This window comes from Pseudomonas sp. 910_21 (assembly GCF_052850735.1).
This window is the reverse complement of sequence record NZ_VXCY01000002.1, coordinates 970778-1028448: the sequence shown is the minus strand read 5'-3', so window position 1 is coordinate 1028448 and position 57671 is coordinate 970778. Positions and strand designations below refer to the sequence as shown.

44 protein-coding genes (2 of these 44 running past the window's edge) are annotated in these 57671 nt (G+C 64.2%); 28 read left to right on the top strand and 16 right to left on the bottom strand.

Annotated elements, in window-relative coordinates:
* The 5 genes from FW796_RS09855 to FW796_RS09835 form a co-directional block, all read left to right on the top strand.
* Positions 1-258, top strand: partial view of a metal ABC transporter substrate-binding protein gene (locus FW796_RS09855; RefSeq protein WP_346632107.1) — the final stretch only. The gene continues 672 nt to the left of window position 1, outside the view; 258 of the gene's 930 nt are visible here — the last part of the coding sequence; its start codon lies beyond the left edge, outside the window; it ends in the stop codon at positions 256-258.
* Positions 255-998, top strand: a complete 744-nt coding sequence (locus FW796_RS09850; protein ID WP_325985070.1) for a metal ABC transporter ATP-binding protein — start codon at positions 255-257, stop codon at positions 996-998. The genes FW796_RS09855 and FW796_RS09850 overlap by 4 nt, the downstream gene beginning before the upstream one ends.
* On the top strand, positions 998-1897 hold the full coding sequence (locus FW796_RS09845) for a metal ABC transporter permease (RefSeq protein ID WP_011062450.1): 900 nt from the start codon (positions 998-1000) through the stop codon (positions 1895-1897). Before FW796_RS09850 ends, FW796_RS09845 begins: the two co-directional genes overlap by 1 nt.
* Positions 1898-2887 (top strand): metal ABC transporter solute-binding protein, Zn/Mn family, encoded by a 990-nt coding sequence (locus tag FW796_RS09840; RefSeq protein ID WP_346632109.1) that lies wholly within the window; start codon positions 1898-1900, stop codon positions 2885-2887.
* A 122-nt stretch (positions 2888-3009) separates the two neighbouring features.
* Positions 3010-3837, top strand: coding sequence for a class I SAM-dependent methyltransferase (locus FW796_RS09835; protein ID WP_346632110.1), 828 nt, complete (start codon positions 3010-3012; stop codon positions 3835-3837).
* A gap of 88 nt (positions 3838-3925) precedes the next feature.
* On the opposite strand, the gene FW796_RS09830 is transcribed toward FW796_RS09835, so the two are convergent.
* The 4 genes from FW796_RS09830 to FW796_RS09815 form a co-directional block, all read right to left on the bottom strand.
* Positions 3926-4150 (bottom strand): MbtH family protein, encoded by a 225-nt coding sequence (locus FW796_RS09830; protein WP_011062453.1) that lies wholly within the window; start codon positions 4148-4150, stop codon positions 3926-3928.
* A gap of 82 nt (positions 4151-4232) precedes the next feature.
* Entirely contained in the window at positions 4233-5645 is a 1413-nt protein-coding gene (locus FW796_RS09825; RefSeq protein ID WP_404937413.1) for an aspartate aminotransferase family protein, read from the bottom strand.
* A gap of 234 nt (positions 5646-5879) precedes the next feature.
* On the bottom strand, positions 5880-7205 hold the full coding sequence (locus FW796_RS09820) for an ATP-binding protein (RefSeq protein WP_446439291.1): 1326 nt from the start codon (positions 7203-7205) through the stop codon (positions 5880-5882).
* Positions 7206-7883, bottom strand: coding sequence for a response regulator (locus tag FW796_RS09815; protein ID WP_041119327.1), 678 nt, complete (start codon positions 7881-7883; stop codon positions 7206-7208).
* A gap of 154 nt (positions 7884-8037) precedes the next feature.
* Here FW796_RS09815 and dsbD point away from each other — a divergent pair, with 154 nt between their 5' ends.
* The 3 genes from dsbD to dsbG are packed head-to-tail and all read left to right on the top strand — an operon-like array spanning position 8038 to position 11395.
* The gene (gene dsbD / locus FW796_RS09810) at positions 8038-9789 is read left to right on the top strand and encodes a protein-disulfide reductase DsbD (RefSeq protein WP_446439290.1); all 1752 of its coding nucleotides are present in this window, start codon (positions 8038-8040) and stop codon (positions 9787-9789) included.
* Positions 9789-10652, top strand: a complete 864-nt coding sequence (locus FW796_RS09805) for a TlpA disulfide reductase family protein (protein WP_123727123.1) — start codon at positions 9789-9791, stop codon at positions 10650-10652. The genes dsbD and FW796_RS09805 overlap by 1 nt, the downstream gene beginning before the upstream one ends.
* The gene (gene dsbG / locus FW796_RS09800) at positions 10628-11395 is read left to right on the top strand and encodes a thiol:disulfide interchange protein DsbG (RefSeq protein WP_210694041.1); all 768 of its coding nucleotides are present in this window, start codon (positions 10628-10630) and stop codon (positions 11393-11395) included. Before FW796_RS09805 ends, dsbG begins: the two co-directional genes overlap by 25 nt.
* 210 nt (positions 11396-11605) lie before the next feature.
* Here dsbG and FW796_RS09795 read toward each other — a convergent pair whose 3' ends face one another.
* The 6 genes from FW796_RS09795 to FW796_RS09770 form a co-directional block, all read right to left on the bottom strand.
* Positions 11606-12418 (bottom strand): alpha/beta fold hydrolase, encoded by an 813-nt coding sequence (locus tag FW796_RS09795; RefSeq protein WP_041119330.1) that lies wholly within the window; start codon positions 12416-12418, stop codon positions 11606-11608.
* Between the two features lie 108 nt (positions 12419-12526).
* Entirely contained in the window at positions 12527-12883 is a 357-nt protein-coding gene (locus FW796_RS09790) for a DUF6124 family protein (RefSeq protein ID WP_337154004.1), read from the bottom strand.
* A 539-nt stretch (positions 12884-13422) separates the two neighbouring features.
* Complete coding sequence (locus FW796_RS09785; RefSeq protein ID WP_446439289.1) at positions 13423-14472, bottom strand: hypothetical protein; 1050 nt, start codon at positions 14470-14472, stop codon at positions 13423-13425.
* 148 nt (positions 14473-14620) lie between these two features.
* Positions 14621-15658: a ParB/Srx family N-terminal domain-containing protein gene (locus FW796_RS09780; protein ID WP_446439288.1), complete on the bottom strand. Its 1038-nt coding sequence runs from the start codon at positions 15656-15658 to the stop codon at positions 14621-14623.
* A 90-nt stretch (positions 15659-15748) separates the two neighbouring features.
* Complete coding sequence (locus tag FW796_RS09775) at positions 15749-16087, bottom strand: hypothetical protein (RefSeq protein WP_446439287.1); 339 nt, start codon at positions 16085-16087, stop codon at positions 15749-15751.
* A gap of 210 nt (positions 16088-16297) precedes the next feature.
* Positions 16298-29314, bottom strand: a complete 13017-nt coding sequence (locus FW796_RS09770) for a non-ribosomal peptide synthetase (protein WP_446439286.1) — start codon at positions 29312-29314, stop codon at positions 16298-16300.
* A gap of 374 nt (positions 29315-29688) precedes the next feature.
* Between FW796_RS09770 and FW796_RS09765 the strand changes: the two genes are divergently transcribed.
* A complete protein-coding gene (locus FW796_RS09765) occupies positions 29689-30237 on the top strand; it encodes an RNA polymerase factor sigma-70 (RefSeq protein ID WP_011062465.1) in 549 nt (182 codons plus the stop codon).
* Positions 30238-30277: 40 nt separating this feature from the next.
* On the opposite strand, the gene FW796_RS09760 is transcribed toward FW796_RS09765, so the two are convergent.
* The 3 genes from FW796_RS09760 to FW796_RS09750 all read right to left on the bottom strand — a co-directional run bounded on the left by FW796_RS09760 (position 30278) and on the right by FW796_RS09750 (position 32241).
* A complete protein-coding gene (locus tag FW796_RS09760; RefSeq protein WP_346632118.1) occupies positions 30278-30631 on the bottom strand; it encodes a hypothetical protein in 354 nt (117 codons plus the stop codon).
* A gap of 95 nt (positions 30632-30726) precedes the next feature.
* Positions 30727-31521 (bottom strand): substrate-binding periplasmic protein, encoded by a 795-nt coding sequence (locus tag FW796_RS09755; RefSeq protein WP_346632119.1) that lies wholly within the window; start codon positions 31519-31521, stop codon positions 30727-30729.
* 96 nt (positions 31522-31617) lie between these two features.
* Complete coding sequence (locus FW796_RS09750) at positions 31618-32241, bottom strand: TetR/AcrR family transcriptional regulator (RefSeq protein WP_346632120.1); 624 nt, start codon at positions 32239-32241, stop codon at positions 31618-31620.
* A 178-nt stretch (positions 32242-32419) separates the two neighbouring features.
* Here FW796_RS09750 and FW796_RS09745 point away from each other — a divergent pair, with 178 nt between their 5' ends.
* From FW796_RS09745 to ppnP, 8 genes are all read left to right on the top strand, one after another.
* Positions 32420-34210, top strand: a complete 1791-nt coding sequence (locus FW796_RS09745; RefSeq protein WP_446439285.1) for an acyclic terpene utilization AtuA family protein — start codon at positions 32420-32422, stop codon at positions 34208-34210.
* A gap of 10 nt (positions 34211-34220) precedes the next feature.
* Positions 34221-35090 carry an SDR family oxidoreductase gene (locus tag FW796_RS09740; RefSeq protein ID WP_446439284.1) on the top strand — a complete coding sequence of 290 codons (870 nt, stop codon included), beginning with the start codon at positions 34221-34223 and terminating at the stop codon, positions 35088-35090.
* Positions 35091-35093: 3 nt separating this feature from the next.
* Complete coding sequence (atuC, locus tag FW796_RS09735) at positions 35094-36710, top strand: geranyl-CoA carboxylase subunit beta (RefSeq protein WP_446439283.1); 1617 nt, start codon at positions 35094-35096, stop codon at positions 36708-36710.
* A gap of 41 nt (positions 36711-36751) precedes the next feature.
* Positions 36752-37909: a citronellyl-CoA dehydrogenase gene (gene atuD / locus FW796_RS09730; protein ID WP_123727110.1), complete on the top strand. Its 1158-nt coding sequence runs from the start codon at positions 36752-36754 to the stop codon at positions 37907-37909.
* Positions 37906-38703 (top strand): enoyl-CoA hydratase/isomerase family protein, encoded by a 798-nt coding sequence (locus FW796_RS09725; protein WP_346632124.1) that lies wholly within the window; start codon positions 37906-37908, stop codon positions 38701-38703. Before atuD ends, FW796_RS09725 begins: the two co-directional genes overlap by 4 nt.
* 57 nt (positions 38704-38760) lie before the next feature.
* Positions 38761-40746, top strand: coding sequence for an ATP-binding protein (locus FW796_RS09720; RefSeq protein ID WP_446439282.1), 1986 nt, complete (start codon positions 38761-38763; stop codon positions 40744-40746).
* Between the two features lie 62 nt (positions 40747-40808).
* On the top strand, positions 40809-41348 hold the full coding sequence (locus tag FW796_RS09715; RefSeq protein WP_306399780.1) for an exonuclease domain-containing protein: 540 nt from the start codon (positions 40809-40811) through the stop codon (positions 41346-41348).
* Between the two features lie 74 nt (positions 41349-41422).
* Positions 41423-41707, top strand: a complete 285-nt coding sequence (gene ppnP / locus FW796_RS09710) for a pyrimidine/purine nucleoside phosphorylase (protein WP_102860939.1) — start codon at positions 41423-41425, stop codon at positions 41705-41707.
* An 81-nt stretch (positions 41708-41788) separates the two neighbouring features.
* Here the strand turns inward: ppnP and FW796_RS09705 are convergent, their stop codons facing one another.
* The gene (locus FW796_RS09705; RefSeq protein ID WP_346632126.1) at positions 41789-42592 is read right to left on the bottom strand and encodes an MOSC domain-containing protein; all 804 of its coding nucleotides are present in this window, start codon (positions 42590-42592) and stop codon (positions 41789-41791) included.
* A 93-nt stretch (positions 42593-42685) separates the two neighbouring features.
* On the bottom strand, positions 42686-43621 hold the full coding sequence (locus tag FW796_RS09700; RefSeq protein WP_102860937.1) for a chemotaxis protein CheV: 936 nt from the start codon (positions 43619-43621) through the stop codon (positions 42686-42688).
* Positions 43622-44184: 563 nt separating this feature from the next.
* Between FW796_RS09700 and FW796_RS09695 the strand changes: the two genes are divergently transcribed.
* The 3 genes from FW796_RS09695 (at position 44185) to FW796_RS09685 (ending at position 46707) form a co-directional block, all read left to right on the top strand.
* Positions 44185-44622 (top strand): hypothetical protein, encoded by a 438-nt coding sequence (locus tag FW796_RS09695; protein WP_346632128.1) that lies wholly within the window; start codon positions 44185-44187, stop codon positions 44620-44622.
* A gap of 535 nt (positions 44623-45157) precedes the next feature.
* Entirely contained in the window at positions 45158-46051 is an 894-nt protein-coding gene (locus FW796_RS09690) for a sensor histidine kinase (protein WP_446439313.1), read from the top strand.
* Positions 46048-46707, top strand: coding sequence for a response regulator transcription factor (locus FW796_RS09685; RefSeq protein WP_346632129.1), 660 nt, complete (start codon positions 46048-46050; stop codon positions 46705-46707). Before FW796_RS09690 ends, FW796_RS09685 begins: the two co-directional genes overlap by 4 nt.
* 1 nt (position 46708) lies before the next feature.
* Here the strand turns inward: FW796_RS09685 and yegS are convergent, their stop codons facing one another.
* Complete coding sequence (gene yegS, locus FW796_RS09680; RefSeq protein WP_346632130.1) at positions 46709-47608, bottom strand: lipid kinase YegS; 900 nt, start codon at positions 47606-47608, stop codon at positions 46709-46711.
* Positions 47609-48043: 435 nt separating this feature from the next.
* On the opposite strand from yegS, the gene FW796_RS09675 reads away from it, so the two are divergent.
* From FW796_RS09675 to FW796_RS09640, 8 genes are all read left to right on the top strand, one after another.
* Complete coding sequence (locus tag FW796_RS09675) at positions 48044-49477, top strand: undecaprenyl-phosphate glucose phosphotransferase (RefSeq protein ID WP_404937424.1); 1434 nt, start codon at positions 48044-48046, stop codon at positions 49475-49477.
* Positions 49478-50935 carry a mannose-1-phosphate guanylyltransferase/mannose-6-phosphate isomerase gene (locus FW796_RS09670; protein ID WP_446439281.1) on the top strand — a complete coding sequence of 486 codons (1458 nt, stop codon included), beginning with the start codon at positions 49478-49480 and terminating at the stop codon, positions 50933-50935.
* 68 nt (positions 50936-51003) lie between these two features.
* Positions 51004-51780 carry a polysaccharide biosynthesis/export family protein gene (locus FW796_RS09665; RefSeq protein WP_346632133.1) on the top strand — a complete coding sequence of 259 codons (777 nt, stop codon included), beginning with the start codon at positions 51004-51006 and terminating at the stop codon, positions 51778-51780.
* 18 nt (positions 51781-51798) lie between these two features.
* A complete protein-coding gene (locus FW796_RS09660) occupies positions 51799-53793 on the top strand; it encodes a GumC family protein (RefSeq protein WP_346632134.1) in 1995 nt (664 codons plus the stop codon).
* Complete coding sequence (locus FW796_RS09655; RefSeq protein WP_346632135.1) at positions 53793-54989, top strand: glycosyltransferase; 1197 nt, start codon at positions 53793-53795, stop codon at positions 54987-54989. Before FW796_RS09660 ends, FW796_RS09655 begins: the two co-directional genes overlap by 1 nt.
* Positions 54973-56274, top strand: coding sequence for a cellulase family glycosylhydrolase (locus tag FW796_RS09650; RefSeq protein ID WP_346632136.1), 1302 nt, complete (start codon positions 54973-54975; stop codon positions 56272-56274). The genes FW796_RS09655 and FW796_RS09650 overlap by 17 nt, the downstream gene beginning before the upstream one ends.
* A 2-nt stretch (positions 56275-56276) precedes the next feature.
* Positions 56277-57494 (top strand): glycosyltransferase family 4 protein, encoded by a 1218-nt coding sequence (locus FW796_RS09645; RefSeq protein WP_346632137.1) that lies wholly within the window; start codon positions 56277-56279, stop codon positions 57492-57494.
* Positions 57485-57671, top strand: the 5' portion of a protein-coding gene (locus FW796_RS09640) for a glycosyltransferase family 4 protein (protein ID WP_346632138.1). The gene runs 914 nt beyond the window's last position; only the first 187 of its 1101 coding nucleotides appear in the window; it begins with the start codon at positions 57485-57487; its stop codon lies beyond the right edge, outside the window. Before FW796_RS09645 ends, FW796_RS09640 begins: the two co-directional genes overlap by 10 nt.

Genomic DNA, 57671 nt, shown 5'->3' with positions numbered 1-57671 from the left:
CCGGCCCACGGCATCGAGCCCAGCCCCAGTCAGCTGAAAAAGACCATCGACCAACTGCGGGAACTCGACGTCAAGGTGATCTTCTCGGAGATGGACTTCCCCTCCACCTACGTCGAGACCATCCAGCGCGAATCCGGGGTCAAGCTCTACCCGCTGTCGCACATTTCCTACGGCGACTACAGCGCCGAGAAATACGAGAAGGAAATGAAAGGCAACCTCGACACCGTGGTCCGGGCCATCCAGGAGGCCGGGGCATGACCGCCATCGAGACCCTGCTGCGGGGCCCGGCCATCGAGTTCGATCAGGTCAGCCTGACCCTGGGCAACACCACCATCCTCGACCGCGTGACCTTCCAGGTGCAGCCCGGCAGCGTGCACGCACTGGTGGGCCCCAACGGCGGCGGCAAGAGTTCGCTGATCAAGACCCTGCTGGGGCAGATGCCGCACCAGGGCCAATTGCGCCTGCAATGGCCGGATGCGCCCGGCACCATCGGCTACGTGCCCCAGGCCCTGGAGTTCGACCGTGGCCTGCCGATGACCGTGGACGATTTCATGGCTGCCATGTGCCAGCGCCGCCCGGCCTTTCTCGGCCTCAGCCGACATTACGCCCAGGCCATAGGCGAGGCCCTGGAACGGGTCGGCATGCAAGACAAGCGCAAACGGCGCATGGGTGCTCTGTCCGGCGGTGAACGCCAGCGCGTGCTGCTGGCCCAGGGTCTGATCCCGGCCCCGCAACTGCTGGTACTGGACGAACCGATGTCGGCCCTGGACGAGGCCGGGATCCAGGTCTTCGAACGCCTGCTCCACGATTGGCGCCAGAGCGGCATCACCCTGCTGTGGATCGAGCACGACCTGGAAGCCGTGGGCCGTCTGGCAGACCGGGTCACCGGCCTCAATCGCCGGGTGCTGTTCGACGGCCCGGCGCAGCAGACCCTGACCCCGGAGCGCCTGCTCAGCCTGTTCTCCACTCATCCACGAACCGCCGGGAGTGCTGCCTGATGACCTATGAAGCTTTTCGCCTGATGGTCCAGGGCTGGGCTTCGGCCGGCTACCTGCCCGAAGCCCTGGCCTACGGGTTCGTGGTCAATGCACTGCTGGCCGGCCTGCTGATCGGGCCGGTGCTCGGTGGCCTGGGCACCCTGGTGGTGGTCAAGCGCTTCGCCTTCTTCTCCGAAGCGGTAGGCCACGCTGCCCTCACCGGGGTGGCCATCGGCATTCTCCTGGGCGAGCCCTACACCGGTCCCTACGGCAGCCTGTTCGGCTACTGCCTGCTGTTCGGCATCCTCCTCAACTACCTGCGCAACCGCACCGGGCTGGCCCCGGACACCCTGATTGGGGTCTTCCTCTCGGTGTCCCTGGCCCTGGGCGCCAGCCTGCTGCTGATCCTGGCCGGCAAGATCAACGTGCACATTCTGGAAAACGTGCTGTTCGGCTCGGTGCTCACGGTCAACGGCAACGACCTCTTGGTGCTGTTGATCGTCGGCGCCCTGGTGCTGGGCCTGAGCCTGCCGCTGTACAACCGCATCATGCTGGCCAGCTTCAACCCGCAGCTGGCGGCCGTGCGCGGCGTCGCCGTCAAGACCCTGGACTACCTGTTCGTGATCCTGGTGACCCTGATCACCGTGGCCGCGGTCAAGGTCATCGGCGCCATCCTGGTGGGCGCGCTGCTGGTGATTCCGGCCGCTGCCGCCCGCTTGCTCAGCCAGTCCCTCAAGGGCTTCTTCTGGATCTCGGTGAGCATCGCCACCGTCAGCACCTTGTGCGGCATCCTGCTGCCGATCGTCTTCGACCTGCCGGTGCCCTCCGGCGCGGCAATCATCCTGGTGGCCGGTGTCGCCTTCGCCCTGGCCGCCATCGCCCGTGGCACTGTCCCCAGCCTGAAAGGGAATATCGGATAAATGCACAGTTCATTGCGTCACTTGTCATTGCGTCAGCTGAGCCTGGCCCTGGTCCTCGGCGGCCTGATCAGCACCCCGGCCCTGGCCGAGCGCGACCACTTCGAGCCGATGCGCGTGGTCGCCAGCCACGGCATGGGCAATACCGCGCTGCACAGCGCCACCTCGGAAAAACCGCTGACGGTGCTGGCCTCCCTGCCGGTGACCTTCGGCCTGGGGCAGATCCTGCTGCAAGGCACCCGCGTCCAGCTGGAACGGGCGGCCCCGGCCAACCTGCCGGGCTCGCGGCAGACCGCCTACTTCACCGGACGCGGCGCCCCGGCCCTGACCCAACTGGCGCTGAACGCCGACGCGGTGATCGGCCTGCGTTCGATCTGGCCGGACGACCCGCTGTACCCCAACGCCCGGCGCAGCAACATCCGTATCGTCGAGATCGATGCCGCCCGCCCAGTGGACGGCGCCCTGCCCGGGGTGGCCCTGCAACCGGGCAAGAGCGACGGGCTCAACGCTCAGCCCTGGCTGTCCAGCAACAACCTGGGACGCATGGCGGATGTGCTCGCCGCCGACCTGGCACGCCTGGCCCCCGAAGCCAAGCCACAGATCGAGAACAACCTGGCGGGGCTGAAACAACGCCTGCTCAAACTCAGCGCCGACAGCGAAGCGCGCCTGGCCGAGGCCGACAACCTCAGCGTGCTGAGCCTCTCCGAGCACTTTGGCTATCTGGTCAGCGGCCTGAACCTGGAGCTGGTGGAAGTCGACGCCCGCGCCGACAACGAATGGACGCCCGAAGCGCTGCAGAAGCTGCAAGCCCGGCTCAAGGACAATGATGTGGCCATTGTCCTGCACCATCGCCAGCCGTCCGATGCCCTGAAAGCCGCGGTCAGCGCCGGCGGCAGCCAGTTGCTGGTGCTGGAAACCGACAGCGCCGACCCACTCGGCGAACTGGAAGGCAACCTGCAGAAAGTCACCCAGGCCCTGGCCCCGAAAAGCTGAGCCTACCCCTGTCGCCGCTGCCGCCGGTTCGGCGGCGGCGCTTACATATTCCCTCAAGATTGTCGTCCTTTCCCGGTGCTAGTCTGCGCTTCGCAAAAATGCCCAGACAGGAAATCCACGCCATGAGCGAATACCTGAAACTCAACAAGACCAATTGGGACGAACGCGCGCCCTTGCACGCCGCCTCGGCGGATTACGCGGTGCAGCGCTTTGTCGACGACCCGCAGTTTCTCTCCGATGTCGTGCAGTTCGACCGCCCCCTGCTGGGCAACATCCAGGGCCTGCGCGGCGTGCACCTGCAATGCCATATCGGCACCGATACCCTGTCCCTGGCGCGCCTCGGTGCGCGGATGAGCGGGTTGGATTTTTCCTCGGCCTCCCTGGCTGAAGCCCGGACCCTGGCCCAGCGCTGCAACACCGCCATCGACTACCACGAGTCGGACGTGTTCGCGGCCGCCGAAGTCCTGCCCCGCGGCGAGTTCGATCTGGTCTACACCGGCATCGGCGCCCTGTGCTGGCTGCCCAGCATCGAGCGCTGGGCGCACACCGTCGGCGCCCTGCTCAAGCCCGGTGGCCGGCTGTTTATCCGCGAGGGGCATCCAATGCTCTGGGCCCTGGACGAGGGTCACAGCGACTCGCTGCAAGTGGCGTTTCCCTACTTCGAACGCAGCGAGCCGCTGGTCTGGGACGATGACGCCACCTACGTGGAAACCGACAGCAGCCTCAAGGCCACGGTGACCCACGAGTGGAATCACGGCATGGGCGAAATCATCAGCGCCCTGTTGGGCCAGGGCTTGCAGATCACCGGTCTGGTGGAGCACCAGAGCATCCCCTGGGAAGCCCTCCCCGGGCAGATGATCGTTGATGAACGCGGCGAATGGCGGCTCAAGGACGCGCCATGGCGCCTGCCCTTGAGCTACACCTTGCAGGCCATCAAGCCCGCGGCCTGATCGCCGGGCATGAAAAAGCCCGCTGACCTCAAGGGTTCAGCGGGCTTTTTTGCGTTTGGAGCAGCGGCTACAGAGCCCGTGCCGAAGATCAGCCGGCCACAGCCTGCTGGTCCATCTTCTGGCGCAGGCTCAGCGGACGCATGTCGGTCCAGACTTCCTCGATGTAGGCCAGGCAGTCCTTCTTGAAACCGCTCTTGCCCACAGTGCGCCAGCCTTGGGGCACGGCCTTGTAGTCGGGCCAGATCGAGTATTGCTCTTCGTGGTTGACCACCACCTGGAACAGGATGTCCTCACGGTCGAATACTGAAGTCATTGCTTGTCTCCATCGCTAATAAGGTGTGCCGCGCCGCGGGCGTGACAGTTGTGTAGAAGGAACGAATCAGGGCTGCGAAAAATTAGAGGCTGGCCACTGCCGCCGCCACCGCCTTGCTGAAGATCCCCGCCACCTGATCGATCTGCGCCGCGCTGATGATCAGCGGCGGCAGGAAGCGCACCACGCTGCCATGGCGCCCGCCCAGTTCAAGGATCAGGCCGCGCTTGAGGCATTCACGCTGTACCAGGGGAGCCAGGCGCGAATGCTGTGGCGGATGGCCCTGGGCGTCCGGCGCGCCGGCCGGGTCCACCAGTTCCACGCCGAGCATCAGACCACGGCCACGGATATCCCCCAACTGCGGGTAGTCGCGTTGCAGGATCAGCAAGTGCTCGCGCAAGCGCTCGCCCATGGCCGCCGCGTGCTCGGGCAGTCGGTGCTCCTTGAGGTAGCGCATCACCGCGGAACCGGTGGCCATGGCCATCTGATTGCCGCGGAAGGTGCCGGCGTGAGCCCCCGGCTGCCAGGTGTCGAGCCAGTCGCGATAGACCATCACCGCCAGCGGCAGGCTGCCGCCGATGGCCTTGGACATCACCACCACATCGGGAATGATCCCGGCGTGCTCGAAGGCGAACATCTTGCCGGTGCGACCGAAGCCGCTCTGGATTTCATCGACGATCAGCGCCACCCCCGCCTTCTCGGTGATGCGACGCACACCCCGCAGCCATTCCAGGTCCGCCGGGATCACCCCGCCCTCGCCCTGCACGGCCTCGACGATGACCGCCGCCGGCAGGGCCACTCCCGCTTCCGGGTCGCTCAGCAGGTTTTCCAGGTAATGCAGGTTGACCTTGACCCCCTCGGCGCCGCCCAGACCGAACGGACAGCGGTAGTCATAGGGAAAGGGCAAAAACTGCACGCCGTTGTTCAAGAGTCCCGCCAGCGGACGCTTGGGCCCCAGGCTGCCCATCAGGCTCAGCGCGCCCTGGCTCATGCCGTGGTAACCGCCCTGGAACGACAGCACGGTGCTGCGTCCGGTGGCGGTGCGCACCAGTTTCAGCGCGGCTTCCACGGCATCGGTGCCGGTGGGGCCGCAGAACTGGATCTTGGCCTCGGCGGCCAGGGCCTCGGGCAACAGGCCGAACAGGTCCTGGACGAACTGATCCTTGACCGGGGTGGTCAGGTCCAGGGTCAACAGCGGCAACTCATCGGCCAGCACCTGCTGGATCGCGGCGATCACCACCGGGTGATTGTGGCCCAGGGCCAGGGTCCCGGCACCGGCCAGGCAATCGATGAAACGCCGGCCCTCGACGTCCTCGACGTGGATGCCGCTGGCCCGCTTGAGGGCCAGGGGGATGCGTCGCGGATAGCTGCGGGCATTGGATTCCTGGCGACTTTGACGGGCCAGCAGGGGCGATTCGTCGAACTGGTAAAGCGTCTCTGCCGGGGTGGCGCCAAGGCCCACCGGCGAATCTTCCATAAGGCTGGTAACGGCTGACATGTCTCGAACCCTCACGCTGCAATTTGAGCAAAACGGCCACCGGCCGGATGCGCAGCCGAAGCAGGGTGCGCACTGACAGGTTTTCCTGTTCTAAAAACGCATCAGCGCGGTCGGGATTTACACCCCGGGGCGAGGAAATTGCACATGCCGCCCCGTAGGAGCCAGCTTGCTGGCGAAGGCGATCTTTCGGGCCCCTTCGCTGGCAAGCCAGCTCCTACAGTGGACGGTGATGGGTCAGGCGCGGTGGGCAGGCAGGGTCAGTTCGACGCGCAGGCCGTCGGGGCGGCTGTCAAAGTGCAGCTCGCAACCGCAACGCTGGACAATGGCCTGGACAATCGCCAGGCCCAGGCCGCAACCGCTACTCTGGCTGTCACGCCAGAAGCGCTGCGTCAGGTGCTGCAGGTTTTCTGCGGGGATACCCGAGCCATGGTCACGTACCTGGAAGCGCAGGCGACCGGCGACAATCTCCAGATTCAACTCCACCGGGCATTCTTCCGGCGTATGCCGCAGGGCGTTGTCCAGCAGGTTGCGCAAAGCGGCAATGGCCAGGGTCGAGGGCATTTCCACCGGGGCCTCGGCAGCGTTGTCCCCCAGGTGCACCTTGACCCGGGCGCGGGCGCCCACGGCGGCATCCTGGATCGCCAGGCGCGCCACCTGCTCGGCGTTGCAGTGCACACCGTCATCGAACGACAGGCTGCCCTCGACCCGGGCCAGCAACAGCAGTTGCTCCAGGGTCCGGTGCATGCGGTCGGCCCCTTCTTCGGCTCGGGCCAGGGACTGGTCACGGGCCGCACCTTCGGTCATGCGCGCTACTTGCAGGTGAGTCTTGATTGCGGTCAACGGGCTGCGCAGCTCGTGGGCTGCGTCACCGGTCAGCCGGCGCTCGCGTTCGATGGTCTTGGCGATGCGCTGGAACAGCTGGTTCTGGGTTTCCAGCAACGGCCGCAGCTCACTGGGCATGGGCTGGATCTGCAGCGGCTCCAGGGAATCGGCGCTGCGGCGCATCAGGGCGTCGCGGATCCGGTTCAGTGGTGCCAGGCTCTGGCCGATGCCCAGCCACAGCAGCCACAGGCAGCCGAGCAAGGCCACGCCCACCGGCACCGAAGCGGCGAGCAGCACCGACATGTTCAGGGCCTCGCGTTCCACCTGACGGTCGGCGGTGGTGATGCGCAAGTCACCGCGCACCAGGGTGAAGGTGCGCCAGGGCGCACCGTCGATCATCTGGTCATGAAAGCCCAGCTTCTCGGCTTCCAGGGTGTGTTCCGGAGTGCTGTGGCTGCGGGCCAGGATCTGCCCACGCAAGGAACTGACCTGGCAGGCCATGCCCCCAGGAATGGTCAGGGCCGCACTATTGATCTGATTGCCCGGGGCGTGGGACGGCAGCGTCGGCATCTGTTCCAGCAGGCCGGCCACCATGCGCGCCGAGGCCACCAGGCGCTGGTCCAGGGAGAACATCATCTGATTGCGCAGATCACTGAGCATCCAGGCCGCAGCCAGGGCCCAGATCAGAATGAAGGCAGCGCCGAGGGTCATGCTCAGGCGCAGGCGCAGGCTCCTCACTTACGGATTCTCCTCGCCATCCGCCGGGCCCAGGCGATAGCCCAGGCCACGCACGGTTTCGACGATACCGTTGCCGAGTTTGCGTCGCAGGTGGTGGATGTGCACATTCAGCGCGTTGCTCTCCAGCTCATCGTTGAAGCCATAGACGCTGTCCTTGAGCTGCTCGCTGGAGAGCACCCGGCCACGGTTGTGCAGCAGCGCCTGGAGCAGGGATTGCTCACGCCGGGACAAGTCCACCGGCTGGCCACCCAGCAGGGTTTCCCGGGTGCTGGGGTCATAGGTCAGGCGTCCGTGTTCAATGAGGTTGACGCTGCGCCCCGCCACCCGGCGCAACAGGGTGTGCAGGCGCGCCGCCAGTTCCCGCAGGTCGAACGGCTTGAGCAGGTAGTCGTCGGCCCCGGCCTGCAGGCCGTCGACCCGGTCGGTCACCGAGTCCCGGGCGGTGAGAATCAGCACCGGAATCTCCAGGCCCTGCTGGCGCTGTTGCTTGAGCAACTTCAAACCATCTTCATCCGGCAGGCCCAAGTCCAGTACCATCACGTCGAAATCGGCCACGCCGAGCATGGCCCGCGCCGCAGAAGCGGTAGCCACATGCTCGACCGTCAGGCCCTGGGCCGTGAGGCCGGCGACTATCCCGCTGGCAATCAGCTCATCATCTTCACAGACAAGTACGTGCATGGTCGGTCCTGTAACAAAGGCGTTGATTAAGCAGGCTGCGGATTAAGCGGACATTATGCCTGCCGCCCACTGGCCACAAGCCAGGCAGGGTTAATCATCGGTTAATCAGGACCCGCCATTGTGCTCGCTACTTGCACCGGTTTAAGGCTTGGCCATGCGTCGATTGTTCATTTTGCTGTTCATGCTGTTCACCACCCTGGCGCAAGCCGGCAACAACCCGTTCGAGGTCAAGCCCGACTTCCTGCCGGTGGGCAAGGCCTTCGTGTTCACCTCCGAACGCCTGCCTTCCGGGGAAACCCAATTGTTCTGGCAGATCGCCGACGGCTACTACCTGTACCAGAAGCGCCTGAAGTTCGACGGCCTGCCGCCCGAGCAGCAACCGACCTTGCCGGCGGGTGAAGACCACAGCGACGAATTCTTCGGCGAACAGACGGTGTATCGCCAAGGCCTGGAAGTAAAATTGCCCGCCGCCGCCAGCGGCAAGATCAAGCTGGGCTGGCAGGGCTGTGCCGACGCCGGCCTGTGCTACCCGCCGCAAACCCTGGAAGTGGACCTGGGCGGTGCGCCCACAGTCGCTGCCGCCAACTCTGCGACAACCAGCGGCGGCTCGGCCCAGGACCAGTTGCTGGCCAATGAGCTGCAACAGAAATCCTGGGGCCTGGGCCTGCTGGCCTTCTTCGGCTTCGGCCTGCTGCTGGCCTTCGCCCCCTGTTCGCTGCCGATGTTGCCGATTCTCGCCGGCATGGTCGTCGGCAGCGGCGCCAGCCCGCGCCGCGGCTTGGCCCTGGCCTCAAGCTACGTGCTGTGCATGGCCCTGGTGTATGCCGGCATGGGGGTGATCGCCGCCCTGCTGGGCAGCAACCTGCAGGCCTGGCTGCAACAACCCTGGGTGCTGGGCAGTTTCGCCGCCCTGTTCGTCCTGCTGTCGCTGCCGATGTTCGGCTTCTTTGAATTGCAGTTGCCCGTGGCCCTGCGTGACCGCCTGGAAGGTGCCAGTCGCCAGCGCCAGGGCGGCAGCCTGATCGGCTGTGGCGCTCTCGGCGCGCTGTCTGCGCTGCTGGTGGGCCCGTGCATGACCGCGCCCCTGGCCGGTGGCCTGCTGTACATCGCCCAGACCGGCAATGCCCTGTTTGGCGGCCTGGCGCTGTTCGCCCTGGGCCTGGGCATCGGCCTGCCCCTGCTGTTGCTGGTGACCGTGGGCAACCGCTTCCTGCCCAAGCCGGGGCCGTGGATGAACCTGCTCAAGGGCGTGTTCGGCTTCCTGTTCCTGGGCACCGCCATCTACATGCTGCGCCCGGTACTGGGCGCCAGCCTGTGGATAGGTTTGTGGGGCGCCCTGGCCCTGGTACTCGCCTACTGCGCCTGGCAACAGCGGGCCATCGCCGGGCGGCTGGTGCACGCCTTCGGTGCCAGCTCGGTACTGTTCGGGGTCTGGGGCAGCATGCTGCTGGTGGGCGCCGCCGGTGGCAGCGACGAGCTGTGGCGGCCACTGAAGGTCTACAGCGGTGGCGGTGTGGCCAGCAGCGTCACTGCCCATGATGCCTTTACCACCGTGAAGTCCCCGGCCGAGCTGCAAAGCGCCCTGGACAATGCTCAGGCCCAGGGCCAGTGGGTGCTGTTGGACTACTACGCCGACTGGTGCGTGTCCTGCAAGATCATGGAGAAAACCGTGTTCGGCCAGCCCCAGGTCCTGGATGCCCTGAAGGACGTGCGCCTGCTGCGCCTGGACGTCACCCTGGACAACGCCGACGGCCGCGAACTCCTGAGCCGCTACAAAGTGCCGGGGCCACCGAGCATGCTGTGGATCGGCCCGGACGGCAGCGAGCGCCGCAGCCAGCGCATCACCGGCGAAGTGGATGCCAGCACCTTCCTGCAACGCTGGACCCAGACTCGGGAAGCCCGTTGATGCTGACCTTTACCATCGGCACCTTTGCCATTGCCCTCAACCACCTGCTGCTGATCAGTGCCCTGGCCCTGGCCACCCTGGTGGGCTGGCGGGTGGCCAAGCGCGGCGGTGACAACCCTGAGTCGGTGCTGTTTTCGCTGTTCCTGCTGGGCATGCTGGCGGCGCGGATCAGCTTCGTCATCGCCTACTGGAAGCACTACCGCCACGACCTGTGGATGATCATCGACCTGCGCGACGGCGGCTTCCTGGCGTGGCCCGGGGTCATCCTCATGCTCTTGGCGGCCCTGGCCTGGGGCTGGAAACGCCCGGCACTGCGTCGCCCCCTGGGCGCCGGAGTCGGCAGCGGCCTGGCCTTCTGGCTGCTGGCGACCCTGTCCCTGACCCTCTACGACCAGGGCACGCGCCTGCCCGAAGTGGCCCTGCACAATGCCACCGGCGACCACGTGCAACTCACCGACTACCAGGGCGGGCCCTTGGTGATCAATCTCTGGGCCACCTGGTGCCCGCCGTGCCGGCGAGAGATGCCGGTGCTGGAAAAAGCCCAGCAGCAACGCCCGGACCTGACCTTCCTGTTCGTCAACCAGGGCGAAAGCATGCAAAGCGTGGCCACCTTCCTCGCCACCCAGGAACTGAACCTGGACAACGTCCTGTTCGACGGCGGTGGCCGCCTGGGCCAGGCCGTGGGTTCCATGGCCTTGCCGACTACGCTGTTCTACAGCGCCGACGGCCGCCTGCTGGGCAGCCACCTGGGAGAGTTGTCCGAGGCCAGCCTGGCCCGGGCCCTGGAAAATTTCGACGGCATACACCCGACTCCGGTCGCCCCATCAAGGAAACCGCCATGCCCTTCATCCGCCACCTGCTGAGCCTGTCTTTGGGCGCAGCGTTGCTCAACGTGCCGCTGCTGCAGGCCGAAGAACTGCCTGCACCGATCCGCAAGATCGAGGAAAAAGGCGCCAAGATCATCGGCAGCTTCGATGCGCCGGACGGCCTCAAGGGCTACGCCGCGCAGTACCAGAACCGCGGCATGACCCTGTACCTCACCCCTGACGGCAAGCACGTGCTGCTGGGCAACCTGTACGACGCCGACGGCAAGGACCTGAGCGCCGAACCCTTGCAGAAACTGGTCTACGCGCCGATGGCCAAGGAGGTCTGGGGCAACCTGGACAAGAGCAACTGGATCGCCGACGGCAAGGCCGATGCACCGCGCATCGTCTACCTGTTCAGCGACCCCAACTGCCCCTACTGCAATATGTTCTGGGAACAGGCACGGCCCTGGGTCAAGGCCGGCAAAGTGCAGCTGCGGCATATCATGGTGGGCATCATCCGCGAAGACAGCCCGGGCAAATCCGCCGCCCTGCTGGCCGCCAAAGACCCGCAACAGGCCCTGCAGGATCATGAAAAGGCCGGCAAGGGCAGCGCCCTGAAACCCCTGGCCAGTATTCCTGCAGCGGTCCAGGCCAAACTCGACGCCAACATGAAACTGATGGAAGAGCTAGAGCTGTCGGCGACCCCGGCGATCTTCTACCTCGACGACAAGGGTGAGCTGCAACAGCAGCAGGGCGCCCCGGCCCCGGGCAAGCTGACCCAGATCCTCGGCCCGAAATAAATCCCCGCCCCTGTAGGAGCCGGCTTGCCGGCGAAGGCGTCCTTGCGACGGGCGCCTGGCTTGCGGGCCCCTTCGCTGGCAAGCCAGCTCCTACAACGCGTATCCCCAACCGTAGGAGCCGGCTTGCCGGCGAAAGCGTCCTTGCGACGGGCGCCTGGCTTGCGGGCCCCTTCGCTGGCAAGCCAGCTCCTACGACGGAAAAATCGCGCTTCAACCATTGCGCTGTAAAAACCCCAACAAGGCCCGGGTCACGAATTCCGGGTTCTCCAAGCTGGAAATATGCCCGGCCTCGGGAACCAGCTGGTAAGGGCAGCCGATGCGTTCGGCCATCTCGATGGTTTCCGCCGGCGGCCGCGGCTGGTCCTGGTCGCCGCACAGCAGCAAGGTGTTGCGCGCATCCAAATGCGCCAACTGATCCAGCACATCCGCCCGGCTGAAGGTAATGCGCCCCATGGGAATCACGCTCTGGCGCAGGCCCTCGGCGGGCAGCGCCGCGAGGCTGGCGCGAAAATCCTGGAACAGCGCCGACTGCCGATCGATACCCGGACGGAAGAAGATCGGCACCACGATATCCAGCAGCGCTTCGGCGATCAGGCCGCTGTCCTCGATCTGCTGGAACAGGGAAAAGTAATACTGCCGGGTCGGCTCAGGCTCGGCGCCCAGGTAAGTGTCCATCAGCACCAACCCGTCGATGCGCTGCGGCGCCGCCAGGGCCAGACGCGCGCCCCACATGCCGCCCACCGACAAGCCCACCAGGGTCACCCGTTCGATCTGCAAATGATCGAGCAAGGCCAACATCTGCCGTGCCACATCGTCCAGCGACGCGGTGCCTGCCGGCAACGGCCCGGACTGGCCATGGCCCCACAGGTCCACGGCAATCACCCGGTACTGTGCCGACAACGCCTCGATCTGCGGCGCCCACATGCTCGTGTCCCACAAATAACTGCCGGCCAGGAACACCACCGGCCCCTGGCCCTGGTCAAGGTAGTGCAACGGTTGTCCATCGAGGGTGGCGAAAGGCATCGGCTAGCTCCTATAGGGAATGACGAAAAAGGTCCGACAGACTGTGCCGTGAACCAGGCTCAGTCAATCGGACCGGGGCGACAAAAACGTATCAGGAGATGCCCGGATTCAGGCCCCGCGCTGGCCGTCGAGCAAGGCCTCCACCACCGCGCGGGCCATCTCCACCGAATGCACCATGGACCAGATCAGCCCGCGCTCCAGGCCGCTGCCCTGCTGGGTGATTTCATCGCAGACCTCTTCGGCGCATTTGAGCAACAACGCCACGTGCACCAAGGCCTCTTCGGCGCTAACGCCTTCGCGCACGCTGAACAGCGAGTCGGGGGAAACGGGTTTGGCTTGGGTCGTGAGCTGGAACAGCGCGGAGTCCAGCGGTTGCCGGGCAAGGGCCACGCGCAGGGTGGCGTTGGCGGCCTTGAGGGCGGGATCGCGATAGGACGTGGGGGGATCGGGGACGAGCTTTTTCATGGTCAAACTCCTGGTAATGACAAGGAGCTGACACCGTTCGCTTGCACACGAATAAGGTGGCAGCCGTACGCGGGTGTGCAAGACCGAGTTACCAGAACCCCGGCAGATCCGAAGATCTCCCGCGCACGGCCGCCATAACACGGCGAACATGAAATCGCTCAGGCATGACTGAGCGCTTATGCGTCTGGTAACGGTCGGACTTGCACATCCGAGCCATCGATTGGGCGATGGCTCCGGAACCCTAGCCCGCCCACCCGACGCATTCAAGCGGCCCGCAGTTTCTCGGAAATGCCTTACAAAAGAAAGCGACTAAACGCCATCCCAGCGACCTTCCAGCCGGCTTGCCGGCGAAGGCGTCCTTCAGGCTGGCGCATGGCTTGCGGGCCTCTTCGCTGGCAAGCCAGCTCCTACAACACGTATCCCCGCCCGTAGGAGCCGGCTTGCCGGCGAAGGCGTCCTTCAGGCTGGCGTATGGATTACGGGCCTGTTCGCTGGCAAGCCAGCTCCTACAGAGGGCGTGTCCGCCTTAGGGCTGGGCCTCAGCGGTACTCTTCCGGCGCCTCGCGTTCGAGGATTTCCTCCAGGTCGCTCAGGTCACCGCGCTCCTTGAGAATGCCGCTGACCTGCTCGATCCACGCCTGCTCCGAGGCAATCCCCGCCCACGACTGGCTGCCGAAGCCGTGATACGGCCGATCATCGAAGGTGCTGATCAGCAACTGGTTGAAGCGCCTGGTGTCCAGGTTGTTGCGCTGGACCTGCACTTGCAGCGCCCCCAGCACTTTCTGCTGCTCTTGCGGGTTGGGGCGATAGTGGTAGAGCCGCGGCGTGCTGAGCACCAGGAACTCCGGTGGCAGGTTTTCATCGATGGCCGCCTGCAGGCGGTAATGACCATCGAGAATCAGGTGGCAGTTCAGGCCGCTGACATACCACAGCAGGATCGGCGGCAAGCTGCCTTCGCGGGCTTTTTTGCGCCACCATTTCAAGCGCCCGGAATGGGGGGCCACGGCATGCAGGCCGACCACCGCCCCGCCGCCCTCGTACAACTCGACCCAGCGCGCCGAGCCGGGCTGCTGATTGTCGAGGATGTTGCGGCCGTAGATCGCCCACTGCGGCATATGGCTCTGGGCATCTTCACCGCCCTTGAAGTACCAGGCTTCGGTGCCGCTGAGCAGCGGCCGCAGGGGTTTCTGGGACTGCGGGCGCAGGGCCCGCACCAGCCAGTAGCCGGGGTAGAAGAAGTCCGGCTGGTGCTGCATCAGTTGCTCGACGAAGAAGCGGCTCCAGGCCTTGAGGCGCTGGGCCGGGTCGAGGCGCGCCTGTTGTTCAACCTGAGGCGAGTCGATGGGTCCCACCAGGGTTTGCGGCAGTTGCTCCTGCAGGTGATTGCGCACCAGCCACACGCCGTAGAGGCAGCGGGACATGGTGCCCCAGAGCAGGGTCTGGTCCCCCAGCACCAACTGCATGCGGCGGTTGTTGCCGCTGAGCAGGCACAGGTTGGGCTTGCTGTTGGCCGAGCATTTGACGTCCACGCCGAGGCCGTTCCAGTGGCCGGCCAAATCCTCGATGTCACGCCAGAAAATCTGTTCCACGATTGTCCATAATCCTTAATCAATGACCGGCCCTGCGGCGGACGGGCGCGAATATAGCAGAGTGTTTGGGGACCTGTTCGCCGGCAAGCCGGCTCCTACAAGCAGCCCCCCTGTAGGAGCTGGCTTGCCAGCGAACACGGCCAGCGCCCTACCCACGCCGGGCAATCACCGCCTCCATCTGGTCCTCCAGCCCTTGCCCGCTCAGGCACTGGCACACCTCGTCGCACCACTGCGATTGCGGCTCGTTGCCGGCCCAGGCCGGGGTAGCGCTGCGGTATTGCGGCCGGTCATCGAACGCCTGGATCAGCACCCGGTTGAGGTGCTCGGTGCTCAGGGCCGGGTTGCGCGGCACCGCGTCGCCGCGCTTGCGCAGTGAATCCATGACCCGCTGCTGATGCTCCAGGCTCGGCGTGAAGTCGCGCTCGCGGGTGGCGCTGAGGACGATGAATGATGGCGCGAGGTTTTCCGCAATGGCCGCCTGCAAGCGGTAATGCCCATCGATGACCACATAGGAGGCCAGCCCGCCGACGTACCACAGCAGAATCGGCGGCAGGCTGCCTTCCCGGGCCTTCTTGCGCCACCATTTCAAGCGCCCGGCTTGGGGATCGACCCGGTGCAGGCCAATGAGCTTGCCGCCGCCGTGCCACCAGTCGATCCACTCCAGGGTCTGGGGTTGCAGGTTGTCGAGAAAATCCTCGCCGTACAGGTGCCAGCTGGGCACGTGGGTCAAAGGATCGATCACCGAGGTGAAGCGCCAGTGGTCCAGGCCGTTCGCGGTGCTGGAGGGCTCCGGCAGCAGGCTCTGGGCCAGCCAGAAACCGGGGGTGAGGAAGTGCCGGGCGCTTTCGCTGAGGCGGCTGACGAAATAGCGGCTCCAGGCCTTGATCCGTAGCTCAGGCGCCAGGGCTGCGTACTGTTGGACTGTGGGTGAGTCGATGGGGGCCAGCATTCGGCATTCGGCGCCTTCCGCCAGCGGGTTGCGCACCAGCCAGACGCCGCCGTGATCCCAGGCGAAGGTGGCCCAGAACAGTGGCGTGTCGTGGTGCATCAGCTTGATCCGGGCATTGTTGCCGGTGCGCAGGTGCAGCGGCGGCCTGTCCGTGGCGCCCGCTTCGACTTCAACACCGAGGCCACTCCAGTTGCCCAGGGAGTCTTCGATGTCGTGCCAGTAAAGCTGTTCTGCCATGGTTCCGCTCCTTGAACTGTCTGAAACGACAAAGCCCGACAGGGCTGCTGTCGGGCAATGCGCGGCGGACTATTTCAAACTGAAGGTTATTTAGCCATTGGCCCCATTCATGGTTGCAGCAATGGCAGCAGCCCATGCGTCACGGCCAAATAGTACAAATCGAGACTCTATACCCTGCTTTGTAAAAACAGATAAAGAGTTGGGGAAAACGGGGATAAGACCTAAAAATCTAGTCCATGCCGGCTGCAATGACTGGATGTTTGAGATTTCAATCTCGTCAGGAGCGCTTTGAAAGTTAAATTTATGCGCGACAAATAGCACACGCTGGTTCGTCAAAAAAAGCCTTCCGCCCACCGTCTCAATATTTCTTTGAAGGTTTGCTGGCCCTTCTTTGATGATTTTTTCGCCGCCTCGCAACTCTGCTTTCATTCGGTGCATCCTTGTCATTTTTTCTTCATGCTCAGTCCAATCGATAAGGGCAAACCAAACCCTTAGCTTAATACTGCCTTTGTATTTCCCCCCCTGTATAGGCTTCCTGTAGAGACCGCTCGGTTATGCAGCGGCCGTAAAGCCTGAATGGGCGACCTTCCTGAAGGAGTGAGGCGCAGCCTTTGGGGTGGCTGCGCCCGCCGTAAAAGCTTACAAGCCCTCCAGCTCGGCCATCAGGTCACTCAGGCGGTCGACCTTCTCCTCGCTGATTTCATTGGCACCCAAACCGTCGATGTACGCGGCCAACTCCTGCACCGTGCTGCATTCGAACATGGCCCGCAGCGGTACGTTGCGTTGCAGGGTTTTCTGTACCCGCGAGGCGATCTGCGTGGCCAGCAAGGAATGCCCGCCCAACTCGAAGAAGTTGTCGCGCACGCCCACTCGTTCGACCTTGAGCACCTCGGCCCAGATATCGGCCAGGGTTTGCTCCAGTTCATTGCCCGGCGCTTGATAGTCCTGGCTCTGCAGCTGGCCGATCTCCAAGGCCGGCAGGGCCTTGCGATCGAGCTTGCCGTTGGCGTTGAGGGGCAGGCGTTCCAGCCACAGCCAGTGCAGCGGCACCATGTATTCCGGCAGCTCGGCGCGCAGCCGCGGCTTGATCCGCTCCAGGCACTCGCTCGGGCTCAGGCTTGAGTCACTGGCGACCAGATAGCCCACCAGATGCTTGCCGTTGACCCCTTCCTGCACACCCACGGCGGCATCGCGCAGTTCCGGCTGTTCGTGCAGGCGCGCTTCGATTTCCCCCAGTTCGATGCGATAGCCACGGATCTTCACTTGGTGGTCGATACGGCCAACGTATTCCAATACGCCGTCGCTGCGCCGGCGTGCCAGGTCGCCGGTGCGGTACAGGCGTTCGCCCGCAGCACCGAACGGATGGGGCACGAAGGCCAGCGCTGTACGCAACGGGTCGCTGACGTAACCGCGGCCGACACCGGTGCCGGCCACGCACAACTCGCCGACCGCGCCCAGGGGCACCAGCTCCAGGGCTTCGTCCATCAGGTACAGGCGGTTGTTGTCGGTGGGCGTACCGATGGGCAGGTAGGCGCCCCGGGTCGAGGCCAGGTCGACGCGGAAGAAGGCCACGTCATCGGAGCATTCCGCCGGACCGTAGGCGTTCACCAGGCCGACCTGTGGATAACGCAGCAGCCATTGGTGCGCCAACTCCGGTGGCATGGCCTCGCCGGTGGGCAGCATCCAGCGCAGGCCATCCAGGGCGATAGCGTCCTGGGCGAGCATGCCCTGGATCAGCGACGGCACGCTCTCCAGCACCGTGATGCCCTGCTCCTCGACGTGGGCCAGGAGGCCCTGGGGATCGTGAGCGATGGTGTTGGGCACGATGTCGACCCGGGCGCCGAACAGCGGTGCGGCAAGGAACTGCCAGACCGATATGTCGAAGCTCTGGGACGCCGTCTGGGCGATCACGTCGGCCTCGCTCAGTTGCAGGTACGGCACCTTGCTCAGCTGGTTGTTGAGCATGCCGCGCTGCTCCACCATCACGCCCTTGGGCAGGCCGGTGGAACCGGAGGTGTAGATCACGTAGGCCAGGTTGTCCGGCGCGCTGTAGCGGCCCGGGTTGCTCTCGGCATGCCCGGCGGCTTGCAGCTCCTCCCAGACCAGCAGCCGCGGACGCCCGGCACAGGCGAACTCGTCCAGCAGGGCCTGGGCCTGTTCGCGGCAGGCCGCGCTGCAGACCAGGATCGGCGTGCGACTGAGTTCGATGATGCGGCCCAGGCGCTGACTTGGCAGGCCCGGGTCCAGGGGCAGGTAGCCGGCCCCGGCCTTGAAGCTGCCGATGATCATGCCCAGCAGTTCCAGGCCGCGCTCGGCCAGCAAGGCCACCGGCTGATCAAAACCCACGCCGTTGGCGATCAGGGCGTGGCCCAGACGGTTGCTGCGCTGGTTCAACTCGGCATAGCTATAGCGCTGATCCAGGCAACTGGCGGCAACGCGTTGCGGATGGGCTGCCACCTGGGCCTCGAACAGCTCCACGTAGCTGCGCTCCAGCGGGTACTCATGCTCGCTCTGGTTGCAGCCGGCGAGCAGGAAGTCCTGCTCCTCTTCACCCAGCAGCGGCAGTTCGGCCATGTCGCCGTGGAAACCCTGCATCAGGGCCAGCAGCAGGCGCTTGAACTCGCCGAGCATGCGCTCAATGGTCGCCTGCTCGAAGTAGCGCTGGTCGTAGGACAGGTGCAGGCCCAGGTCATCCCCCGGGTAGCACACGGCAGTGATCGGGAAGTTGGTATGGGTACGGCCGGAATCCGAACTGGCGTTCAGGCTCTGGGCACGGTCCAGCACCGAGACTTCCACCGGGGCGTTCTCGAACACGAACAGGCTGTCGAACAGCGGCTGGCCCTTGGGCAGTTCGCTGGTTTCCTGGATCGCCACCAGCGGCAGGTACTCGTATTCGCGCAGCTGCATGTTGCTGTCGAGCAAGCCGCTGAGCCACTGGCGCACGCTGCAGCGCTGCCCCTCCTCGGGCAGCTTGACCCGCAGGGCGATGCTGTTGATGAACAGGCCGACGGTGCGTTGCATCTGCGGCATGTCCACCGGGCGCCCGGCCACGGTGACGCCGAACAGCACGTCGCGATCGCCGCTCATGCGCCGCAGCACCAGGGCCCAGGCCGCCTGGGCGAAGGTGTTGATGGTCAGCTGATGCTGTTGCGCCAGCTCGCGCAGTTGCGCACCGTCCCGGGCATCGAGGCGGGTGTAGCAGTCGCCGACTGTCATGCCGCCGCTGTCGCCGGCGTGTTCGCGCAGGAACGGCCGGTCGCTGGGGATCGGCGTGGTGCGTTCAAAACCTTCAAGGTTCTGCCGCCACCACTGCCGCGCCTGCGACAGGCTCTGGTGCTGCAGCCAGCCGATGTAGTCGCGGTAACGCGGTGGCACCGCCAGCTGCGCCTCGCGACCTTCGCCCAGGGCGGTGTAGATCTCGAAGAAGTCGTTCATCAGCAACGAGCGGCACCAGGCATCGATGAGGATGTGGTGGTTGCTCATCATGAACCAGTAGCGCGCAGCGCCGACGCGGATCAGCCGCAGGTGGAACGGCGCCTGATTGAGCAGATCGAAGCCGGCCTCACGCTCCTGTTTATGCAGGGCCTGCAGCTTGGCCTCTTGCTCGGCCTCGGGCACCGCGCTCCAGTCGAGGAACTCGATCGGGGTGCGGCCCGGCTTGTGGATAACTTGCAGCATGTCTTCGCCGACGTTCCAGCAGAAGGACGCGCGCAGAGCCTCATGGCGGGCCACCACCGCCTGCCAGGCCTGGGCGAAACGCTCCGGGTCCAGTTCGCTGTTGATGCGGTAGCGGTCCTGCATGTAATACAGGCCGGTGCCCGGCTCCAGCAGGGTGTGCAGCAGCATGCCTTCCTGCATCGGGGTCAGCGGGTAGACGTCTTCGATCTGCGCCGCCGGCACCGGCAGGCCATCGAGCTGGGCCTGGGTCAAGCGCGCCAGGGGGAAGTCCGACGGCGTCAGGCCACCGGCATCGTCCTTCAGGCAATGGGCGATCAGGCTCTGCAGCTCGCCCAGGTAGGCGCTCGCCAGCTCGCCGATCAACTCGGCATCGAAACGTTCGCCACTGTAGGTCCAGCGCAGCACCAGTTCGCCGCCATAGACCTGGCTGTCGATGCTCAGCTCGTTGGGCAACGGGGCTTCAGGTGCGTGGGCCGGGCCCACGGATTCATCCAGCGGGCGCAGCAAGGCATCGGCGCCAAAGCTCTGGTCGAACTGCCCCAGGTAGTTGAAGGTCACCGGCGCCAGCGGCAGCGCCGCCAGGGCCTCGCGGCAGCTTGCATCTGCCAGGTAGCGCAGCACGCCATAACCCAGGCCCTTGTGCGGCACGGCCCGCAGTTGTTCCTTGATGGCCTTGATCGACGCGCCCTGCCCGGCCGCTTCCTCCACCTGCAACGGCGTCAGGCGCAGCGGATAGGCGCTGGTGAACCAGCCCACGGTGCGGGTCAGGTCGATCTCGTCGAACAGCGCCTCGCGGCCGTGGCCTTCCAGTTGCACCAGGGCCGAAGGCTGCCCGCTCCAGCGGCACAGCACCCGAGCCAGGGCGGTCAGCAGCAGGTCATTGACCTGGGTGCGGTAGGCCGCCGGAGCCTGTTGCAGCAACTGGCGGGTGCGTTCGGCATCCAGGGTCACGCTGTGGCTGCGGGCCTGTTGATGCTGCTGGCTGCCAGCGGCATTCAAGCCCGGCAGTTGCGCGGCCGGGCCAGCCAGTTGTTGCTGCCACCAGCTCAGTTCTTCACGCAGGGATTCGCTGCCGGCATAGGCTTGCAGGCGGCTCGACCAGTCCCGCAGGGCGCTGGTCTTGGCCGGCAAGTTCAGGGCCTGTCCGGCTTGCAACTGACGATAGGCGTTTTGCAAATCTTCCAGCAGCACGCGCCAGGACACACCGTCCACCACCAGGTGGTGGATGGCCAGCAGCACCCGTTGCTCGCCTTCAGGGCCGTCCACCAGCACCGCCCGCAGCAGCGGCCCGTGTTCCAGGTCGAGGCTGCGCTGGGCATCGGCGAACAGCGCCTCGCAGGTGTCCATGGACGGCACCCGCACCTGCCACAACAAGGGAGCATCGGACAGCGGCAGGTACTCGGCACGCCACTGTCCGCCCGACCGATTGAAGCGCAGGCGCAGGGCGTCGTGTTGCTCCAGCACCGCCAGCAGGGCTTGCTCCAGCAACGACGCATCCAGGGTGCCCAGCGGTTCCAGCAACAAGGCCTGGTTCCAGTGCTGCGGCTGGGGAATACGGCTGTCGAAGAACCAGTGCTGGATCGGCGTCAGCGGCGCTTCGCCACTGAGCTGGCCCTGCTCGGCGCTGACGCGCTGAGTGTGGCTGGCAACCCGCGCCAGGGTCTGCACGGTCTGGTGCTGGAACAGGTCCCGCGGGGTGAAATGAATCCCCAGCTGGCGGGCGCGGCTGACCACCTGGATCGACAGGATCGAGTCGCCCCCCAGTTCGAAGAAGTTGTCGTTGAGGCCCACTTGCTGCACGTTCAGCACTTCGCCCCAGACCCCGGCCAGGGTCTGTTCCAGCTCGTTGCTCGGCGCCACATACTGCTGGCGATTGAGCTCCGGATCGGGCATCGGCAGGGCTCGGCGATCGAGCTTGCCGTTGGCGGTCAGCGGCATGCTGCCGAGCAGGATCAGGTGGGTCGGCACCATGTAGTCCGGCAGCTGGGTTTTCAGCTGCTGCTTGAGGGCTTCGCGCAGGTTGGCCTGCTGCACCTCGTTGTGCTCGGCCACTTCGCTGACCAAATAGCCGGCCAGCTGTTTGCCGGCCGGGGTGTCGAGAGCCAGCACCACCGCTTCACGCACAGCCGGATGATCCAGCAGACGGGTTTCGATTTCCCCCAGCTCGATGCGGAAGCCGCGAATTTTCACTTGATGATCGACTCGGCCGATGTACTCCAGCTGGCCGTCGGCGCACTGGCGCACCAGATCCCCGGTGCGGTACAGGCGCCCGCCATCGGTGGCGAATGGGTCGGCGACAAAGCGCTCGGCACTCATCCCCGGACGACGGTGATAACCCTGGGCCAGACCGGCACCGCCGACATACAGCTCACCCGTCGCGCCCTGAGGCACCAGCGCCAGATCGGCATCGAGAATGTAAGCCACCCGCGCCCCGACAATGCGGCCGATCGGCACGCTGGCCACGCCGTCCGCCAAGTGCTCAGGCGCCAGGCTGGCCAAGGGCATGACCACGGTTTCGGTGGGGCCGTAGGCGTTGAAGAACAGGCTCGGCTGGAACGCCGCGCGGATGCGCTGCAGGTGTTCGCCGGTCAGGGCCTCGCCGCCAGTGATGCACATGCGCACCGGCAGGGTCTGCTGCTGGGTCGCCAGATGCTGGGCCAACTGGCTGCCGTAGCTCGGGGTGAAGCCGAGGATGCTGATGCGATGCTGACGAATCAGCTGGCAGATTTCCTCGGCGTCCCACTGGCCCTGGGCCCGCAGCACCACCTGGGCACCGCTGAGCAGCGGCACCAGCAAGCGCTCGGTGGCGGCGTCGAAGTTGATGGAATAGAAGTGCAGCTCGCAATCGTCCGCGCGCATGCCGAAACGACGGATCACCGCCTGGCAGTGCATGGCAATTTCCCCGTGGGACACCACCACGCCCTTGGGCTGGCCGGTGGAGCCGGAGGTGTAGATCAGGTACGCCTGATGCTGGGGCAGGCTGATGAAGGGCAATTCGCCGGCCGGGTAGTCGGCCAGCAGCGCGCCGTCTTCCTCCAGGCACCAACGACCGACACCCGTCGGCAACTCACCCAGGGCGGCGAACATCCGCGCATCACTGAGGAGCAGGCCGATGCCGCTGTCCTCGATCATGTAGTGCAGGCGATCCAGGGGGTATTCCGGGTCCAGGGGCACGTAGGCGCCACCGGCCTTGAGGATCGCCAGCAAGCCCACGACCATTTCCAGGGAACGCTCCAGCGCCAGGCCGACCCGCACTTGCGGGCCCACGCCACGCTCACGAAGCATCCAGGCCAGGCGGTTGGCGCGGCTGTCCAGTTCGCTGTAGCTCAGGGTCTGTCCGGCGAAGGTCAGGGCCGGGGCGTCCTTGCGGGCCAGGGCCTGTTCGCTGAACAGGTGGTGGATGCACTGGTCCAGACGTTGCTCGCCGGGCTCGACACTCAAACTGTCCAGCAGCTGTTGCTGCTCCTCGGCGTGCAGCAGCGGCAACTCGCACAGACGCTGTTGCGGATTGCTGAGCAAGGCCTCCAGCAGATTGCGCCAATGGGCCGCCATGCGCGCAATGCGCGGCTCGTCGAACAGGTCGGTGCTGTAGGTCAGGCAGCAGCCCAGACGCTGATCCAGGTCGGTGACTTCCAGGTTGAGGTCGAACTTGGTGGCCCGGGCATCGTTGACCAGGTATTGCACGGTCATGCCCGCCAACTGCCGGCTTTGCTGGAACTCCCAGCGCTGGACGTTACACATCACCTGGAACAGCGGGTTGTAGGCGGTACTGCGCGGTGGTTGCAAGGCTTCCACCAGATGGTCGAACGGCAGGTCCTGGTGCGACTGGCCCTCGATCACGGTGTGGCGTACCTGCTCCAGCAACTGGCCGACGCTCATCTGCCCGTCGAGCTGGCAACGCAGCACCTGGGTGTTGAGGAAGGCGCCGATCAGCCCTTCGCTTTCTGGACGGATGCGGTTGGCCACCGGCGCGCCGATGCGCAGGTCGCTCTGGCCGCTGTAGCGGTACAGCAGCAGCGACAACGCGGCGGTCATGGTCATGAACAGGGTCAGGCCGTGCTCGGCATTGAAGGCGCGCACCCGGGCCGCCAGTTCGTCGCTCAAATCGAAGCGGTACAGCTCGCCCTGGTGGCTTTGCACCGCTGGGCGTGGCCGGTCGCTGGGCAGTTCCAGCAGCGGGTGTTCGCGGCCCAGTTGCCCGGTCCAGTAGTCCAACTGACGCTGGCGCTCGCCGGATTCCAGCCACTGGCGCTGCCAGACGCTGTAATCCAGGTACTGCACCGGCAAGGGTTCCAGGGGCGATTCGCGGTCGTCGAGGAAGGCTTCGTACAGCGCGCCCAGCTCGCGAGCGAAGATGTCCATGGCCCAGCCTTCGGTGACGATGTGGTGCAGGGTCAGGACGAAGTAGTGCTCCTGCTCGCCGGCCTTGACCAGACAGGCGCGCAGCAAAGGGCCGGTCTCCAGGTCGAAGGGCTGGTGGGCTTCGCTGTCCGCCAGTTGTTGCAGGCGTTGTTGCCGGGCATCCGGAGCCAGGGCCGAGAAATCCTTCCAGGCCATGCGCAGGCCGGTATCGGCATGCACCTGCTGATGGGCCACGCCATTGACGCTGGGGAAGGTGGTGCGCAGGGTTTCATGGCGCAGGATCAGTGCCTGCAACGCCGCCTCGAAACGGCCCACGTCGAGCACGCCAGACAGCCGCGCCATACCGCCAACGTTGTAGGCCGGGCTATCGGGTTCCATCTGCCAGAGGAACCACATGCGCTGCTGGGAATAGGACAGCGGCACCGGCAGGCTGCGGTCGACCCGGGCAATCGGCGGCTGCTGATTGCGCGCACCGGATTGCTGGATCAGCAGCACCTGTTCGGCAAAGGCCCCCAGTTCGCTGGCTTCAAACAGTGCCCGTAACGGCAGTTCGACATCGCAGGCCTGGCGGGTACGGGAAATGATCTGGGTGGCCAGCAGCGAATGCCCGCCCAGGGCGAAAAAGTCGTCCTTGAGGCCGATCCGTGGCTGCCCCAGCACTTCGCGCCAGATCTGGGCGATCTGCCGCTCCAGATCGGTGCCCGGCTCGACGTGCTCGCGCACCTGCCATTGCGGCTCCGGCAAGGCCCGGCGATCCAGCTTGCCGCTGGGGCTCAGGGGCATGGCGTCCAGGCGCAGCAGTTGCGCCGGCACCATGTACTCCGGCAGTTCAGCGGCCAGGGCATTTTTCAGCCGGGCGCTGTGTTCGGTTTGATCTTCGTCGGTGGCATTAGCGGTGTAGTAGCCGATCAACTGCGCACCGGCGACGGTGTCCCGCACCAGCACTGCGGCCTGGGCCACGCCGTCCTGGGCCAGCAGCCGCGCTTCGATTTCCTGCGGCTCGACCCGAAAGCCCCGCAGCTTGACCTGCTGGTCGAGGCGACCGAGGTATTCCAGCACGCCGTCGGCGCACCAGCGTACGCGGTCACCGGTGCGGTACAGGCGCGCACCCTCCTCACTCAGGGGGTCGACCACAAAGCGTTCGGCGGTCAGCGCCGGGCGCCCCAGGTAACCCCGGGCCAGGCCCTGGCCGCTGATGCACAGCTCGCCGGGCACCCCGACGGGCATCAGGTTGAGCTCGGCATCCAGCACCCGGCACAGCACATTGCCCAGCGGGCGGCCGATGGGCGAGCGCTCGCCGTCATCCACCGAACACTGCCAGTGGGTGACGTTGATCGCGGTTTCGGTGGGGCCGTAGCGGTTGTGCAGTTGCGCGTTCGGCAACAGTTGCAGCAGGCGGTTGCGCAGTTCGGCGGGCAAAGCTTCGCCACCGGAGAACACCCGGCGCAGGCTGTGGCATTGGGCGCTCAACGGCTCCTCGACAAACAGCTGCAACAGCGGCGGCACGAAGTGCAGCGTGGTGACGCCGTACTCCTGCACCAGCTGAGCGATGCGATGGGGATCGCGGTGCTCGCCGGGGGCGGCGAGCAGCAGGCGGCAGCCGCTGATCAGCGGCCAGAAGCACTCCCACACCGACACGTCGAAGCTGATGGGAGCCTTCTGCATCAGCACATCGTCGGCGTGCAGCTGGTAGTTGTCCTGCATCCATTGCAGGCGCTCCATCAGCGCGCGGTGGGTGTTGCCGACGCCCTTGGGCTGACCGGTGGAGCCGGAGGTGTAGATCACGTAGGCCAGGTGGTCGCCGTGCAGGTGCAGGCCCGGGGCCTGGCTCGGCCAGCTGTCGAGCTTGAGGCTGTCCATGGCGAGGGTGCTGACGCCTTGGGCCTCGGGCATCTGGCCCAGCAAATGGGTCTGGGTCAGCAGCAGCTCCACGCCACTGTCTTCGAGCATGTAGGCCAGGCGCTCGGCGGGGTAGTCCGGGTCCAGGGGTACGTAGGCGCCACCGGCCTTGATGATCGCCAGCAGGCCGATCAGCAGTTGCGGCGAACGTTCGGCGGCGATGGCCACGCACACGTCCGGGCCGACGCCCTTGTCCCGCAGGTAGTGGGCCAGGCGGTTGGCCTGGGCGTGGAGTTCGGCAAAGCTCAGTTGGCCGCCGTCCCAGACCAGCGCGGTGCGCTCCGGGGTCTGCTGCAGTTGTTCCTGCAGGCGCTCCGGCAACCAACGCTCGGCGGGCGCACAGGGGGCCACGCTCCATTGCTGCAGCTGCGCTGCTTCGGCCTTGCCGAGCAACGGCAAGTCGCCCAGGGCGCTGTCCGGTTGCTGGCAGGCATGCTCCAGCAGGCTGATGAAGTGCCCAGCCAGACGCTGGATGCTGGTCGCCTCGAACAGCTCGTCGGCGTAGTCGAACGCCAGGCTCAAGCGGCCGTTGCGGTCTTCCTCGGTATGCAGTTGCAGGTCGAACTTGGCCTCGCGGCTGTGCCACGGCAGCTCTTCGGCCAGCAGCCCGGGCAGACGGCGCAAGGCGCTGAGGTCGCGCTGCTGGTGGTTGAACATGACCTGGAACAGGCCTTGCTCGCGGGCTTCGGGGAGGGCTTCGAGCAACTGTTCGAAGGGCAGGTCCTGATGAGCCTGGGCTTCAAGGGCGGTGCGGCGGGTCTGTTGCAGCAGCTCGGCGAAGGTCTGGCGCGAATCCAGCTGGCCGCGCAATACCTGGGTGTTGATGAAAAAGCCCAGCAGGCCCTGGGTTTCCAGGCGCGGACGGTTGGCGTTGGGCACACCGATGCGGATATCGGTCTGTCCGCTGTAGCGGTGCAGCAGGGTCTGAAAGGTGGCCAGCAACAGCATGAACGGCGTCACTTGCTGGGCCTGGGCAGTCTGGCGGATCGCCTCGCTGAGGGTCGCGCTCAAGCGCTGGCTGTGGCGCGCCGCGCTGTGGCGGACCTGGGCCGAGCGCGGGTGGTCGGTGGCCAGGCTGAGTACCGGAGCCTCGCCGGCCAGCTGGCGCTTCCAGTAGTCCAGCTGGCGCTGGCCTTCGCCCTGGGCCAGCCATTGACGCTGCCAACTGCCGTAATCGGCGTACTGCAAGGTCAGGGGGGCCAGGTCCAGGTTTTGCCCCTGGGCCGCCGCGGCGTAGAGCCGGGAGAACTCGTCGATCAGCACATTCAGCGACCAGCCGTCGGCGATGATGTGGTGCAAGGTCAGCAGCAGTTGGTGCTCTTCGTCATCCAGGCGCACCAGGGTCGCCCAGTACAGCGGGCCTTGCTCCAGGTCGAACTGGGTGCGGGCTTCATCCTCGCGGATCTGCAGGGCGCGGGCTTCACGCTCGGCCACAGGCAAATCGCTGATATCGATCACTTGCAGATTGAATTCGCCAGCGGCGTCCACCTGCTGCAGGGCCTGGCCGTCACGCTCGAAGAAGCGCGTGCGCAGGGCTTCGTGGCGCTGGAGCAACTGCTGGAAGCTGGTACGCAGGGCGTCTTCGTCCAGTTCGCCACGCAGACGCAGGCCGCCGGGAATGTTGTAGGCGCTGCTGTGCGGGTCCAGTTGCCAGGTGATCCACAGACGGTTCTGTGCCAGGGATTGGGGCAGCGGCTGCTGGCGCGACAGGGCGTTGATGCTGCCCTGGGCCACGCCGCCGTCCTGTTGCAGGCGCGCCACGGCGGCGCTGAAGGCGCCCAGGGTCGGGGCCTCGAACAACAGGCGCAGGCTCAACTCCAGGCCCAGTTCCTGACCCAGGCGGGCCATGACCTGGGTGGCCGCGATGGAGTTGCCTCCCAGGAGGAAGAAGTGATCGTCGGCGGCCACTGCCGTGCATTGCAGTTGTTCCTGCCAGATCCGCCCGATCAGGCTTTGCAGCGCGTCGCCGGAACCTTCGCCGACCCGCGCGGGTTCGCTGCCGGCTTGCGGGAACAGCGCGTAGTAATCCAGGCTGCCATCGGCCAGACGGGTGCGGCAGGCGGAGCGCTGCAACTTGCCGCTGGAGGTTTTCGGCAGGGCCCCGGGGTTGAGCAACACCACCACGCTGGGCGCTTCCTGGCAGGCTTCGGCCACGGCCTGGCGGATGGCCTTGATCAGCGCTTCGGGGGGCAGGATCTTCTGCACGCTGCGGCTGATTTCCGCAGCGATGCCGATACCTTCCTGCCCCTGGTCGCTGACCGCGAACGCTGCCACCCGGCCCTTGCGCACCACTTCCACTTCGCGCTCGATGGTCTTTTCGATGTCCTGGGGATACAGGTTGTGCCCGCGCACGATCAGCAGGTCCTTCAGGCGCCCGGTGATGAACAGCTCACCGTCGCGCATGAAACCCAGGTCACCGGTGCGCAGCCAGGTACGGCCGGCATGCTGAACGAAGGTCTTGGCGCTGGCTTCGGGATTGCGCCAGTAGCCGTGGGCAATGCTCGGCCCGGCGGCCCAGACTTCGCCGATGCGGTTGTCAGGTAATTCGCTGAGTTGCTGAGGATCCATTACCAGCACGGCGTGTTCCGGCTGGCTGAAGCCGCAGCTCATCATCGCGCTGCCCTGCCCCGGCTCGGCACGGTTCTGCGCCAGGGCCTGGTCGTCCAGGTGCAGGGCCGGGATGCCCCGGCCGCGCACGCCACCGGCGACGAACAGAGTGGCTTCGGCCAGGCCGTAGGAAGCCAGGAAGTTGTCGCGACAAAAACCGCTGGCGCTGAATTTTTCGGCAAAGCGCTCCAGGGTGTCGAGGCGGATCGGCTCCGAACCGGAATAAGCCACGCGCCAGCCGCTGAGGTCGAGACGCTCCAGGGCCGATTCACTGACTCGCTCGCTGCACAGGCGGTAGGCGAAATCCGGGCCGCCGCTGATGGTGCCGCCGTATTCGCTGATCGCTTCCAGCCAGCGTACGGGCCGCGCCAGGAAGTAGGCCGGTGACATCAGCACACAGGGCACGCCGCTGAAAATCGGTTGCAGCAGGCCGCCGATCAAGCCCATGTCGTGGTACAGCGGCAGCCAGCTAACGATCACGTCGTCCGGGTTGAGGTCGATACCGAAACCGCGACGGATCAACAGCTCGTTGGCCACCAGATTGCCGTGGCTGACCTGCACGCCCTTGGGCAGCGCAGTGGAACCGGAGGTGTATTGCAGGAAGGCGATGTCGTCGTCCTTAAGCTCAACCGCCTGCCAGTCTTCGGCCAGCCCGGCGTCCAGGGTGTCCACGCACAGCAGGTGTGGTGCGCCCGCGGCCTGCAGCTCGTCCATTTGCGCCAGCGACTCCCGCAGCCCGGCGCTGGTCAGCAGCAGACGCGGCTCGGCGTCGGCAAGGATCGAGATCAAGCGTTCCTGGTGATGACGACGGGTCGACTCCGGCGGATAGGCCGGCACCGCGATGACCCCGGCATACAGGCAGCCGAAAAACGCCGCGACGTAATCCGCACCACTGGGGAACAACAGGACCGCCCGATCCCCCTGCTCGGCATCGGCTTGCAGGGCGGCCGCAATGGTCCGCGCACGAAGGTCCAGATCCCGATAACTGAGGACCACGCTCTGCGCCTGCTCTTCGGCGAGGAAACGCAACGCCACTTGATCAGGTGCCAGGACTGCCCGGCGTTGAAGGGCTTGGGCCAGGGTACTGGGGAGTTCGAACGCGTCCGTCATGGGGTTTCCTGCCAGGATTATGCTTGCAATGGAGATCGGGCCTCGCTCTGCCATAACTTAAAAAACTATCTATAAATCAAATAGTTATAAGTAAATCATGGGCATCCGGAAAGCGCCGTGGCCGGGCCTGCTGCCCGGAATCTTTCTCCAATGAGAACGGATGACGTCTTGAAATAATTAGTCCGCATGCTGCCCTTCATGGCCCTGATCCACCCCATGAACGAGCAGCCGTTCTCAATCTGCACCGACAGAGAGCATTAGTTCTTTTTCTCAATTGACAATCATTATCATTCAGCCTAATTTGTCGCTCGATGTGTAGGACAGGTCGGATTTTTCTGACGTCCCACTTACCTCTTTGCAACAAGGTGATTTCCATGACGGAACAAGTATCCACAAGCAGGTGCGATTCACCGTTACTCCAGGCTTTTGTCGACAACCGTCTGATCCTGGTCAAGATCGCAGCCCGTATTACCGGCTGCCGATCCCGGGCTGAAGATGTGGTCCAGGATGCCTTTTTCCGCCTGCAGTCGGCGCCGCAAATCACCTCCTCGTTCAAGGCCCAGCTCAGCTACCTGTTCCAGATCGTGCGCAACCTGGCCATCGATCACTACCGCAAGCAGGCCTTGGAGCAGAAGTATTCAGGCACTGAAGAGGAAGGCTTGAATGTGGTCATTCATGGCGCTTCACCTGAAACCTCCCACATGAACTTTTCCACCCTGGAAAACATCGCCGAAGCCCTGACCGAGCTGCCCAGCCGCACGCGCTACGCCTTCGAGATGTATCGCCTGCACGGCGTCCCACAAAAGGACATCGCCAAGGAGCTGGGGGTCTCGCCGACCCTGGTGAACTTCATGATTCGCGATGCCCTGGTGCATTGCCGCAAAGTCTCGGGCAACCGACCCGATACCTTCGCCCGCCGCTGACCTGCGACCGGCACCCTGCATCCCCTGGCTTGAGCCGTGTTCACACCTCAAGCAGGCCACTCTGGCCAAGCACCAGCAATGCCGCACGTTTGTGCAACAGATCGAATTCCTGCTGGCAGTACCGACAACGGTTATGCCCGGCACAGACGGGGGTGTGGGCGAATGCCGGGGGCGCTTGCGTGCCCGGCGGGTCCAGGTACAAAGCATGCACCTGCGCCGACAACCAGAATGCCAGCCGGTCCTGCCGGGCCTCCTCTACGGACTGGGCGTCGATGGGCGTCGGCCCCCGGGTACAGATCCACTCGAACAGCCGCTGCCGGCCGGCAACCTCGTCGATCACCGGCGCTCTGCCTGCGGATACAGCCTCGACACTCAGCGGATTCACAAGGGACATGGCAAGGCTCACCGTCAATGGGCATTCAACCAAGTGACGTGGGCCGTCAGGAGAAATTTAGGCGCGCTCCCCGCAGAACCGGGAAAACCCGGACCTCAGGCGTGGGGCACGGGCATCACGACGATGCGGTAGGGATCGAAGATTTTGCGCATCTGGCCGTTGTCCCGGAGTTTTTGCAGGAGCCCGGCAAAGTCTTCGGCGCTGATGGGCGCCTTGGGCCGGATCAGGGTGTAGTGGTGGTAGACCTGATCGATGCGCTGGGACACCAGCAACTGGCCGTTGCTCTGGGCATTGCGCGCCAGGAAGTCGCTGAGGTAGGAACGGGTCACCAGGGCGATGTCCGCCCTGCCCCGCAGCACCATCAGCAGGTTGCTGTCATGGGAATAGGTGAGCGTGGCGTTGTAGGTATCGGCCAGGTACTTGGGGTCGGCATTGAACTGGGCAAAGGCGTAGTGATAACCGCTGAACAGGGCCAGGCGCTTGCCCTTGAGGTCGGCAAAATACTCCTGGCCGCGGCCGGGCTCGCGCTGGGCAACAAAAATCTCCGCATCTTCCAGGCCCATGTCGACACTGGTATGGGCAATGTTCTGCCAGCCCCAGGCCGGATTCTCGAAGATCGCCAGGTCCACCCGACCTTGTTCGAAATCTCGGAAGCGCCGGGGAATCGAGGTGGGTACCAGAACGAACTGGTAGTCGTCCTGGGACTGGTTGAGGACTTCCACCAACTGCGGCAGCACACCGGTATCGGCACCGGTTTCAGGACGGACGGTATAGGGCGGAAAATGCGCCGCCGCGACCCGCACCAGCTGCGCCGAGGAGGCCGGACAGACCCAAAGTGTTGCCAGCGCCAGCAAGAGCATTCGCAAGGCTGACCGCAGCGGCAAGGACATCAAGGCAACACACCTCGGATAAAAGAAAGGGAATGCCGTAAAGCTAGGCGTTTTCGGGCGCTTCGACAATCTCGCGGCAGAGAATAAATCAGCGCCTCAATGATCCTTGAGCACCAACAGCAAGGCTTCCTGGGCCAATTGCTCCAAAGTCATGCTGCCCTGGGCGCGGAACCAGGTGGTGGTCCAGGACAACGCCCCCGTGAGGAAGCGCCGGGTGATGAACACATCGCCCTTGATGAATCCGGCGTCCTTGGCCTCGCCCAGCACCTGCAGCCAGATCTGTTCGTAGATGTCCCGCAATGCCAGGACCGCGGCCTGGCCTTGCGGAGACAGCGAGCGCCACTCATAGACCAGCACCGCCATGGCTTCGCCGCTGCCGCCCATGATCGATTGCAGTTCGCAGCGGATCAGCGCCAACACTCGCTCGCGCACGCTGCCGGCCTCGGCCAGTTCGGCGCGCATCAAGGCAGTGTTGTAGTGGATGGTTTCCTGCATGACGGCGCGCAGGATGTCGTCCTTGCTCTTGAAGTGGTGGAAGATGCTGCCGGATTGAATGCCCACCGCGCCGGCCAGATCCCGCACCGTGGTGCGCTCGTAGCCCTTGTTGCGAAACAGGTGCGCGGCGGTCTGCAACAGCTTGCCCCGGGCGCTCTCGGGATCGGTCACTTGTCCGCTGGCGATCAGCTCGCGCACTACCTGCAAGGCTTTTTGCTCGTCCACCGGTGTTCTCCTACCGTCACTTCGTCAATAGCTCAGCCCGAAACCGGCTGTAGCGCGCGCAATTTAAGCCCCCTACTGCCACCAAGCAAGCGCTTGGGTCGAAGAATCCATTCGCCCATTTACAAACCAAGCGCTTGCTTGGTAGCCTCCTCGCAGTTCTTTTTTCGAGAGCCCTGCCATGACCAAGACCGTACGAATCGGCTGCGCCAGCGCCTTCTGGGGCGACACCAGCAGCGCCGCCGCGCAACTGGTGGAAGGTGGACGCCTGGATTACCTGGTGTTCGATTACCTGGCGGAGATCACCCTGTCGATCATGGCCGGGGCCCGCATGAAAGACCCGGACTCAGGTTACGCCACGGATTTCGTCGAGGTGCTCAAGCCGCTGCTGGCGTCGATCCATGAACAGCAGATCCGCGTGATCAGCAATGCCGGCGGGGTCAATCCCCACGCCTGCGCCAGGGCCTTGCGCACCGCCTGCGAACAGGCCGGGGTGCCGCTGAAGATCGCCGTGCTGCTGGGGGACGACCTGCAACCGCAGTTCAAGCAACTGGCCGGCGCCGGGATCAAGGAAATGTTCAGCGATGCCCCCTTACCACCGATGTGCGTCTCCACCAATGCCTACCTGGGTGCCCCGGGCATCGTCGAGGCCCTGGGCCTGGGGGCGGATATCGTGATCACCGGTCGCGGTGTCGACAGCGCGGTGGTCAGTGGCGCTCTGGTCCACGAGTTCGCCTGGTCCTGGCGGGACTACGACCGCCTGGCCCAGGCGGCCCTCGCCGGGCACATCATCGAGTGTGGCGCCCAGTGCAGCGGCGGTAACTTCACCGATTGGCGCGACGTGCCGGACTACGAACACATCGGTTTTCCCATTGTCGAGGTCGACGCCGACGGCGGGTTCGTGGTCAGCAAGGCCCCGGGCACCGGTGGGCTCATCAGTCCGCTGACGGTCGGTGAGCAGTTGCTGTACGAAATCGGCAATCCACGGGCATATCTGCTTCCCGATGTGGTGTGCGATTTCTCCCAGGTGCAGGTGCAGCAGTCAGCACCGAATGAAGTCCGGGTCCAGGGCGCCAAGGGCCTGCCCCCGAGCCACCAGTACAAGGTCAGCGCCACCTACCCGGACGGTTTCCGTTGCACCGCCAGTTGCCTGATGGCCGGGATCGACGCGGTGGCCAAGGCGCGCCGGGTCAGCCAGGCGATCATCGACAAGACCCGCGAAATGTTCAGCCAGCGCGGCTGGCCAGACTACAGCGAAGTCAACATCGAGCTGTTGGGCAGCGAGGCCACTTACGGCGCCCATGGCCGGCGCCAGGACAGCCGCGAAGTGGTGATCAAGCTGGCGGTGCGCCATCCGCACAAGGCAGCGCTGGTGCTGTTCTCCCGGGAGATTGCCCAGGCTGCCACCGGCATGGCTCCAGGGCTGACCGGCATCGTCGGCGGACGCCCCACGGTGTATCCGGTGATCCGGCTGTTTTCTTTCCTGCTGGACAAGGACGCCTGCCACCTGGAAATCGACCTCGCCGGCCAGCGTCATCCCTGCACCCTGCCCGAAGTCGACCGCCTGGACGCCAGCGCCCTGCCCGCCCCGCATTCACTGCCCAAACCCCAAGGCCGTCCCGACGCCAGCGTGCCCCTGGTCAAGCTGGCGGTGGCACGCTCGGGCGACAAGGGCAACCACAGCAACATCGGCGTGCTGGCGCGTCACCCCGACTACCTGCCGTGGATCGCTGAAGCCCTGACCCCCGAAGTGCTGGTGGACTGGATGGGGCATGTGCTGGACCCGGTCCACGGCCGTGTACAGCGCTGGTACCTGCCGGGTATCCATGGCCTCAACTTCCTGCTGGAAAACGCCCTGGGCGGCGGCGGTGTCGCCAGCCTGCGCATCGACCCACAAGGCAAGGCCTTCGCCCAGCAGTTGCTGGAAATCCAGATCCCGGTGCCCCAGCGCATCGCCGACGCCGTCAACTAAAGGAGCTGCCGTGGTGTACGACTCGATTTTCAAAGCGCAATTGTTCGCCGGCCAGACCATCATCGTCACCGGCGGCGGCAGCGGCATCGGCCGTTGCACGGCCCATGAGCTGGCGGCACTGGGCGCCCAGGTGCTGCTGGTGGGGCGCAAGGCGGAGAAACTGCAGAAGGTTGCCGGGGAGATTGCCGAGGACGGCGGCCAGGCTCATTGGCAAGCCTGTGACATTCGCGACGAGGAAGCAGTCAAGACCCTGGTGGGGCAGTTGATCGAGCGCTACGGGCCGATCCATGGCCTGGTGAACAATGCCGGCGGCCAATATCCGGCGCCCCTGGCTTCGATCAACCAGAAAGGTTTCGAAACCGTGCTGCGCACCAATCTGGTGGGCGGTTTCCTGATGGCCCGGGAAGTGTTCAACGAGTCTATGAGCCGCCACGGCGGCAGCATCGTCAATATGCTCGCCGACATGTGGGGCGGCATGCCCGGCATGGGCCACTCCGGCGCGGCGCGCTCGGGTATGGACAACTTCACCAAGACCGCCGCCTACGAATGGGGCCATGCCGGCGTCCGGGTCAACGCCGTGGCCCCGGGCTGGATCGCCTCCAGTGGCATGGACACTTACGAAGGCGCGTTCAAGGCCGTCATTCCCACCCTGCGCGAGCACGTGCCGCTCAAACGCATTGGCACGGAATCGGAAGTCAGCGCGGCCATCGTGTTTCTGCTCAGCCCCGGCGCGGCCTTTGTCAGTGGCAGCACCCTGCGCATCGACGGCGCCGCCAGCCTCGGCAGCCGCGCCTGGCCGTTGGCCAAGGCGCGCAACAGTGAGTCGTACAACGGTTTTCATCGGGCCTACCTGCCCGATGTGCTCAAAGGCGAGGACTGAGCCATGCCGGTGATCCTATCCCAGCTCGATCCCCACAGCCCGCAGTTCGCCCAGAACCGCGAGGCGATGCTGACAGACCTGCAACAGTTGCAGACGCTGCAGCAGAACCTACTGAACAAGGCGGCCGAGGCCAAGGCCAAGTTCGACAAGCGCGGCCAGTTGCTGCCCCGGGACCGCCTCAACTTGCTGCTGGACCCCGGAGCGCCCTTTCTTGAACTGGCCAGCCTCGCCGGCTACAAGCTGCACGACGACAAGGACGGCAGCCAGGCCGGCGGCGGCCTGATCGCCGGCATCGGTTATGTGTGCGGGGTGCGCATGCTGGTGGTGGCCAATAACAGTGCGATCAAGGGCGGGACCATTTCCCCCAGCGGCCTGAAGAAGTCCCTGCGCCTGCAACAGATCGCCATGGAGAACAAACTGCCAGTGGTGACCCTGGCGGAAAGCGGTGGCGCCAACCTTAACTACGCGGCGGAGATCTTCGTCGAAGGTGCGCGCAGTTTCGCCAATCAGGCGCGGATGTCGGCCATGGGCCTGCCACAGATCACCGTGGTCCACGGTTCGGCCACCGCCGGCGGCGCCTATCAGCCCGGGCTCTCGGATTACGTGGTGGTGGTGCGCGGCAAGGCCAAGCTGTTTCTCGCCGGGCCGCCACTGCTCAAGGCCGCCACCGGCGAGGTGGCCACCGATGAACAACTGGGCGGGGCCGAGATGCACGCCCAGGTCGCCGGCACTGCCGAGTACCTGGCGGAGAACGACGCCGACGGCATCCGCATCGTCCGCGAGATCGTCAGCCTGTTGCCCTGGAACGCCCAACTGCCGGTACAACCGGCCAGAACCTGGAGCGAGCCGCTGTACCCCATCGACGAACTGCTCGGCCTGATTCCCGACGATCCGAAAAAACCCTATGACGCCCGGGAAATCATCGCCCGCCTGGCGGACGGCTCGCAGTTCCTGGAGTTCAAGGGCGAGTTCGATGCCCAGACCCTGTGTGGCCACCTGCAGATCCAGGGCCGGCCCTGTGGTTTTATCGGCAACAACGGCCCGATCACGCCCCAGGGTGCGATCAAGGCGGCGCAGTTTATCCAGCTTTGCGACCAGAGCCGCACGCCCTTGCTGTTTTTCCACAACACCACCGGTTTCATGGTGGGTACCGAGTCGGAACAGCAAGGGGTGATCAAGCACGGCGCCAAGCTGATCCAGGCGGTGGCCAATGCCCGGGTGCCGAAGCTGACCATCGTCGTCGGCGGCTCCTATGGCGCCGGCAACTATGCGATGTGTGGCCGAGGCCTGGACCCGCGCTTCATCTTCGCCTGGCCCAACAGCCGTACCGCGGTGATGGGCGGCGCCCAGGCCGGCAAGGTGCTGCGCATCGTCACCGAGGCCAAGCATGCGAAGAGCGGCCAGGAGGCGGACCCGAAGATGCTCGACATGCTGGAACAGGTCACGGCGCAGAAGCTCGACAGCCAGTCCACCGCCTTGTACGGCAGCGCCAACCTGTGGGACGACGGCCTGATCGACCCCCGGGATACCCGCACGCTCCTGGGCTATCTGCTGGACATCTGCCATGAGGCCGATGCCCGGGTCTTGCAGCCCAACAGTTTCGGTGTGGCACGGTTTTGATAGGGCATTTCGCGGTCTGACCCCACTTGAGGAGAACAACAATGATCTTCACCCAGGAACACGAAGAGCTGCGGCGCACGGTGCGCCATTTTGTCGACCGCGAAATCAACCCCCATGTGGAGGAATGGGAGAAAGCCGGGCGCTTTCCCATCCACGAGATTTTCCGCAAGGCCGGCGAACTGGGGCTGCTGGGCATCTCCAAGCCGGAAAAGTTCGGCGGCATGGGCCTGGACTACAGCTATTCCATCGTCGCCGCCGAAGAGTTCGGCACCATCCATTGCGGCGGCATTCCCATGTCCATCGGCGTACAGACCGACATGTGCACCCCGGCCCTGGCGCGCTTCGGTTCCGATGAGCTGCGCGACGAGTTTCTGCGGCCGGCCATCACGGGCGAGCAGGTCGGCTGCATCGGCGTCTCCGAAGTCGGCGCCGGTTCCGATGTGGCCGGGCTCAAGACCCACGCCCGCAAGGACGGCGACGACTACGTGATCAACGGCAGCAAGATGTGGATCACCAACTCCCCCAGCGCCGACTTCATCTGTCTGCTGGCCAATACCTCGGACGACAAGCCCCACGTCAACAAGTCGCTGATCATGGTGCCGATGAACACCCCGGGCATCAGCCTCAGTTCGCACCTGGACAAGCTCGGCATGCGCAGCTCGGAAACCGCCCAGGTATTCTTCGACAACGTGCGGGTGCCCCAGCGCAATCGTATCGGTCATGAAGGCGCCGGTTTCATGATGCAGATGCTGCAGTTCCAGGAGGAACGGCTGTTCGGCGCGGCGAACATGATCAAGGGCCTGGAGTACTGCGTGGACAGCACCATCGAGTACTGCAAGGAGCGCCGCACCTTTGGCAACCCGCTGATCGACAATCAGGTGATCCACTTCCGCCTGGCCGAACTGTCCACCGAGATCGAGTGCCTGCGGGCCCTGGTCTACCAGGCTACCGAGCAGTATGTGCGCGGCCAGGACGTGACTCGCCTGGCCTCCATGGCCAAACTCAAGGCCGGGCGCCTGGGCCGCGAGGTCAGCGACAGCTGCCTGCAGTACTGGGGCGGCATGGGCTTCATGTGGGACAACCCGGTGGCCCGCGCCTATCGCGATGTGCGCCTGGTTTCCATTGGCGGCGGCGCCGACGAGATCATGCTGGGGATCATCTGCAAACTCATGGGCATCCTGCCGGGGAAAAAGAAATGAGCCCGCTCCCGGCCTGCCAGACCCTGCTGCTGGAATCGCGCAATGGTGTGCTGTTCATCACCCTCAACCGCCCCGAAAGCCGCAACGCCATGAGCCTGCAGATGGTAGAGGAACTGCGTACCGTGCTCGCCGCCGTGCGAGAGCGCCGGAGCATCCGCGCCCTGGTCCTGCGGGGTGCCGCCGGCCACTTCTGTGCCGGTGGCGACCTCAAGGACATGGCCGGCGCCCGCGCCCGAGGCAGCGTTGCCTACCGTGAACTGAACCGGGCCTTCGGTGCGCTGCTCGAAGAAGCCCAGCAGACAACCCAGGTGCTGGTCTGCGTGCTGCAGGGCGCGGTGCTGGGCGGCGGCTTCGGCCTGGCGTGTGTCAGCGATATCGCCATCGCCGAACACAGTGCGCAGTTCGGCATGCCGGAAACCGGCCTCGGTCTGCTGCCGGCGCAGATCGCCCCCTTCGTGGTGCGGCGCATCGGCCTGACCCAGGCCCGACGCCTGACCCTGACCGCCGCCCGCTTCGACGGGGCCGAGGCCCTGCGCCTGGGCCTGGTGCACTTTGTCGAGGCTGATCCCCGGGCCCTGGAAGAACGCCTTGAACAGCAGTTGTCGCAGGTCCTGCGCTGCGCCCCCGGGGCCAACGCTGCGACCAAGGCCCTGCTTCTGGCCAGCGTCGACCAGCCTCTGGGGCCGCTGCTGGATCAGGCCGCCGAAGACTTCGCCCAGGCCGTCACCGGGGCCGAAGGCCTCGAAGGCACCCTGGCCTTTGTGCAGAAACGCAAACCGACCTGGGCCAGCTGAGCCCTTTCAGGAGCCGGCTTGCCGGCGAACGCCCCCCACCGATTCCCGGGAGCCTGTATGCCCACCTTCAGCAAGATCCTGATCGCCAACCGTGGTGAAATCGCCTGCCGCATCCAGCGCACCGCCCAGGCCCTGGGCTACCGCACCGTGGCCGTGTACAGCGACGCCGACGCCGATGCCCTGCATGTGCACATGGCCGACGAAGCCATCCACATCGGCCCGTCCCCGGTGCAGCAGTCCTACCTCAACAGCGGCGCAATCCTCGACGCCGCCCGACGCAGCGGTGCCGACGCCATCCACCCTGGCTACGGCTTCCTCTCGGAAAACCCCGAGTTCGCCGCGGCCTGTGCAGCCGCGGGCATCACCTTCATTGGCCCCAGTGCCGCCGCCATCGAACTGATGGGCAGCAAGCGCCGCTCGAAGATCGCCATGCTCGAAGCCGGCGTGCCTTGTATCCAGGGTTACCAGGGCGAGGAGCAGGACGACGCCACTTTGCAGCGCGAGGCCGAGCGCATCGGCTATCCGCTGATGATCAAGGCCAGCGCCGGGGGCGGCGGACGCGGCATGCGCCTGGTGCAGCGTCACGAGCAACTGCTGGAACAGATCCGTACCGCTCGCTCGGAAGCCCTGCATGCCTTCGGCAGCGACGAGCTGATTCTGGAGCAGGCGCTGATCGAGCCCCGGCACGTGGAAATGCAGGTCTTCGGCGACCAGCACGGTCATTTGATCTATTTGGGTGAACGGGACTGCTCGATTCAGCGCCGCCATCAGAAGGTCATCGAAGAGGCCCCCTGCCCGGTAATGACCGAGGAACTGCGTCGGGCCATGGGCGAGGCGGCGCTCAAGGCCGGACGCGCGGTGAACTATGTCGGCGCCGGCACCGTGGAGTTCCTGCTGGACGCCCGCGGTCAGTTCTACTTCCTGGAAATGAACACCCGCCTGCAGGTGGAGCATCCGGTCACCGAACTGGTCACCGGCCTGGATCTGGTGGCCCTGCAGTTGCAAGTCGCTGCCGGCGAGCCGCTACCCCTGACCCAGGAGCAAGTACAGCTCAACGGCCATGCCATTGAAGTGCGCCTGTACGCCGAGGACCCGGCGCAGAACTTCCTGCCCCAGACCGGCCAGGTTCTGCGCTGGGAGCCGGCGCCGGGGATACGCATCGACCACGGCTTGCAGGAAGGCCAATGGGTCAGCCCCTTCTACGACCCGATGCTGGGCAAGCTGATCGCCCACGGCGCCACCCGCGAGGAAGCCCGGCGCAAGCTGTTGCGCGGGGTCGAGGACTGTGTGCTGCTGGGGCTTGAGAGCAACCGTCGGCTGCTGGCCGGCTTGCTCAGGCACCCGGTATTTGCCAGTGGTCGGTTCAGCACCGGGTTCATCGCCGAACACTTTGCCGAGGACCCGAGCCTGCAACCGCAGCACCCCAGCCACGAGGAACTGGCCATCGCCGCTGCGCTCTTCTATCACCACAGCGCCAGCGCACACCGCTCAAACCTGAGTGCCTGGCGCAACAATGCCAGTGTGCCCCTGGGCTACCGCATCGGTCTGGATGACAGTCAATGGTCGTTGGAACTGAGCCCCTCGGCATCGGGCCTGTTGCACGTACAGCAGGGGGATGAGGTGTGGACAATCAAGGTCATGGCCGCCGATGGCCGCCGGGCCACACTGGAGGTCGCGGGCATTCGCCGGCACTACGCCTATCAACTGCACGACGGCGAACTCTGGCTGAGCAGCCGCCAGGGCAGCCTGCATCTGCAGGACCGCACCCATGCGCCGGTACAGGGTCAACTGGGCGCCGATTCCGGCACCCTCAAGGCGCCCATGGACGGGGCCATAGTCGACGTGCTGGTCAGTGAAGGCATGAGTGTCAGCAAGGGCCAACTGCTGCTGGTGCTGGAGGCAATGAAGATGGAACACCCGCTCAAGGCCGGGATCGACGGAGTGATCACCCGGGTCCAGGTCAACCTCGGGGACCAGGTGAAGAACCGGCAGATTCTGCTGGAGGTGGAGCAAGCCGGTCCCGCCTCGGAAATGGAGCACTAGGCGGATGCGTCAGCTTTGGCTACGCTCAAGCCTCATCAGGAGTTTGAAGGCTGGAATTTGCGATGCCCCACTGGCTGGTAATAGATCTGGAAGCCACGACGGATGAAGGGGGCTGGCCGGTAAGCGAGATGGAAATCATCGAAATCGGAGCCACCCTGGTCAATCGCCAGGGTCGGGAACAGGACCATTTCCAGCGTTTCGTCCGTCCCTTGCGACGTCCGCGGCTGACGCCGTTCTGTCGCGAGCTGACCCATATCACTCAGGCCAATATCGACAGCGCCGCACCGTTGAGCGAAGTCTGGACCCTGTTCGAACGCTGGCTCGGCCAGCATCAGTCGCGCCTGGAGGGTTGGGCCAGCTGGGGCGACTACGACCGCAAGCAACTGCAACTGGAGTGGCATAACCAGCAACTGCACAGCCTGTTGAATGACGTCCCGCACATGAACCTCAAGCAGCGCTTTGCCAAAGCCCGGCGTCTGGAGCGCCCCCTGGGCCTGAATGCTGCCTTGCAACTGGCCGGCATGCAGTTCAACGGCCAACAGCATCGAGCCCTGGAAGATGCACGTAATACAGCACGCTTATTGCCGCTGATTCTTCCATGATGGCGGCAGGTGACGGCCTTGGAGGCCTTGTGCATACTGGCCGACCTTTTTGACCCTTTCTTGAGGAATCGCCCATGTTTAAAGTCAACGAGTACTTCGACGGCACCGTCAAGTCGATTGCCTTCGGCACGGCCGAAGGTCCAGCCACCATTGGCGTCATGGCCCCGGGCGAATACGAGTTCGGTACAGCGCAACGGGAAATCATGCACGTGGTGTCCGGCGCCCTGACCGTGCGCCTGCCCGACAGCGCCGACTGGGAAACCTTTCCTGCCGGCAGCCAGTTCAACGTACCGGCCAACAGCAAGTTCCAGCTGAAAGTCGCCGTGGAAACCGCGTATCTGTGCGAGTACCGCGGTTGATTCACCTGTCACGGCTATCGCGCTGACAAAAAAATGCCCGTTTCCTAAAGAGACGGGCATTTTTCATGGAGCCAAGAAACGCTATTCGAGGACGGTCACGGGCATCCCCACCTGCAATCGACCATTGCCGTCGTTGACCAGGTTCTGTCCGAACATCGCGCCGTCAGCCTGGGCGCGATACTTCTGCAAGGTGGCCAGGGGTTCGCGGTCGGCGCTGCGTTCACCAGTCTGTGGATCAATGGTGGTCAGGATGCAACGCGAACACGGCTTGACCACACGAAACTCGACATCGCCAATCCGTATGCGCCGCCACTGGTCCTCGGCAAAGGCCTCGCTGCCTTCGATCACCAGATTGGGTCGAAAACGCAGCATCTCCAGAGGCCGACCCACCCGACCCGACAGGTCCTCCAGGGACGCCTGACCAATCAACAACAGCGGAAAACCATCGGCAAACGCCACTTGATCGTCGTCCCTGCCGTAACCGGCAGCGGTGCTCCGCGCCCGTTCCGCGGGCACCTGCACCAAGCGGGTAGGCTTGCCAATGAACTCACTGACCCAGGCGCCCGCCTCGTCCCCGGCATCGGGCACCCGCAGGCTGTCGTGCCAGATGGTGACGCCGCGCAGTGCGGCATCGGCCACCGGCAGGGGCACATCAAGGGTGGAAAACCCGGGAGCGCTGAGGGTCAGGCCACCCTGGTCATTGCACAGCGCCGAGAGCTGACTCATGCGCCCCACGGCACGCTGGGTGAGGAAGCGCCCGCTGGCCTCATCCACCAGCATCCAGCGGCGATCCCCCTCCAGACCGAGCTTGTCCAGGCCGATCTGTTGCAGGGTTTCGCCCCTGGCGGATTTCAACGGGTATCGATAAAGCGCGCTAAGACGCATGTCCAGCTCCCTGTGTGGGCAAAAAAGCTCACCCTATACCAGCGCTTCGACGAAACAAAGACGCAAGGGAAAAGCGGCCGGACATCCCCCGAATCAGACGCTGACTTCATCCAGCATCAAACGCTGACGGACCACGTCCACCAGTTTGTCCGGTTGAAACTTGGAGAGGAAGTTGTCGCAACCGACTTTCTTCACCATGGATTCGTTGAAGCTGCCGGACAAGGATGTATGCAGCACCACATAGAGCCCACGCAGTCGCGGGTCGTTGCGGATCTCGGTAGTCAGGCGATAGCCGTCCATCTCCGGCATTTCCGCATCGGTGAACACCATCAACAGCTTGTCGGTCATGTCGACCCCGGTATCGGCCCAGGCCTTGAGCATGTTCAGAGCCTTGAGGCCATCGCTGGCGATGTGCATCTTCACACCGAGCTGGCCGAGGGTATCGCGCAGTTGCGAGAGCGCCACATTGGAGTCGTCCACCAGCAGCACTTCGCGGCCGCGAGCACGCTCCAGCACGGGATCTTCCAGCTTGTCCCGGGAAACCTTGGCGTTGTAGGGCACGATTTCCGCCAGGACTTTCTCGACGTCGATGATTTCCACCAGCTGCTCGTCAACCTTGCTGATGGCCGTCAGGTAGTGCTGGCGTCCGGCGCTGGTAGGCGGCGGCATGATGGCTTCCCAGTTCATGTTGACGATGCGGTCCACGCCGCCCACCAGGAACGCCTGAACCGAACGGTTGTACTCGGTGACGATAATGGTGCTGTTGGGCCCCGGGACCAGCGGGCGCATGCCGATGGCCTGGGACAGGTCGATGACCGGCAGGGTCTGGCCACGCAGGTTGACCACACCGCAAACGAATGGATGGCGCTGCGGCATCAGGGTCAGCTTGGGCAGTTGCAGGACTTCCTGGACCTTGAAGACGTTGATCGCGAACAACTGCCGACCGGCCAGACGGAACATGAGGATTTCCAGGCGATTCTCACCCACCAGTTGCGTGCGTTGATCTACCGTGTCGAGAATGCCGGCCATTAATGACTCCTGGGCTTGTTCTGATGAATTCACTAAAGACTGATATCGGCGGGATTCGCCGTATCTTGACTCGCATGCAAATTGCCACACGAAAGCCATTGATGTCACATTAACATCATGCTTTACTGAGGCGGTCAATTCAGCAGCATGACTCTCCGACGACGCGACCTTGTTCGCGACGTGAAGTTCCCGCGCCTAAGGGTTTCCCCTAGCAACAATCAGGACCATCCTGATATTCGCAATATCCAATAGCCATTAATGTGACGCCATTCTCATTGCATGAACGGAGTCAGGCTTTTGTTTGTGATCGCAGAAAGGTGGCCCAGTACCCTTTCAAGCCCAAGCACCCACACCCATCAAGCCCCAGCGCACCTGCGCCGCATTGCTGTGGCCGGTATTCGGGCTGCTTGCGCAAGCGATGAACATCGGCTCTTACGGCCCCTTGCGAGCCCTGAAAAATATTCAGATTTATCTTATATACAAACGCAAAAAACGCGCCCTACCTTAAAACCGTTCAGCCAACGCCCTATCCCGTCATCGGACTCGAAGTCATGGAGATAAGCATGCTAAAGGACGGCCGCAAGTGCGCTCCCCCCCTGCCTGAGTTCCTGCTTGAAGCCCAGGCCCTGCTGGCTAAATCGGAAGATTGCCTGAGCCATCTGCACTTGATCAGGAATGACGAAGAGGCGATCAATTGCCTGCTCGCCAGCCTGCTGTGTCTGGCCCAGACAGCGGCTCGCCATTCCATCAGCCCGCTGGCCGAATTCGCCGTGCATATTCATGGCGTGCTGAAACCCACAGCACATCCGCTGGACCTTAACGACCCAATCCTCGACGCCTTGAAAAGCTGCCTGACCCTGATGGCCTGGCAACTGGAACTGATCGACCCGCACAACGGCCAACTCAATCTGGATGACAGCGAACAGGTCCTGCTGATCGATGAACTGACCGATCAAGTGGCGCAAAACTGCACCTGCGCTTATCCATCCTGCACCCATTGAAGTTGCACTTGTGCCGCTGGATGGCAGATAAAACCCGTAGTTACGATAGCCAGCCCGAAACATCAGTAAGACTTCAGGTTTCGGGTCAAATATCTGGTCGTTATTGAGTATTTCATACCCAAGAGCGACATCATCGATTCAATAACTTCAATTAGAGCCAGCCCCGGGACTTACTGTTCGGCCCCATATACGTGCCCGCAAAACCGTCCGCAACCCCCAATATCCTCGGCCTCTCCAAGGCCTATGGAGGACATGGAACAGACGTTCCGCAGGCCCATATTCCTGACTTTCAAGACATATATACCTGTGCGTATAAACGCGACCAACGGTATCTTCGGTGGTATTATGTCGCCCATAAACGGACACAGTTAATGGCACTTTGATTCCAATGTCGGCAGTCACTACTCGGCTTGTACAAGACAAACAGACAAGGTTGATTGAAACCGGGTATTCAAATAGCACCGTTTCTCAAACAAGCCCCGTCATCCATCCCTGACCGGGCTCTCGCAGCGAACATTCATTGGCTCCATCCGCTATGTACGCCAGCCTCAAGTCACTCTTCTCTTGGCCCCTCTCCCGAGATCATCTGCGCTGGCTCAGCCTGTTGCTGTGTTCCTGCTCGACCCTGGGCAATGTGCTGATCTATTGCCTGGGCCGGCCCCTGCCGATGATCTTGCTGTTGCTCAATGTCGCGGCTCTGACCTGTATCTGGATGCAATACGGCTATTCGCGAAAGTCCATTCGCTTCCAGCCCCAGGAACTCGCCGAACGCCTGCTTGAGGTCAAGGAGAATGAGCGGCACCGCCTCAGCCGTGAACTGCACGATGACATCGGCCAGTTGCTGACAGCGGCAAAACTGCAGACCGACTGGCTCAAGCGGCGCCTGCCGGATGACCTGCAGGCATCCTGCGCGTTACTGGGCACCACCCTGGAAGAGACCCTGGCCAAGGTGCGTGACGTGTCCGCGATCCTCAATCCCCGGCAGTTGGCCAGCCTGGGACTGGAAGCCAGCCTGCGCGCCCACCTGCTCAAGACCCTGGAAAACACCTCGGTGCACTGGAGCCTGGAATGCCGCCAGCGCCTGTCGGGAATCCCGGAGGAAATGGCCGTCGCAGCGTTCCGCATCACTCAGGAGGCGGTCACCAACATGCTGCGCCACGCCCAGGCGAAAAACCTGCTGGTGCGGGTGCAGCGACTGCCGGAAGGTCTTTCGCTGTTCATCAGCGACGATGGCCAGGGGTTCGCCCCGGCCAGCGATCCCGGCGCCCTGGGCCAGCGCGGCATGGCCGGGATGCAGGAACGAATCAGCCAGTTGGGCGGCCTGTTGCAGGTCACCAGCGAGGTCGACCAAGGCACCCAGATCGAAGCACTCTTTCCCTGGGCCCCTCGCACCCTGGAGCGGGCCAGCACGAATAAGGTTTCACATTGACCTGTAATTTACTCTTGGTGGATGACCACTCGCTTATCAGGGCTGGCGTGCGTGCCCTGGTCATGGACATTCCCGGATACGCGGTGATCGGTGAAGCCGATGATGGCGCACACCTGCTGGAGATGGTCGAGAAACTGCATCCGGACATCGTCCTGCTGGACCTGTCGATGAAACGCATTGGCGGTCTCGACGCCCTGCGCCGGCTCAAGGCGATGCGGCCCCAGAGCAAAGTCCTGATCCTGTCGATGCACACCGATCCCACCCTGATCATGCAGGCCCTGGAATCCGGCGCCCACGGCTATTTGCTCAAGGACACCACTGCCACCGAACTCGAACATGCCCTGCAAGCGCTGCGCAACAACGAGCGCTACCTGAGCCCGGCCATTGCTCACACAGTGATCAACCAGGCGCTGACCCGGGCCCAGAAGCACCAGCCCCAGCCTGTGGAAAACCACAACCTGACGGCTCGCCAGCTGGAAATCCTGCGGCTGATCGTGCGCGGCAAATCCACCCGGGAGATCGCCCTGGGCCTGGGTTTGAGCATCAAGACCGTGGAAACCCACCGCTCACAGATCATGAAGCGCCTGCAGATCTTCGACGTCGCCGGGCTGGTGCTGTTCGCCGTGCGCGAGCGCATCATCAGCCTCGACGACTGACTCAGCGTGCGCCGCCGAGCAAAGGCGAATCTGCCGGCAAATGCACCTGCAAAGCCGCAGGGCGAGCAGTGAAACGCAAGGTGTCGCCCTGCAGCGGCTCGCCGTCGAGATTGATGTCCAGGCCTCTTGAGGCCTTGATCTCGACCCAGGGCAGGCGCGCGCGGACAAACATATTGTCGATCCCCAAGCCACCGGCCAGCAGGTTCTTCAGGGTACCTACCAGTTCCTGAGGCGCCGGCAGAATGCTGATATCCAGCAAGCCGTCGTCGGCCAGAGCTCCCGGGCAAAGCTCATGCCCGCCCCCCGCCTGCCGGCCATTGCCGATGCCCAGAGCCAGCAACTCACCACGCCAATGGAAATCCGGCCCCTGCAACTCGCCATAGGCCGCACTCAACTCGGCAAAGCGCGACAGCCCGGTGAACAGATAAGCGGCACCGCCAAGGACTTTCTTCAAGTCCTCAGAGGTGTTGGCGGTGACCTGGCTACCAAAGCCGCCGGTGGCCATATTGAGGAAAATCTGCCCGCCAACCTCCCCCAGGTCGACCGCCCGGGCCGGGACTTCCAGCAGGTCCAGGGCCGCTGCCGGGTCAAGGGGAACACCCGCAGCCCGGGCAAAGTCATTGGCCGTGCCCAGTGGCAGCAGCACCAGACTGGCCGGGGCCGAGGCATTGGCCAGAGCTTCGGCAATGTCCCGCAGCGTACCGTCGCCGCCTCCGGCAATCAGCCGGGTATGCCCCGCGTCCAGCGCCTCGTTCACCAGCCGCTGGGCATCTCCCGCCTCCCAGGTCAGGCGCACCGCAACCTCCCAACCGGCAGCGCGCTTGGCCTCGACCGCAGCGCGCACCTCATCGTTGAGAGCTTGTTTGCCGTGCAGTATCAACAGTGCCTTGCGCTCACTCATCAGCCATGACTCCGGTTATGGGTTCCTTGAAGGATGTTGACCTTGGGCACAGCGAAAAAAGTCTGTTCCATTGATTATTTTTTTGCCTAAGCCAGTCTGGTTCGTGCCTCCCGCTCATGACCGAGGTTAGCCTGACAACGAGGGAAATCTTCCATCGCTAGCCTGCTTTCGATTAGCCAGCCGCTGTTTCATGAGCTTTACTGAGCCAGGTCGTTTAGATGATGAAGTGCAGGCCATCGCGCTTACCGGTGCCCAGAGGCCCACCCGAGTACGCCGAAAACCCTGCCTGCGCCAATGAACACCTGCCACGACCATGGATGAGTCGGTGTGGTTTTTTCGGTGTCGGGAAGCACAACGGGAAGCAAGAAATAGTTTCGAACTTCCTGACGGTCCTTCCAGTCAACCGGTTTGCCTTGGATCGAGGGAATTGATCTTATGCGGTTGCAACCTGTAGACAGCCTGTTATTGACTCGTCCCAGCATGGTCGAGTACTTCCTGTTCGGCATACGCGTGGTCCATGGCGCAACCGCGATCATTCCGGGACTGTTGCTGCTCCTGCTGTCGAACACTGACCTCACCGTACTGAAAAGCGACCTGACCATCCTGCTGTTCTTCGGCGTCATCAGTGTCCTGATCTTCCAGGCCCTGGGAGTCTACGCCGAGTCGATTTTCAGCAACCGACTGCGCTTCCAACTCACCCTGTTTGCCTGGGCCTCTTCGTTTTGTGTGCTGCTGTTCATGCATCACTCGATGCAGATGTTCAAGGCCATCAATAGCCCCCAATTGCTCGCCTGGTTCATCGGCAGCTTTGTGTTGTTCGGAATCGAGCGCCTGGTTCTCCTGACCCTGTTCCAGCAACTGATGCTACGGGGGGTATTCCTGCAGAACGCGGTGATTCTCGGCGCCACGGAAAACGGCCAGCGCCTGGCGGAATACCTGGCCCAGCACCAGGACATCCGCTCGGGCGTCATCGGCTTCATCGATGACCGCATCGGCCGTCTGCCCAAGACCCTGTGCAATCTGCCGCTGCTGGGCAACTCCAGCGACCTGGAGCGCTTGATCCGCGAGGAAAAGGTCACCCAGGTCCTGGTGGCCCTGCCCTGGTCGGCGGAAAACCGCATGGCCTATGTCATCCGCGAGCTGCGCCGACTGCCGGTGAACGTGCTGCTGGTGCCCGACATGGTGGCCTTCCGACACGCCCACAACCGCATCACTGAAGTCGCCAACCTGCCGATGTTCAACGCCTCCGAAGTACCTCTGCGAGGCTGGTCACCCGTCTTCAAGCGCCTGGAAGACATGCTGCTGTCCACTCTGGCCCTGGTGCTGCTGTCTCCTGTGATGTTGCTGGTGGCCCTGGCGATCAAGCTGGACTCCAAGGGCCCGGTGCTGTTCAAGCAGAAGCGCTACGGCTACAACAACCGGCTGATCGAGGTCTACAAGTTCCGCTCGATGCACCAGCATTTGAGCGACGCCAACGCCGAGAAACAGACCACCCGTGGCGACCCGCGCATCACCCGGGTCGGACGAGTCATCCGCAAGACCAGCCTCGACGAGCTGCCCCAACTGTTCAATGTGTTCGCCGGCAGCATGTCCATGGTTGGCCCGCGGCCCCACGCTACGGCAACCAAGGCTGCCGGCATCCTCTTCGAAGAGGCGGTCAAGGAATACACCTCCCGCCACAGGGTGAAGCCGGGCATCACCGGGCTGGCGCAGATCAATGGTTACCGCGGCGAAACCGACACCCTGGAAAAGATCGAAAAACGTGTCGAATTCGACCTGGAATACATCGAAAACTGGTCAGTCTGGTTTGACCTGTACATCCTGTTCCGCACTATTCCGTCCGTCATCATGACCCGCGAGGCCTTCTGAATGAGCACACTCATTCCCTGCATCATTGCTGGCGGCGCCGGCACCCGCCTGTGGCCGGTATCCCGCGAGGCGATGCCCAAACCCTTCATGCGCCTACCGGACGGCGAGAGCCTGCTGCAGAAGACCTTCGTGCGCGCCACGGCGCTCAAGGACGTCGGCCGCCTGCTGACGGTAACCAACCGCGAAGTGTTCTTTCGCACCCTGGATGATTACCGCCTGCTGAACAAAACCCGAGTCGATCTGGATTTCATCCTCGAACCCTTCGGGCGCAACACCGCGCCGGCCATTGCCGCAGCGGCCCTGCATGTCAGCCGCCTGTACGGCGATGATGCGCAGCTGCTGGTGCTGCCCGCCGACCACCTGATCAAGGACGTCCAGGCCTTCGCCGCGGCGGTGGACAGCGCCCGACAACTGGCCGAACAAGGTTGGCTGGTGACCTTCGGCATAGTGCCGACCCATGCTGAAACCGGCTTCGGCTACATCGAGAAAGGCCAGGGCCTGAACAGCGAGAGCTTCCAGGTCAGTCGCTTCGTCGAAAAGCCCGATGCCGCGACGGCCCAGCGTTACGTCGATGGCGGCCTGCACCTGTGGAACGGCGGGATGTTCTGCATGCGCACCGACGTGATCCTCCAGGAGCTGCGGGAATTTGTCCCGGAGGTGGTCAGCGCCGTCGAGCACTGCCTGGAGCAGAGCCATCGCAAGGAAGGCAAGCACGAACTGCAAGTGGAACTGGACGGCGAAAGCTTCGCCCTGGCCCCCGACATCTCCATCGACTACGCGGTGATGGAGCGCTCGAAGAAAGTGGCGGTGGTGCCTTGCCAGCTGGGCTGGAGCGACATCGGCTCATGGCAGGCGGTGCGAGAACTGACCCCGGCGGACGAACACGGCAATCAGTGCAACGGCGAGACCGTGCTGCACGATGTCAGCAACTGCTACATCGACTCGCGCAAGCGTCTGGTGGGCGGGGTCGGCCTGAACAACCTGATCATCATCGACACCCCGGATGCACTGCTGGTGGCCGATGGCAACCGCAGCCAGGACGTCAAGCTGATCGCCCAGGAACTCAAGCGCCTGGGCCATGACGCCTACAAACTGCACCGCACCGTGACCCGGCCCTGGGGCACCTACACCGTGCTCGAGGAGGGACCACGCTTCAAGATCAAACGCATCATGGTCAAGCCCGAAGCCTCCCTGTCCCTGCAGATGCACCACCATCGCAGCGAGCACTGGATAGTGGTCAGCGGCATGGCCCGGGTGACCAATGGCGAGGATGAGTTCCTGCTCAACACCAACGAGTCGACCTTCATCAAGCCCGGTCGCACCCATCGGCTGGTCAATCCCGGAGTGATTGATCTGGTGATGATCGAAGTGCAGAGCGGGGAGTACCTCGGTGAAGACGACATCGTGCGCTTCAACGACATTTATGGACGCGCCCCCGCCGAACCCGGCAAAACCTGAAACAGCGCTTGACCCGTGAATCTGGCCCGACAGGGAGTTGTGACTATGCACGCCAGGAAGATCGCTCAATGAAGAGACTGCTGCTGATTTCCAGTATTTTCATGCTCTGTGCCTGCTCCATACCCGCGAAGGTGGAATTGCCTCCCAGTCAGGATCTGCAGGCTGCACACCGCGCCGGCGATGCCCTGGCCGGCCAGCCGCTGCCGCCCCAGCGGATTCGCCCGGGAGACACCCTGCGCATCGTCCGCAACACCGGCGAGGCGCCGTCGATCTCGGCCTTCACCGCCAACTCGATCTACGAACTGACCCTGTTCACCGTGCTCAACGACGGCACCTTTGCCTATCCCTACGCCGGGCAGATAAAAGCTGCGGGGCTGACCCCGCAACAGCTGACCCAGGTCCTGGAAAACAAGCTGAAGAACATCTACCAGGACTCGGCCCTGACGGTGAACATCAACCAGGCGCCGGGCAACACGGTGTTCGTCGGCGGCTCGGTGCGCAATCCGGCGTCCCTGCCGGTGACCGTGACCACCACCCTGGAACAGGCGATTGTGGGCGCTGGCGGCCTGCTGTCGGTGGGCGACAGCCGCAACATCGCGCTGCTGCGCGAGGGCGAGGACGGCCGCTACAAGACCTACTTTTTCGACTACCGAAAATTCATGATCGCCGGCAACGCCGGAGCCGCGCCGGTACTGCTGCAACGCGGCGACGTGGTCTTCGTGCCCAAGTCCAGCGTAGGCAACGGCATTGAATGGGTGGATGTGTACCTCAACCAGTTGATTCCGTTCACCAAGTCGATCGGTATCGGGGCGAGTTACGAAATCAATCGCCAGTCGGCCAACTGATCGCCAAGGACAGCACTCATGATCAATATCCGTTCCTTTCGCGATCTGCTGCGGTTGTTCTTCATCTTCAAGCGCGAGGTCAAGATCACCGTTCTGGTGACCTTCATCATCATCGTGCTGGGGGCTTTCTTGCTGCCCAACCGCTTCGAATCCACCGCCCTGCTGCTGGTCAAGCCCGGACGCGACACCAGCACCCTGCCGATCGAGATTGCCGACCGCCAGGCAGTAGTGGTTCCCAGCGCCCAGCGCGACCCGATCATCGATGAAGAGCGCATCCTCGCCGGCGAGCCCATTGCCCGCAAAGTGGCGCAGCAGTACCTCGACGACCTGTCCCGCCAGCCCCAGCCCGGCGGGTTCCTGGGCAGTGTGAAGAATGCCGTGAAAGGCGCGCTGGAAGGCCTGGTTGATCTGCTGCGAGGCACCCTGCAGTTGGTCGGTCTTGTGGAAAAGCAGACTCCGGTCGAACGCCTGACCGAACGCATGCTGAAAAACTTCAGCGTGACCCACGCCACAGGCTCTTCGGTGATGGAAGTGAGCTTCACCTGGAACGATCCGCAAGTGGCCCAGACGGTGGTCAAGAGCTGGATCGAGCATTACCAGCAGGAGCGTGCGCAAACCCTCGGCCGCAAAAGCCTGTACGCCTTCTATGAAACCGAAAGCGCCAGCACCAACCAGCGCATCCTCGGCTACAAGACGCAGATCGCCGACTACTTGAACCAACTGGGGGCGGTGAGCATCGACGAGCGCCTCAACGACATCTCGCGCAACCTCAATAACCTCAAGGGCGAGCACCTCAATACCACCCGGGCGGTGGCGTCCACCAAGAGCGGCCTGGACACCATCCAGAAACAGCTCAACAGCATGAAGAAAGAGATCAGCATCGGCCGCCAGATGAGTCTCAACCCCGATCGCCAGGATCTGCAGCAGCGGATCAACGCCAAACAGATCGAACGCCAGGAAATGCTCCGCACCTTCAAGGAAGGTGCGCCGCCGGTGCGGGCCATGGATACCGCCATTGCCAACCTGCAAGCCTTGCTGAAATCGGAAAACAGCACAGTGCAGCGCAGCGAGAACCTTGCGCCAAATCCGGTCTATACCCGCCTGCAGAACAGCTTCGCTGATCAACAGGCGAGCCTCAGCCGCCTGCAGACCCAGGCCGCCCAGCAACAGACCCAGTTGCTCAAGCTGGAACAGGACCGGCGCCAGGCCCTGGCCCTGGAGCCGGAACTGGCACGCCTGCAACGCGAACTCAGCGCGGCGGAAAAGAGCTTTGCGCTGTACAGCGACAGCACCGAGAAAGCGCGGATCGACCGCGAACTGGACCAGAGCCAGATCAGCAATATCGCGGTGATCGAAGAAGCCACTTTCAAGCCCAGCCGGGTCTTTCCCAAGAGCCTGAGCATGCTGCTGGCGGCCATTCCCCTGAGTCTGGCCGTGGGCCTGCTGGCGCTGTACTTCTTCTATCTGCTGGATCAGCGCATCCATGACGGCGACCAGATCGAAGAGCGCTTCGGGGTCAAGGTCTGGAGCAGCCTGCAGGACCTGGACAGCCACCTGCCGCAACGCAACAGCGCCTTTACCGCGAGCCTCTATCGGCTGTACGGCGTACTGCCCCTGGAGCGGGTCGCGGAACAGGGGCTGGTGATCGGCCTGACCTCGGCACGCCACGGCGAAGGGGTGAGTTTCGTCACCGGCCACCTGCGGGACCTGCTGCAGGAGCGCGGCCATCAGGTCCGGGTCAACGGCCCGGCCAAGGCCGCTCCCGGGGAAATCGTGCTGCTGGAAGCCTCCGGCTTCTTTTCCAACCAGGAGGCCTTTGTCAGCCTGCGGGAGGCCAACCTGATCGCTCTGATCGTCGAAGCCGAAACCACCACAGTGCCGGTGCTGCAGAACGCCCTGTCGATCCTCAATACCGCGTTCAAGCGGGTCGACGGCATCATCATCAACCGTCGACGCTTCGGCATCCCGGAGAACGTGCTGAATTTCATGGCGCGGATCAGGAGTCCAAGCTGATGCATATCGCCCTGCTGGCTCCCATGCCTCCCGAACAGAACGGCATCGCCGACTACGCCGCACACCTGCGCGCCGCCTTGGAGGGCCTGGGACTGCGGGTCAGCACGCCCCTGGCGGGAGTGGGCAACGATCCGGATCGGGCGGTGGAACGTGTGGCGCAAACGGACTGGCAGGGCATTGATCTGGTCCACGCCGAACTGGGGGGTGGCCGGCTGGCGGAGTTTCACGCCCTCAAGGCCTTGCGCCAGCGCTTTCCCAGCCTGCCGTTGAGCGCCACGGTACACGACCCCGAGCGCCTGGTCTGGCGTCGGGCCCGCCTGCCCTGGCCACTGTCACTGGCGACACGGCTGCCCTCGCCCCTGCCGCAGATTGCCACGGTACTGACCGATCCGATCTGCCTGTACGAGGAACAGCAACTGGCCCGCAGCCTCAACCGGCTCATTACCCTGACCCACGCCGGTGGCGAGTGCCTGCGCCAGCGCATGGGGCTGCGAGCGGAGCAGATGGTGGTCATCCCCCACGGCAACCTGGCGATCCCCGCCCAGCCGCTGCCACCGCTGTCGCCCTTGAAGCTGCTGTATTTCGGTTTCATCTATCGCGGCAAGGGCATCGAGGACCTGCTGGACGCACTGGCCATGGCCTTCGCCCAGCAACCCGGGATGCGCCAGCGCCTGCGCCTGACCCTGGCCGGCGGCAGTGAGCCGGAAATGGCCTTCGGCAGTGCCGGCAGCTACCTCGAACAACTGCGCCAGCACATCCAGCGCCTGAACCTGCAGGACAACATCGATTGGCAGCTGGACCTGCCGGCCACGGATATCCCCAAGGTGATCCAGGCCCACCATGTGATGGTCCTGCCCTATCGGGAGTCGAGCAAGCTGAAGGTCCTGGGCAAGTTGCGCGGCACCAGCGGCGCCTTGTCCTGGGCGGTGGCATGCGGACGCGGGGCCATCACCTCCGACGCCCGCTCCTTCGCCGAAGAAGTGGCCCAGGACAACGGTGTGATCTTTCCCCAGGGCAACGTCGCGGCCCTGGCCGCCGAGCTCAGCCATTTGTGCACCAGCCCCGAGCGGGTGGAGCGCTGGGCCGAACACGCCGGGGTGATCGGTGCCCGACGGGTCTGGAGCCATACCGCCGAACGCTTTGCCCGAGTGTTCACGGATGCCTGTGGAGGCGCTGCACATGTATACGCTACGTAGATCGCGCAGCTTGCTGCTGGTACTGGCCTGCCTGGCCTGGCCGGCCCTGGCGGACAATAACCTGCGAGCACCGCGGCCGGTGGTGTGGAAGGACTTTCTCGGGGTCAACGCCCAGTTCCAGTACTTCTCTCCCAGCGTCTATCAGAAACAGATGGACCGTCTCGATGCCCTCGGCCTGAACTGGGTCCGCCTGTCGATTCACTGGGCAATGATCGAGCCCAGCGAGAACGACCTGCAACTCAACGCCCTGGATGGCGCGATGACGGCCATGCAGAGCCGCCACTACAACATCCTGGCCTACATGGTGGGCTCGGCCCCCTTCGCCGCCAACATTCCCCCTGGCGCCGCCCCTTCCGACCAGTACCCGCCCAAGGACTTCAATGTCTTCGCCCAGCGCATGCGCATGCTCGCCCAGCGCTATCCCCAGGTGAACACCTGGCAAGTGTGGAACGAGCCCAACATCGTCTGGCTGCCCAAGGAAGACCCGGCTGCCTACGACCGCCTGCTCGAAACCACCACCAGCGCAATCCGCTCGGCCATTCCCGGCAAGCCCGTGGCCACCGCCGGCATGGCCTATTACAGCCAGATGCGCAACACCCCGGGACTGATGCTCGAGGACCTGCTGGAGCAGGGCCTGGGTAACGAAAACCTGATCGCCGCCTACCACCCCTATTCCGAGTATCCGGAAGGCGATGACGCCACGGCCAAGGACTTCCTGGTGCGCGGCAACTTCCTCAATAGCGGCCTGCACAGCCAGGGCGTGCAACAGGTCTGGGCCACCGAATGGGGCTGGTCGAGCTACACCAGCGGCGAGCGCGAGATGCAGGCGATGATCGGCGTCAATGGCCAGGCCGACTACACACTACGACGCCTGGCGCTGATGGCGACCATGGACTATCAGCGAATCTTCCTGTTCAACCTCAGTGACCTCGATGCCCGCGCCAGCAACCGTGACCAGTCCTACGGCCTGGTGGACCTGGCGAGCGATCCCAAGCCGGTGTATGCCGCCCTCAAGCACTTTTTCGACGTCACCGGACCCAGCCTGGCCCCGGCCGACCCTCCGCAGTTGAACAATGCCCCGAGCGATCTGTACAGCATCGCCTGGACCCGGCCCGACGGCTCCCATGTCTGGATGTTCTGGAGTGCCAGCGGCGCCAGCCTGCAGATCCCCGGGCTCAATGCTGCTGCCCTGTACGACCCGCTGGCCGCAACCCGCACCGACTTGAGCGGGCAGCAAGGCCTCAGTGTGCCGTTGAAAACCAGCCTGCAACTCCTGGTGTGGTGAACATGAAGATCCTCTGGACCCTGCCCTACCTGCCCTGGCCCGCCACCAGCGGCGGCAAGACCCGGCAATACCACCTGCTGCGAGCCCTCGCGGCCCGAGGTCATCGCATTACTTTGCTGGTGCAGTCGAAAACCCCGCTGGACGAGGCCACCCGCGCCGCCCTGGAGCCCTGGCTGGAACGCCTGATCGTGCTGCCCCGGCGCCCCTTGCGCAGCCTCAAGACCCTGTTCTCGGTACTGTTCGCGCCCTATCCGATGCTGGCCGATATCAATGGCCTGGCGGGGCCGCTGCAACAGCGCTTTCGCCAACTGCTGGACGAGCACTGGGACGTGATCCAGATCGAGCACAGCTACAGTTTCCAGCCCTTTGAACAACCGCTGCAGCAACTGCAGCGGGACTTCGTCCTCACCGAGCACAATGTCGAATCGGCCCTGGGCGCCGCCAGCTATGACCGCCTGCCGGCCTGGTCGAAACCCTTCACCCTGTATGACCAGTGGCGCTACCGACGCTGGGAGCGTCGGGTGTTCCAACAGGCGACCCAGGTCATCGCAGTCACCGAACAGGATGCCCTGACCCTGGCCCGACTCAGCGGCAAGCCTGCCGCAGTGGTGGTCAATGGCGTCGACTGCGAACACTACGCCTCAGTCCAGCCGGACCTGACCAGCCAGCGCCTGCTGTTTATCGGCAACTACGAATACAGCCCCAACCTGGATGCCGTGGAATGGGCCCTGGAGGAGATCCTGCCGCGCCTCTGGGCGCTCAACCCGGACGTACGCTTCGCCATCTGTGGCTACGCCCTGCCGGACAGTTTTCGCCAGCGTTGGCCAGACCCGCGCATCGAGTGGCAAGGCTTCGTCCCCGACCTGCGGGACCTGCAACGACGCTCGACGCTGTTCTTCGCGCCCCTGCGCCAGGGCGGCGGCTCCAAGCTCAAGGTGCTGGAAGCCATGGCCGCCGGCTTGCCGGTGGTCACCACAGCCCAGGGCAGCTCGGGGTTGCAGGTGGAAAACGGCCGGCACTACCTGGGCAGCGAAGACCCCGGCGCCCTGGCGCAGATCCTCGCCGAAGCCCTCGCCGACCCCGAGCGCCTGCAACGCATAGGCGACGCCGGACGCGGCTACGTGTTGGCCGAACACGACTGGACCGTTGCCGCCGCCCAACTGGAAGCGGTCTACCAGCAACTCCCCTCAGCCAAGGAAGAAGTGTCCGTATGCGCATAGGTCTGGATTACCGCCCCGCCGCGGGCTACAGCAACACTGGAATCGGCCGGCAGAACCTGGCACTGGAAGAGGCCCTGCGAGCCAACCCCGAGGTCAGCCTGCAATTGTTCGGCGTGGCCCCCGAGGAGCATCCCCTGCGCCGTCGCGTGCACTGCCCCCGCTGGGGCGCGCCTTTGC

What these genes read in the sequence shown, in the direction of transcription:
- FW796_RS09850 (WP_325985070.1), top strand. Translation starts at nt 255, where the DNA reads ATGACCGCCATCGAGACCCTGCTGCGGGGCCCGGCCATCGAGTTCGAT.
- FW796_RS09845 (WP_011062450.1), top strand. Translation starts at nt 998, where the DNA reads ATGACCTATGAAGCTTTTCGCCTGATGGTCCAGGGCTGGGCTTCGGCC.
- FW796_RS09840 (WP_346632109.1), top strand. Translation starts at nt 1,898, where the DNA reads ATGCACAGTTCATTGCGTCACTTGTCATTGCGTCAGCTGAGCCTGGCC.
- FW796_RS09835 (WP_346632110.1), top strand. Translation starts at nt 3,010, where the DNA reads ATGAGCGAATACCTGAAACTCAACAAGACCAATTGGGACGAACGCGCG.
- FW796_RS09830 (WP_011062453.1), bottom strand. Translation starts at nt 4,150, where the DNA reads ATGACTTCAGTATTCGACCGTGAGGACATCCTGTTCCAGGTGGTGGTC.
- FW796_RS09825 (WP_404937413.1), bottom strand. Translation starts at nt 5,645, where the DNA reads ATGTCAGCCGTTACCAGCCTTATGGAAGATTCGCCGGTGGGCCTTGGC.
- FW796_RS09815 (WP_041119327.1), bottom strand. Translation starts at nt 7,883, where the DNA reads ATGCACGTACTTGTCTGTGAAGATGATGAGCTGATTGCCAGCGGGATA.
- dsbD (WP_446439290.1), top strand. Translation starts at nt 8,038, where the DNA reads ATGCGTCGATTGTTCATTTTGCTGTTCATGCTGTTCACCACCCTGGCG.
- FW796_RS09805 (WP_123727123.1), top strand. Translation starts at nt 9,789, where the DNA reads ATGCTGACCTTTACCATCGGCACCTTTGCCATTGCCCTCAACCACCTG.
- dsbG (WP_210694041.1), top strand. Translation starts at nt 10,628, where the DNA reads ATGCCCTTCATCCGCCACCTGCTGAGCCTGTCTTTGGGCGCAGCGTTG.
- FW796_RS09795 (WP_041119330.1), bottom strand. Translation starts at nt 12,418, where the DNA reads ATGCCTTTCGCCACCCTCGATGGACAACCGTTGCACTACCTTGACCAG.
- FW796_RS09790 (WP_337154004.1), bottom strand. Translation starts at nt 12,883, where the DNA reads ATGAAAAAGCTCGTCCCCGATCCCCCCACGTCCTATCGCGATCCCGCC.
- FW796_RS09780 (WP_446439288.1), bottom strand. Translation starts at nt 15,658, where the DNA reads ATGGCAGAACAGCTTTACTGGCACGACATCGAAGACTCCCTGGGCAAC.
- FW796_RS09775 (WP_446439287.1), bottom strand. Translation starts at nt 16,087, where the DNA reads ATGAAAGCAGAGTTGCGAGGCGGCGAAAAAATCATCAAAGAAGGGCCA.
- FW796_RS09770 (WP_446439286.1), bottom strand. Translation starts at nt 29,314, where the DNA reads ATGACGGACGCGTTCGAACTCCCCAGTACCCTGGCCCAAGCCCTTCAA.
- FW796_RS09765 (WP_011062465.1), top strand. Translation starts at nt 29,689, where the DNA reads ATGACGGAACAAGTATCCACAAGCAGGTGCGATTCACCGTTACTCCAG.
- FW796_RS09760 (WP_346632118.1), bottom strand. Translation starts at nt 30,631, where the DNA reads ATGTCCCTTGTGAATCCGCTGAGTGTCGAGGCTGTATCCGCAGGCAGA.
- FW796_RS09755 (WP_346632119.1), bottom strand. Translation starts at nt 31,521, where the DNA reads ATGTCCTTGCCGCTGCGGTCAGCCTTGCGAATGCTCTTGCTGGCGCTG.
- FW796_RS09745 (WP_446439285.1), top strand. Translation starts at nt 32,420, where the DNA reads ATGACCAAGACCGTACGAATCGGCTGCGCCAGCGCCTTCTGGGGCGAC.
- atuC (WP_446439283.1), top strand. Translation starts at nt 35,094, where the DNA reads ATGCCGGTGATCCTATCCCAGCTCGATCCCCACAGCCCGCAGTTCGCC.
- atuD (WP_123727110.1), top strand. Translation starts at nt 36,752, where the DNA reads ATGATCTTCACCCAGGAACACGAAGAGCTGCGGCGCACGGTGCGCCAT.
- FW796_RS09725 (WP_346632124.1), top strand. Translation starts at nt 37,906, where the DNA reads ATGAGCCCGCTCCCGGCCTGCCAGACCCTGCTGCTGGAATCGCGCAAT.
- FW796_RS09720 (WP_446439282.1), top strand. Translation starts at nt 38,761, where the DNA reads ATGCCCACCTTCAGCAAGATCCTGATCGCCAACCGTGGTGAAATCGCC.
- FW796_RS09715 (WP_306399780.1), top strand. Translation starts at nt 40,809, where the DNA reads ATGCCCCACTGGCTGGTAATAGATCTGGAAGCCACGACGGATGAAGGG.
- ppnP (WP_102860939.1), top strand. Translation starts at nt 41,423, where the DNA reads ATGTTTAAAGTCAACGAGTACTTCGACGGCACCGTCAAGTCGATTGCC.
- FW796_RS09705 (WP_346632126.1), bottom strand. Translation starts at nt 42,592, where the DNA reads ATGCGTCTTAGCGCGCTTTATCGATACCCGTTGAAATCCGCCAGGGGC.
- FW796_RS09700 (WP_102860937.1), bottom strand. Translation starts at nt 43,621, where the DNA reads ATGGCCGGCATTCTCGACACGGTAGATCAACGCACGCAACTGGTGGGT.
- FW796_RS09695 (WP_346632128.1), top strand. Translation starts at nt 44,185, where the DNA reads ATGCTAAAGGACGGCCGCAAGTGCGCTCCCCCCCTGCCTGAGTTCCTG.
- FW796_RS09690 (WP_446439313.1), top strand. Translation starts at nt 45,158, where the DNA reads ATGTACGCCAGCCTCAAGTCACTCTTCTCTTGGCCCCTCTCCCGAGAT.
- yegS (WP_346632130.1), bottom strand. Translation starts at nt 47,608, where the DNA reads ATGAGTGAGCGCAAGGCACTGTTGATACTGCACGGCAAACAAGCTCTC.
- FW796_RS09675 (WP_404937424.1), top strand. Translation starts at nt 48,044, where the DNA reads ATGCGGTTGCAACCTGTAGACAGCCTGTTATTGACTCGTCCCAGCATG.
- FW796_RS09670 (WP_446439281.1), top strand. Translation starts at nt 49,478, where the DNA reads ATGAGCACACTCATTCCCTGCATCATTGCTGGCGGCGCCGGCACCCGC.
- FW796_RS09665 (WP_346632133.1), top strand. Translation starts at nt 51,004, where the DNA reads ATGAAGAGACTGCTGCTGATTTCCAGTATTTTCATGCTCTGTGCCTGC.
- FW796_RS09660 (WP_346632134.1), top strand. Translation starts at nt 51,799, where the DNA reads ATGATCAATATCCGTTCCTTTCGCGATCTGCTGCGGTTGTTCTTCATC.
- FW796_RS09655 (WP_346632135.1), top strand. Translation starts at nt 53,793, where the DNA reads ATGCATATCGCCCTGCTGGCTCCCATGCCTCCCGAACAGAACGGCATC.
- FW796_RS09650 (WP_346632136.1), top strand. Translation starts at nt 54,973, where the DNA reads ATGTATACGCTACGTAGATCGCGCAGCTTGCTGCTGGTACTGGCCTGC.
- FW796_RS09645 (WP_346632137.1), top strand. Translation starts at nt 56,277, where the DNA reads ATGAAGATCCTCTGGACCCTGCCCTACCTGCCCTGGCCCGCCACCAGC.